This window comes from Pseudomonas abietaniphila (assembly GCF_900100795.1).
GTDB classification, from domain to species: Bacteria; Pseudomonadota; Gammaproteobacteria; order Pseudomonadales; family Pseudomonadaceae; genus Aquipseudomonas; species Aquipseudomonas abietaniphila.
Genome location: NZ_FNCO01000002.1, coordinates 227,397 through 281,056 on the forward strand (window position 1 = coordinate 227,397; position 53,660 = coordinate 281,056).

At 63.8% G+C, this 53,660-nt stretch carries 63 protein-coding genes, 3 pseudogenes and 1 riboswitch (1 of these 67 only partly in view); of the genes and pseudogenes, 12 read left to right on the plus strand and 54 right to left on the minus strand.

Features of this window, described 5'->3' with window-relative positions; genetic code table 11:
* The 16 genes from BLS87_RS04350 to BLS87_RS04425 all read right to left on the minus strand — a co-directional run.
* A protein-coding gene (locus BLS87_RS04350; RefSeq protein WP_004350620.1) for a conjugal transfer protein TraG N-terminal domain-containing protein crosses the window boundary here: on the minus strand, positions 1-796 show its 5' portion. It extends 752 nt beyond the left edge of the window; 796 of the gene's 1,548 nt are visible here — the first part of the coding sequence; the start codon lies at positions 794-796; its stop codon lies off the left edge, out of view.
* Positions 797-811: 15 nt separating this feature from the next.
* Positions 812-1,168, minus strand: coding sequence for a hypothetical protein (locus tag BLS87_RS04355; protein WP_003149767.1), 357 nt, complete (start codon positions 1,166-1,168; stop codon positions 812-814).
* Positions 1,165-2,559 (minus strand): integrating conjugative element protein, encoded by a 1,395-nt coding sequence (locus tag BLS87_RS04360; protein ID WP_003149765.1) that lies wholly within the window; start codon positions 2,557-2,559, stop codon positions 1,165-1,167. Before BLS87_RS04360 ends, BLS87_RS04355 begins: the two co-directional genes overlap by 4 nt.
* A 9-nt stretch (positions 2,560-2,568) precedes the next feature.
* A complete protein-coding gene (locus BLS87_RS04365) occupies positions 2,569-3,519 on the minus strand; it encodes a TIGR03756 family integrating conjugative element protein (protein ID WP_004350617.1) in 951 nt (316 codons plus the stop codon).
* A complete protein-coding gene (locus BLS87_RS04370) occupies positions 3,516-3,962 on the minus strand; it encodes a TIGR03757 family integrating conjugative element protein (protein ID WP_004350615.1) in 447 nt (148 codons plus the stop codon). Before BLS87_RS04370 ends, BLS87_RS04365 begins: the two co-directional genes overlap by 4 nt.
* Positions 3,963-4,126: 164 nt before the next feature.
* Complete coding sequence (gene radC, locus BLS87_RS04375) at positions 4,127-4,621, minus strand: RadC family protein (protein WP_003149760.1); 495 nt, start codon at positions 4,619-4,621, stop codon at positions 4,127-4,129.
* A gap of 175 nt (positions 4,622-4,796) precedes the next feature.
* The gene (locus BLS87_RS04380) at positions 4,797-5,561 is read right to left on the minus strand and encodes a DsbA family protein (protein ID WP_003149757.1); all 765 of its coding nucleotides are present in this window, start codon (positions 5,559-5,561) and stop codon (positions 4,797-4,799) included.
* Positions 5,562-5,585: 24 nt separating this feature from the next.
* Positions 5,586-8,477: a conjugative transfer ATPase gene (locus BLS87_RS04385; protein WP_011516996.1), complete on the minus strand. Its 2,892-nt coding sequence runs from the start codon at positions 8,475-8,477 to the stop codon at positions 5,586-5,588.
* Positions 8,477-8,917: a TIGR03751 family conjugal transfer lipoprotein gene (locus tag BLS87_RS04390; protein WP_003149753.1), complete on the minus strand. Its 441-nt coding sequence runs from the start codon at positions 8,915-8,917 to the stop codon at positions 8,477-8,479. The genes BLS87_RS04385 and BLS87_RS04390 overlap by 1 nt, the downstream gene beginning before the upstream one ends.
* The gene (locus BLS87_RS04395; protein WP_004350605.1) at positions 8,898-10,316 is read right to left on the minus strand and encodes a TIGR03752 family integrating conjugative element protein; all 1,419 of its coding nucleotides are present in this window, start codon (positions 10,314-10,316) and stop codon (positions 8,898-8,900) included. The genes BLS87_RS04390 and BLS87_RS04395 overlap by 20 nt, the downstream gene beginning before the upstream one ends.
* Complete coding sequence (locus tag BLS87_RS04400; protein WP_074750536.1) at positions 10,306-11,223, minus strand: TIGR03749 family integrating conjugative element protein; 918 nt, start codon at positions 11,221-11,223, stop codon at positions 10,306-10,308. Before BLS87_RS04400 ends, BLS87_RS04395 begins: the two co-directional genes overlap by 11 nt.
* A complete protein-coding gene (locus BLS87_RS04405) occupies positions 11,220-11,909 on the minus strand; it encodes a PFL_4703 family integrating conjugative element protein (RefSeq protein WP_074750538.1) in 690 nt (229 codons plus the stop codon). The genes BLS87_RS04400 and BLS87_RS04405 overlap by 4 nt, the downstream gene beginning before the upstream one ends.
* A complete protein-coding gene (locus tag BLS87_RS04410) occupies positions 11,906-12,304 on the minus strand; it encodes a TIGR03750 family conjugal transfer protein (protein ID WP_074750540.1) in 399 nt (132 codons plus the stop codon). Before BLS87_RS04410 ends, BLS87_RS04405 begins: the two co-directional genes overlap by 4 nt.
* Positions 12,305-12,316: 12 nt before the next feature.
* Positions 12,317-12,673, minus strand: coding sequence for a TIGR03745 family integrating conjugative element membrane protein (locus tag BLS87_RS04415; protein WP_074750541.1), 357 nt, complete (start codon positions 12,671-12,673; stop codon positions 12,317-12,319).
* Between the two features lie 16 nt (positions 12,674-12,689).
* Positions 12,690-12,923, minus strand: coding sequence for a TIGR03758 family integrating conjugative element protein (locus BLS87_RS04420; RefSeq protein WP_074750543.1), 234 nt, complete (start codon positions 12,921-12,923; stop codon positions 12,690-12,692).
* Entirely contained in the window at positions 12,920-13,300 is a 381-nt protein-coding gene (locus tag BLS87_RS04425; protein ID WP_074750545.1) for an integrative conjugative element protein, RAQPRD family, read from the minus strand. Before BLS87_RS04425 ends, BLS87_RS04420 begins: the two co-directional genes overlap by 4 nt.
* Before the next feature lie 309 nt (positions 13,301-13,609).
* Here BLS87_RS04425 and BLS87_RS04430 point away from each other — a divergent pair, with 309 nt between their 5' ends.
* Positions 13,610-13,882 (plus strand): hypothetical protein, encoded by a 273-nt coding sequence (locus tag BLS87_RS04430; RefSeq protein ID WP_208605136.1) that lies wholly within the window; start codon positions 13,610-13,612, stop codon positions 13,880-13,882.
* Between the two features lie 49 nt (positions 13,883-13,931).
* On the opposite strand, the gene BLS87_RS04435 is transcribed toward BLS87_RS04430, so the two are convergent.
* From BLS87_RS04435 to pilL2, 7 genes are read right to left on the minus strand one after another with little or no spacing between them, the layout of a single operon-like run.
* Positions 13,932-14,681 carry a TIGR03747 family integrating conjugative element membrane protein gene (locus BLS87_RS04435; RefSeq protein ID WP_074750549.1) on the minus strand — a complete coding sequence of 250 codons (750 nt, stop codon included), beginning with the start codon at positions 14,679-14,681 and terminating at the stop codon, positions 13,932-13,934.
* Positions 14,678-16,870, minus strand: a complete 2,193-nt coding sequence (gene traD, locus BLS87_RS04440) for a type IV conjugative transfer system coupling protein TraD (protein ID WP_074750551.1) — start codon at positions 16,868-16,870, stop codon at positions 14,678-14,680. Before traD ends, BLS87_RS04435 begins: the two co-directional genes overlap by 4 nt.
* 4 nt (positions 16,871-16,874) lie before the next feature.
* Positions 16,875-17,420, minus strand: a complete 546-nt coding sequence (locus BLS87_RS04445) for an integrating conjugative element protein (protein WP_074750553.1) — start codon at positions 17,418-17,420, stop codon at positions 16,875-16,877.
* Positions 17,417-18,007: a transglycosylase SLT domain-containing protein gene (locus BLS87_RS04450; protein ID WP_074750555.1), complete on the minus strand. Its 591-nt coding sequence runs from the start codon at positions 18,005-18,007 to the stop codon at positions 17,417-17,419. The genes BLS87_RS04445 and BLS87_RS04450 overlap by 4 nt, the downstream gene beginning before the upstream one ends.
* Entirely contained in the window at positions 17,989-18,714 is a 726-nt protein-coding gene (locus tag BLS87_RS04455; RefSeq protein WP_074750557.1) for a TIGR03759 family integrating conjugative element protein, read from the minus strand. Before BLS87_RS04455 ends, BLS87_RS04450 begins: the two co-directional genes overlap by 19 nt.
* Before the next feature lie 14 nt (positions 18,715-18,728).
* Entirely contained in the window at positions 18,729-19,373 is a 645-nt protein-coding gene (locus BLS87_RS04460; protein ID WP_074750559.1) for a hypothetical protein, read from the minus strand.
* The gene (gene pilL2 / locus BLS87_RS04465; protein WP_074750561.1) at positions 19,370-19,957 is read right to left on the minus strand and encodes a PFGI-1 class ICE element type IV pilus protein PilL2; all 588 of its coding nucleotides are present in this window, start codon (positions 19,955-19,957) and stop codon (positions 19,370-19,372) included. The genes BLS87_RS04460 and pilL2 overlap by 4 nt, the downstream gene beginning before the upstream one ends.
* Before the next feature lie 314 nt (positions 19,958-20,271).
* Positions 20,272-20,340, plus strand: a riboswitch (Fluoride riboswitch).
* A gap of 82 nt (positions 20,341-20,422) precedes the next feature.
* Here pilL2 and BLS87_RS34405 point away from each other — a divergent pair.
* The 9 genes from BLS87_RS34405 (at position 20,423) to BLS87_RS04510 (ending at position 26,784) form a co-directional block, all read left to right on the plus strand.
* Positions 20,423-20,731, plus strand: a complete 309-nt coding sequence (locus BLS87_RS34405; protein ID WP_074750563.1) for a hypothetical protein — start codon at positions 20,423-20,425, stop codon at positions 20,729-20,731.
* Between the two features lie 2 nt (positions 20,732-20,733).
* Positions 20,734-21,123, plus strand: coding sequence for a fluoride efflux transporter CrcB (gene crcB, locus BLS87_RS04475; protein WP_074750565.1), 390 nt, complete (start codon positions 20,734-20,736; stop codon positions 21,121-21,123).
* 13 nt (positions 21,124-21,136) lie between these two features.
* Complete coding sequence (locus tag BLS87_RS04480; RefSeq protein ID WP_074750568.1) at positions 21,137-21,460, plus strand: DUF190 domain-containing protein; 324 nt, start codon at positions 21,137-21,139, stop codon at positions 21,458-21,460.
* 89 nt (positions 21,461-21,549) lie between these two features.
* Positions 21,550-22,167, plus strand: a complete 618-nt coding sequence (locus BLS87_RS04485) for a histidine phosphatase family protein (protein ID WP_074750570.1) — start codon at positions 21,550-21,552, stop codon at positions 22,165-22,167.
* A gap of 494 nt (positions 22,168-22,661) precedes the next feature.
* Positions 22,662-23,216: an OsmC family protein gene (locus BLS87_RS04490; protein ID WP_074750572.1), complete on the plus strand. Its 555-nt coding sequence runs from the start codon at positions 22,662-22,664 to the stop codon at positions 23,214-23,216.
* 27 nt (positions 23,217-23,243) lie between these two features.
* Positions 23,244-23,840 carry a TetR/AcrR family transcriptional regulator gene (locus BLS87_RS04495; RefSeq protein WP_074750574.1) on the plus strand — a complete coding sequence of 199 codons (597 nt, stop codon included), beginning with the start codon at positions 23,244-23,246 and terminating at the stop codon, positions 23,838-23,840.
* Between the two features lie 38 nt (positions 23,841-23,878).
* Positions 23,879-24,559, plus strand: a complete 681-nt coding sequence (locus BLS87_RS04500; RefSeq protein WP_074750576.1) for a DsbA family oxidoreductase — start codon at positions 23,879-23,881, stop codon at positions 24,557-24,559.
* Between the two features lie 61 nt (positions 24,560-24,620).
* Complete coding sequence (locus BLS87_RS04505; RefSeq protein ID WP_083370599.1) at positions 24,621-25,835, plus strand: MalY/PatB family protein; 1,215 nt, start codon at positions 24,621-24,623, stop codon at positions 25,833-25,835.
* A gap of 61 nt (positions 25,836-25,896) precedes the next feature.
* Entirely contained in the window at positions 25,897-26,784 is an 888-nt protein-coding gene (locus tag BLS87_RS04510; RefSeq protein ID WP_208605137.1) for a DMT family transporter, read from the plus strand.
* A gap of 170 nt (positions 26,785-26,954) precedes the next feature.
* Here the strand turns inward: BLS87_RS04510 and BLS87_RS35090 are convergent, their stop codons facing one another.
* The 19 genes and pseudogenes from BLS87_RS35090 to merT all read right to left on the minus strand — a co-directional run bounded on the left by BLS87_RS35090 (position 26,955) and on the right by merT (position 43,523).
* Positions 26,955-27,296, minus strand: coding sequence for a thioredoxin family protein (locus BLS87_RS35090; RefSeq protein WP_074750578.1), 342 nt, complete (start codon positions 27,294-27,296; stop codon positions 26,955-26,957).
* A 162-nt stretch (positions 27,297-27,458) separates the two neighbouring features.
* On the minus strand, positions 27,459-29,678 hold the full coding sequence (locus BLS87_RS04520; RefSeq protein ID WP_244165799.1) for a c-type cytochrome: 2,220 nt from the start codon (positions 29,676-29,678) through the stop codon (positions 27,459-27,461).
* A gap of 390 nt (positions 29,679-30,068) precedes the next feature.
* The gene (locus tag BLS87_RS04525) at positions 30,069-30,371 is read right to left on the minus strand and encodes a hypothetical protein (protein ID WP_074750582.1); all 303 of its coding nucleotides are present in this window, start codon (positions 30,369-30,371) and stop codon (positions 30,069-30,071) included.
* A gap of 174 nt (positions 30,372-30,545) precedes the next feature.
* A complete protein-coding gene (locus BLS87_RS04530; RefSeq protein ID WP_169884176.1) occupies positions 30,546-32,828 on the minus strand; it encodes a DEAD/DEAH box helicase in 2,283 nt (760 codons plus the stop codon).
* 123 nt (positions 32,829-32,951) lie between these two features.
* A complete protein-coding gene (locus BLS87_RS04535; RefSeq protein WP_411740388.1) occupies positions 32,952-34,133 on the minus strand; it encodes a DUF6094 domain-containing protein in 1,182 nt (393 codons plus the stop codon).
* 10 nt (positions 34,134-34,143) lie between these two features.
* Entirely contained in the window at positions 34,144-34,800 is a 657-nt protein-coding gene (locus BLS87_RS04540) for a hypothetical protein (RefSeq protein WP_074750586.1), read from the minus strand.
* A 114-nt stretch (positions 34,801-34,914) separates the two neighbouring features.
* Positions 34,915-35,256 (minus strand): hypothetical protein, encoded by a 342-nt coding sequence (locus BLS87_RS04545; protein ID WP_074750587.1) that lies wholly within the window; start codon positions 35,254-35,256, stop codon positions 34,915-34,917.
* Positions 35,257-35,336: 80 nt separating this feature from the next.
* Positions 35,337-35,744: a hypothetical protein gene (locus tag BLS87_RS04550; RefSeq protein ID WP_074750589.1), complete on the minus strand. Its 408-nt coding sequence runs from the start codon at positions 35,742-35,744 to the stop codon at positions 35,337-35,339.
* Between the two features lie 101 nt (positions 35,745-35,845).
* A complete protein-coding gene (locus BLS87_RS04555) occupies positions 35,846-36,169 on the minus strand; it encodes a Rieske (2Fe-2S) protein (RefSeq protein WP_074750591.1) in 324 nt (107 codons plus the stop codon).
* Positions 36,170-36,261: 92 nt separating this feature from the next.
* Positions 36,262-36,951, minus strand: coding sequence for a DUF3275 family protein (locus tag BLS87_RS04560; protein ID WP_074750593.1), 690 nt, complete (start codon positions 36,949-36,951; stop codon positions 36,262-36,264).
* A 95-nt stretch (positions 36,952-37,046) separates the two neighbouring features.
* Complete coding sequence (locus tag BLS87_RS04565; protein WP_074750595.1) at positions 37,047-37,874, minus strand: DUF932 domain-containing protein; 828 nt, start codon at positions 37,872-37,874, stop codon at positions 37,047-37,049.
* Positions 37,875-38,019: 145 nt separating this feature from the next.
* Positions 38,020-38,925: a DUF3577 domain-containing protein gene (locus BLS87_RS04570; protein ID WP_003116825.1), complete on the minus strand. Its 906-nt coding sequence runs from the start codon at positions 38,923-38,925 to the stop codon at positions 38,020-38,022.
* 310 nt (positions 38,926-39,235) lie between these two features.
* Positions 39,236-39,686, minus strand: a pseudogene (locus BLS87_RS35095) (XF1762 family protein).
* A gap of 141 nt (positions 39,687-39,827) precedes the next feature.
* A complete protein-coding gene (locus BLS87_RS04580) occupies positions 39,828-40,112 on the minus strand; it encodes a DUF3085 domain-containing protein (RefSeq protein WP_031629745.1) in 285 nt (94 codons plus the stop codon).
* Positions 40,113-40,157: 45 nt separating this feature from the next.
* Positions 40,158-40,676: pseudogene (locus BLS87_RS35100) on the minus strand (Tn3 family transposase); the annotation flags it as partial.
* Complete coding sequence (locus tag BLS87_RS35105; protein WP_003098931.1) at positions 40,640-41,155, minus strand: Tn3 family transposase; 516 nt, start codon at positions 41,153-41,155, stop codon at positions 40,640-40,642. The pseudogene BLS87_RS35100 and the gene BLS87_RS35105, both read right to left, overlap by 37 nt.
* An 18-nt stretch (positions 41,156-41,173) precedes the next feature.
* Complete coding sequence (gene merA / locus BLS87_RS04590) at positions 41,174-42,862, minus strand: mercury(II) reductase (RefSeq protein WP_003098932.1); 1,689 nt, start codon at positions 42,860-42,862, stop codon at positions 41,174-41,176.
* Between the two features lie 10 nt (positions 42,863-42,872).
* Positions 42,873-43,160, minus strand: coding sequence for a mercury resistance system periplasmic binding protein MerP (gene merP / locus BLS87_RS04595; RefSeq protein ID WP_003116826.1), 288 nt, complete (start codon positions 43,158-43,160; stop codon positions 42,873-42,875).
* A gap of 12 nt (positions 43,161-43,172) precedes the next feature.
* Positions 43,173-43,523 carry a mercuric ion transporter MerT gene (gene merT / locus BLS87_RS04600; protein ID WP_003116827.1) on the minus strand — a complete coding sequence of 117 codons (351 nt, stop codon included), beginning with the start codon at positions 43,521-43,523 and terminating at the stop codon, positions 43,173-43,175.
* Positions 43,524-43,594: 71 nt separating this feature from the next.
* On the opposite strand from merT, the gene merR reads away from it, so the two are divergent.
* Positions 43,595-44,002 (plus strand): Hg(II)-responsive transcriptional regulator, encoded by a 408-nt coding sequence (merR, locus tag BLS87_RS04605; RefSeq protein WP_003098939.1) that lies wholly within the window; start codon positions 43,595-43,597, stop codon positions 44,000-44,002.
* 261 nt (positions 44,003-44,263) lie between these two features.
* On the opposite strand, the gene BLS87_RS04615 is transcribed toward merR, so the two are convergent.
* The 10 genes and pseudogenes from BLS87_RS04615 to BLS87_RS35465 form a co-directional block, all read right to left on the minus strand.
* A complete protein-coding gene (locus BLS87_RS04615; protein ID WP_003098941.1) occupies positions 44,264-45,088 on the minus strand; it encodes a hypothetical protein in 825 nt (274 codons plus the stop codon).
* A 288-nt stretch (positions 45,089-45,376) separates the two neighbouring features.
* Entirely contained in the window at positions 45,377-45,655 is a 279-nt protein-coding gene (locus tag BLS87_RS04620) for a hypothetical protein (protein WP_003116828.1), read from the minus strand.
* Positions 45,656-45,752: 97 nt separating this feature from the next.
* A complete protein-coding gene (locus BLS87_RS04625; RefSeq protein WP_003116829.1) occupies positions 45,753-46,490 on the minus strand; it encodes a DUF5983 family protein in 738 nt (245 codons plus the stop codon).
* An 83-nt stretch (positions 46,491-46,573) separates the two neighbouring features.
* Complete coding sequence (locus tag BLS87_RS04630) at positions 46,574-47,260, minus strand: hypothetical protein (protein ID WP_003116830.1); 687 nt, start codon at positions 47,258-47,260, stop codon at positions 46,574-46,576.
* A 182-nt stretch (positions 47,261-47,442) separates the two neighbouring features.
* Positions 47,443-47,835 carry a hypothetical protein gene (locus BLS87_RS04635; RefSeq protein ID WP_003116832.1) on the minus strand — a complete coding sequence of 131 codons (393 nt, stop codon included), beginning with the start codon at positions 47,833-47,835 and terminating at the stop codon, positions 47,443-47,445.
* Positions 47,836-47,856: 21 nt separating this feature from the next.
* Positions 47,857-48,069, minus strand: a complete 213-nt coding sequence (locus tag BLS87_RS04640) for a hypothetical protein (RefSeq protein ID WP_003116833.1) — start codon at positions 48,067-48,069, stop codon at positions 47,857-47,859.
* A 337-nt stretch (positions 48,070-48,406) separates the two neighbouring features.
* Positions 48,407-48,712: a hypothetical protein gene (locus tag BLS87_RS04650; RefSeq protein WP_223656317.1), complete on the minus strand. Its 306-nt coding sequence runs from the start codon at positions 48,710-48,712 to the stop codon at positions 48,407-48,409.
* Positions 48,713-49,054: 342 nt separating this feature from the next.
* Positions 49,055-49,555, minus strand: a complete 501-nt coding sequence (gene lspA / locus BLS87_RS04655) for a signal peptidase II (protein ID WP_003098955.1) — start codon at positions 49,553-49,555, stop codon at positions 49,055-49,057.
* Between the two features lie 3 nt (positions 49,556-49,558).
* A complete protein-coding gene (locus tag BLS87_RS04660) occupies positions 49,559-51,691 on the minus strand; it encodes a heavy metal translocating P-type ATPase (RefSeq protein ID WP_430736141.1) in 2,133 nt (710 codons plus the stop codon).
* A 348-nt stretch (positions 51,692-52,039) separates the two neighbouring features.
* Positions 52,040-52,564, minus strand: a pseudogene (locus BLS87_RS35465) (cation transporter); the annotation flags it as partial.
* Here BLS87_RS35465 and cadR point away from each other — a divergent pair.
* Positions 52,563-52,961: a Cd(II)/Pb(II)-responsive transcriptional regulator gene (gene cadR, locus BLS87_RS04665; protein ID WP_003098965.1), complete on the plus strand. Its 399-nt coding sequence runs from the start codon at positions 52,563-52,565 to the stop codon at positions 52,959-52,961. The pseudogene BLS87_RS35465 and the gene cadR sit on opposite strands and share 2 nt — an antisense overlap.
* A 67-nt stretch (positions 52,962-53,028) precedes the next feature.
* On the opposite strand, the gene BLS87_RS35110 is transcribed toward cadR, so the two are convergent.
* On the minus strand, positions 53,029-53,403 hold the full coding sequence (locus BLS87_RS35110; RefSeq protein WP_011516992.1) for a DUF3703 domain-containing protein: 375 nt from the start codon (positions 53,401-53,403) through the stop codon (positions 53,029-53,031).
* Between the two features lie 12 nt (positions 53,404-53,415).
* Positions 53,416-53,625, minus strand: a complete 210-nt coding sequence (locus BLS87_RS34415; RefSeq protein WP_014747696.1) for a sterol desaturase family protein — start codon at positions 53,623-53,625, stop codon at positions 53,416-53,418.
* Positions 53,626-53,660: the final 35 nt, after the last annotated feature.

Below are 53,660 nucleotides of genomic sequence, written 5' to 3' on the forward strand. Positions count from 1 at the left end.
TGCTGCCATCGGCCCACCATTGCCTGCAGGTCGGATAGCCGCCGCCGCTGGCCACCTGCGCAAGCCCTGCGTCGCGCGTGCTGTCATAGGGCCAGTCCTCGCGCGGGGTGCTGGAACGGTATGTGTCGTAGTAGCCGTTCGTGTCCGTGAAGAAGCGTGAGCCGATCCAGGTTACGTCGTGCAGCTGCTGCTCATCGAGTTGAGGCCGCTGCATGAACAATTTCGCCCGCGCAGCCCCATAGCAATCCCGCGAGAAATCCGCTACTTCCTGAGCCAACACTGGGTCGTCAATGCGAGTCGCGTCGATCTCCATGCGCATCTGCCGCAGGTCCGTGCCGCACGGGATCGCTGCCACTGAAGCGCCCGTGACGGCGCGCGAGAGCGCGTGCATGAACGCCCACCACACCGGCACCTTCGCCGACTGGTTGTTGATGGTGCTGAAAGATTGCGACCAGCCGGTATTCGAGGGCTGCGGCACACTGACCTGGCATTGCGCCGAGCGCGAGCTGTCGTACTGGATGGTGTTGAGGTCCACGTCGATGAACGGGATGCCCGCGAACATCACCACCACGATGGCGACGAAGACCCGGTTCTCGATGCGGGCGGCGCTCAGCACGCCTTTATTGCCCTCGTCGGCGCCTTCTGCACGGGCCTTCAACCACTCCTGCACGATGATCGCCACGAAAGGCAGCGCGAAGACGCCGCTGGATACCAGCACGGCCCAGATGCCGTTGTTGACGATCCAGGACACCAGCGTAAGGTAATACTCCAGGTAGTCGGTCGTGAACAGAGTCATGGCCCGAATCTCCTCTCAGCCCTGCATCAACAGGCTGGCTTCCAGCGCCACGATGGCGACGACGCCTGCGATCTCGGTGCGCACCAGGCGGTGCCGCGCCTGGGCGTCGTCCTCACGTACCAGCAGCCGGCGGCGCATCCAGATCCACCCGTACACCGTCGCCCCGTATAGACACAGCCGCCACACGAATAAGTAACCCGCAGCGGCGGCGAGCCACCGCTCCCAGCCGGCAACGCTGCCGACCAGGTAGATGCCGGCGATGTTGGCCGCGACCGCGGCGGCAACGATCAGCACCGTCCACAGCAGCGCCTTCGCCGCGCGCCGGCTGAACAGCCAGCGCAAGGGGCGCCAAGTCATGCGCGCCGCGCTCATGGCCTGGCTCCTGGATTGCCCTTCTGCAACTGGTCGAGGCGGTCGGGTACCGGATCACCCTCGTAGATGCCGCGCGAGCCTGCCGCGCGCGTACCGTGCCGCTGGATGATGGCCATCGGTGAGTTGTTTGCCAGCTCGCGCCGAAGCTCCAGCTCCGTCTTCAGGTTGCGGATCTCCCGGTCGAGCGTGTCGCTCTCGTGGTTCACGGCCTTGACCGCGAGTTCGTTGGCTGCGACGTTGGGCTCCTTCTTGCCCGTGAGCAGCGTGCGCTGGAGCAGCAGCGCTTTTTCCAGCACCGACGACAGCGCCACCTCCGACGCGAGGCGCCGCGCCAGAAGGTCCTGGTCCGGCTCGTCGCGCAGCGCCTCGATCACGCCACGCGTGATTGGCAGCGACGTGCTGCCAGCCTCGCGCAGGTTCTCAAAGGTGGTAGTGCGCGTGCCGGAAACCAGCTCCTGAAGGACCTCCAGCTTCGCCTCGTACTCTTCCTGGATCAGCGGCGTCAGCCCGACGCCGGGCACCGTCTCGGTCTTGGTGCAGGAGTCGCAGGTGCGCTGCACCTGCTCTCCGAGGACCCGCGTGGCCCATTCGGTCGCCTGCTGCGGCGACGTCCAGGTCTGGCAGGACAGGCTCGCACAACTGGCGGACGCGATGGAGGATGTGTCCGTCACGCCACGACCGTTGACCAGGTTGTAGCCCGCGCGGGTGACGTCGCCGACCACCCGGATGGCGGACTGGCCTGCGCCACCAGCATTGCTGCCACCCACCCAGGGCACGCCGTCGTTGCCGCGGCGCGTCTCGGCCTGCTCGACGGCCGACACGGCATCGTTGCTGCCAACCGCGTCACGCAAGGCCATGCCTTCGGCCATCTGGCTCCAGCCAAGCTGGCCACCCGCTGTCTCGGCCATCTTCTCCGCCATGGCGCGGCACGTCAGCTTGGAGCGGTCGAAGTCCAGCCGCGCCTGCAGCACGCCGTTGGTCAGCAGGTTGTACAGGCCCGGATCGGCGCGCTGAATGATCAGCGCCGGCAGGGACGCTACCGCGCTGGTGGCGCTCTGGATTACGTTGCTCATGATCTGCTGAAAGCCGTTCGTGATGCCGTTGAGCTGATTGCGCAGCGTGGTCTGGATGCTCATGTCGCCGCAGATCAGGTTGCTGTTCCACCCCACACCGACCCCGATGGAGCGCATGCCGGCCGCGCGGCCCATGGACACCGCGCTGCCGCCGCCGATCGAGTACATGACGTCATCGCCAATGACGGGGCCGCTGTTCTGGTATCCGACCTGTGCCCACGCCAGGCCGCAGACCAGGGCGAGCGTGCCGGCCAGTGCCGTCGGGCGCAGCAGGCGGCACGCCTTGGTGGACAGGTTCTTCGGTTCAGGACGCTTCATCGTGGCACCTCAGAGGAAATCGACGCTGCCGAGGAACACCTGGCCCCGGCGTTCGCAGCACGCATACGGACGCCACAGCGCCCACGCGTAGTCGCCTTGCTGGGCTTGGGTCAGCGTGCCGCTGTGGGGGAACACCACGCAGGTGTTCGACAGGCGCGGCGTCAGTTCCTGCCACTTGCCGGTCGAGGCATCACCTTCCATCAGCGCGCCGGCCGGCCAGTAGCCATCACGCGCGTTGGCGAGCAGCGGCTGGTACACGTGCAACTGCCCGCGCCGCGTGACGACGTCACCGGCGCGCTGAGCCACGACCGCCCCGGATTTGTGGTCGTCGGTCTGGTGCAGGAAGCCGCCGCGCGGATAGACATTGCCCCAGAGGTTCATCGTGGTGCGCGCACCGACCTCGCGCCGGCCCGGGATCAGCGCCTCCGGGTAGGCCATCTCGGGCACGTTGTAGCGCCAGGCCAGCGTGTCCAAGGTGCTGAGCAGATACGGCATGAAGGCCGTTCCCGCGCCTTGGCAAAAATAGCCCGAGGACGAGGCGAACTGGTTGAACACCTCGCCGCCGGGATGGCCGATGACATCGGCGTTCTTGAATTTGGCGAGGTTGTTTTCGTGGTCTTCGTTGGTGGTGCCGTCGCCGCCTGCCTGGGCCGAGGCGTTCGGCATGCTCATCGCTCGCACTTCGACCCAGGGGTTCTCTCCGGTGTTGCTGTAGCTGGAGACGACCGCATCGGGGACGTAGTGCCGGACCTTGGTGGACGTGCGCACCGAGCAGCCGCCATAGGTGCAATACAGCCAGTAGCAGATGCCCACCACCCGGTACTCCAGGCAGTCCGGCGACATGACGGAGGACACGATGGTGACGGTGTTCAGGGCGTAGCTGCCCGTGGCGCTGACCAGCAGCAGCGAGGCCACGGCGACGCGCAGGCGGCGCAGCAGGTCGAATGGGCGATAGGTCACGGTTGCCTCCTCCGGTGCTGCTCGATGCAGGACACGGCCCGGGCCACGTCAGGCTCGCCATAGACCACATAGCGTTGGTCCACCACGACGGCCGGGATGGTCGTGACACCCAAACTCCATGCGTCGGTGATGCCCTGGTAGGCGGTGCCAATGCGGCGCTGAAGGTCGGTGCCGCCTTGGTTCAGGCGTTGCCGGACGATGGCTGCTGCGCGCTCGGGGTCGGCTGGCAGATCTGCGGAAAGCTCTGCTTCGAGCCCGGATGCCCGGTCCAGCTCGATCAGCCGCTCGCCGCCCATGGTCTTGACCGGGTGGCGGCTGTCGGTGACGACCACCACGTCGGCGGCGAACGCGGCCGGGCTGAATGCCGCGAACGACGCCGGCAGCACGATGGCCAGGCCAAGGGTTCGCCAGCCTGGTGCGAACCGGGTAAAAGCTCCTGGCATGTCTTGCACCCCGGAAGTTGATCAGGGCCATAGTCAAACGCCGAACCCCATGCGGCCCCAACAAACAATGCGCATCGCGGCCACCCCGCATACCTGCTTGTGTCGCCGCGCAGAAAAATGCGGAGGCCGAAGCCTCCGCGCTGATCAACGAAGCAGTACAACCCTTACAGCAGGCCGGACTCCGCAAAGGAGAACGGGGCACCCTGGCCGACGATGATGTGGTCCAGTACCCGCACATCGATGAGCGCCAGCGCGGCCTGCAGTTGCTGGGTCAGCATGCGATCCGCGCTCGACGGCTCGGAAATGCCCGAGGGGTGCTGGTGCGCGAAGACCACCGCGGCCGCATTCAACTGCAGAACACGCTGCACAACGACACGCGGATAGACCGAAGTCGCGTTGATCGTGCCCCTGAACAGCGGCTCGTAGGCCAGTACCTGGTGCATGCTGTCCAGGAACACAGCGACGAATATTTCGTTGGGCTCGGCCACCAGCTTCACGCGCAGGTAGTCGCGCACGGCCGTGGGGTCGAGGAGTTTCGGACCCGCTTTGAAAACCCGCTTCTCCAGCAGCGCAATGGCTTGCTGGATGATCCAGTCCTCGTGCTGGGCAGCGATGGCGGAAAGCGACTCCAGGCAGGAGTCATTGACGACGAAAGACATGGCGAACCTCCAAATGGTGAGATCGGAGGGCGCGCGCCCGGGGAGGGCAAGCCCTCCTGGGGAACGAACAAGGTGCATCCATCACCGCGGTGGCGGTGATCGTTCGCGGCCAGGATGCGAGGCGAACGGGTTGCGGTCAGCGCAGCGGACTGCGCCGTAGCCTTGAAGACCGGGGCTACCTGGGCATGTCGCCGACGACGTCGGCAGGCATTTCCGATGTGGGTATGGCGGCGGGATCGCCGGCCGCGAGCATGTCCATGGCCGACAGCAAGGCATCGCCCTCGATCGGGCCCTGCAGCAGGATCGCCTTGCCGGTTTCGCGATCGTGCAGCCGCAGCGATGGCGTGGCGATCACGCCGCTGTTCGTGGCTTCCGCCGTCTGGGCGCGGATCGGTGCATCGGGCCGCTCGCTCGCCAGACACTGCTCGATCGCTGGAGTGAGGTCGGGGTAGCGCAGCCCTTCAGGCAAGCCCTGGCCGTCGCTCCGCGTGTGGGCATAGACCCATTCGACGGCCTGCCAAAAGGCGGCATGGCTGCCGGCTTCGCCCGCGCATTCCGCCAGGCGCGCTTCGGCGGACGCGGCTGGCTCATGCGCGGCCAACGGCAGGTGGTGCCATTGCAAGGTCACGTCCGCATTGCCGGCCACCCAACGCTTGAGCACTGGAAAATAGGACCGGCAGAACGGGCATTCGAGGTCCGCGTAGAGCGTCAGCGTGAAACGCCCTTCCGGATTGCCCATCTGCCACGGAGGCCCAGCCACCTGCGTGTCGCTGACTGGCGCCGAAGTCTGAGGTGTGGACCCGCCTGGCGAACGTGACACGAGCCAGATCAGCAGCAGCGCAACCAGCACCGCGGCCAATGCCCAGGGCCAGCGGAACTGCCAGCGCCGACGACGGAACGCCTGGACCTGCATCGGAATGGATGGGCGTTTCTGTTCCATGGCGTTCTCCGGTGTACGGCAGATTCAGGGCAGGTCCAGGGCCGGCGACTCGATGCCGCGTGCCCGGTCGATCTTCTCGGCCACCTTGAAGGCGGCATCCAACTCGCTGACGCCGTGCTGCTGCATGAGCTGGTAGCGCTCGGCCTTCTCTTCGGGTTCGGTCTGCGCGAGCGCGAGATACAGGCTCGGCGGCACGGCGCGGAAGAGCACCTCCATGCTCTTGGAGAGGATGACGCCCTCGGTGAACTTGCCCGCTTCCTTGCGTGCCGAGAGCATCAGCGCTTTCTGCGCTTGGCTCAGTTCGCGGAACCGCGCGATCTTCTCCACTTCATCGGGGGGCATCGACAGGCAGATCCACCACTCGATCATGTTGAGCATCGGCTCCGCGGCGCGCGGTAGGTCGTCAATATTTTGTGTAGCTAGCCAGTACCAGGCCCCCAGCTTGCGCCACATTTTTGTAATTTTCACGGTATACGGCGCGAGCAGCGGGTTCTTGGTGATCACGTGGCCTTCGTCGGTCACGTTGATGATCGGGCGGCCGAGATACTGGTCACGCTCCGCGATGTTGTTCACCGTGCTGATGAGGCTGATGTACGCGATCGAGAGCTGCGCGTTGTAGCCCTCGCGGGCGTAGGTCGCCAGATCGACCAGCGTGATGTCGGCCTCGGGCCACGGCGTGCCGTCGCGGTCGAACATCTCGCCGTCCGTGCCTTGGCAGAACATGTCCATCGCGTCCGCCATCTCCAGCAGCCGCACGCGCCGCATCTCGGGCAACGTCGGGTCCTGGCCGCGGGTGCGCAGCGCATTGCGCACATCGCGCGTGAGCACAGTGCGCTTCTCTGCCACGCAATGTTCGGCCGCGTCGAGGATGCACTGGCGGATCAGCGAGCGGTCGGCCCGCGTCATCCGCGCTTCTTCCTTGTCTTCGCCGCCCGTGATCATCAGCCGTGCCGTGATCTCCAGCTCGCCCAGCACGTCGCGCTGCTCGTCCGCCTCCATGGCCGAGGCATCCGGTGGCAGGTCTTCGTCCAGTGCATCGGCATCGAGCGTCTGCACGTCGCTGGGCGTTTCGATCAGCCGGCGTGCGTCGGCGAACGGCGCCAGGCTGATGCCCGAGCCGGGTGCCAGCTTGACCCGGTTCACGGTCAGCCCCAGGCGCCTGGCGAAGTCGCTGAACAAGCCGAAGCTGTTGCCGGCTTCCACGATGAAGAGGCGCGGCCGATAGATCGCGGTGACCTGGTTCAGCAGGTTGTTGAGCGTGGCGCTCTTGCCCGAGCCCGTGGGACCGAACAGGAACAGATGGGCATTCATCTGCCGATCCAACCTGTTCAAGGGGTCAAACGTAATCGGGCCGCCTCCGCGATTGAACATCGTGATGCCGGGGTGCCCCGTGCCCTGGGCGCGGCCCCACACCGGCGACAGGTTCGCCGCGTGCTGGGCGAACATCAGTTGCGTGTACCACCGGCGCCGGTCCTTGCCGGGGTTGTAGCAGCACGGCAGCCAGCGCAGGTAGCTGTTGAGCGGCGCCACCTCGTCGTCCTCGCGCACCGGCTGCAGGCCGGCGTTGAGCATCACGTTCGCGAGGTCCAGGCCGCGCCGATCCAGTTCCGCCTCGTCGCGCCCGCGTAGGTAGAACGCCAGAGTGCCCCGGTAGAGCTTGTGCGCGCTGCCGATCAGGGAGCGGGCTTCATGCACGTCCTTGAGCGTCTGCTCCGACGCCAGCGTCTCGCCCACAGCTTTCTTCGCCAGATGGTTGAGGTCCGATTCGAGGACGTCCTGCGGCGTGGCCACCATGGTGAGACACATCAAGGTGTCCTCGGGCATCTGATCGAATAGCGTGTTGATCGCGTCTCCCTTGCGGGTCTCGCCGGTCAGGTGCCCGGTGCCGGGCGGCATGCGCAGCCGGTCGGTGATCAGCACGCGGTGCGGCATGCCGTCGAAGTACCAGGCCCCTTGCGCCACGTCCGAGCGCGGCTGCCCAAAGAACAGCCGCTGGCTGAAATCCCGCCCGCTCGCCAACTCGATCTCGCCGGCCTCGCTTTCCTCGGTACTGTCCGGATAGCGCGCCAACGCGTAGAAGCGCTCCCGGTCCTCCACCCCAGGGCCGAGCAGCGTGGGGCGGGGGTTGAACCATCGCAGCAGCCAGTCGTGAACGTCCGCTGCAACCATGCGCCGGGCCTGGATGCCGGCGTTCGCCAGGCCGCCGCATAGGCGGTCGCAGACGATGCCCAGCATCTGCTCGGGTGTCTGGCCGCGGCGGTTTGCCTGTCCCTGTCCGCTCGCGCGGCGGTACACCACCATGCGCACACGCCGCGTCTGCCCGCGCCAGCGCAGCCGCGTAACCACCGTGTCCTCGAACAGGCCGCCGGGCTTGGCCACAGCGCGCAGGTGGTGGCCGAAGAAGCGCAAGTAGAACTCGGTGAACGCCGAGCCGCGCGCACGTGGCTGCACGTAATCGCGCAAGGTCTGCATGTACTGGTCGAAGCTCGGTTCGTCCTGGGCATAGAGCTGGAGCACCCACGGGTTCTCGTCCAGTTCATCGAAACTGTCCTGAAGCGCGTTTTCCAGGGCGTCGCGGGCATGCGCGAGCCAGCCGGGTTCCCGGCCTTCGGTGCCCAGCGGCACCAGTTCGTAGAACGCCGCCACCGATTGGCCATCCTCCAGGAGCATCGATTTCGACCCGGGCAAGAACTCCACCCAGGGCAGCAGTTCCACGAAGGACGGCGCAACGTCGTACAGCGCCTGCTCGTCGGCCACGGTCGCTGGCTTGCGGCCGTGGACTGCCGAACCGGGTTCGGGGATGCCGGCCTGGCGCAAGGCCTCGACGTGGCGCTGCCAGCTGTCCGGCTGCTCATCGCTAGCCGGGCTACTGGAGCCGGCGCCGGCCAGCTTCGGCCATGGGAGTTTCCACCGCATCAGTAGTCCTCCACGCGCTCGCCCGGCATCGCGTACTGGATGCGCTGGTAGAGCGGGAAGACGGTCGTGTAGCCGGGCACCGGCACGGGATCGGTGCCGGCCAGATGCGGGTACACGTACATCACGAGATCGGGATTGGGCAGGCGCTGGAACTGGCGGTGGACCTCATTGCGCGCGGTGCGCGTGTAGCGCATCTGCTCGACAGGTGCGGCCTGCACGTCGGCGTCGGTCAGGGGCCGACGCAGGCTCTGGCGCGCATCGAGCAGCTGGCGGCCGGCGTTCCGTCCGGCTGCGCCACCGCCGTCGCCGGCCTCCTGCTGCCAGATGTCCATCATCGTGCGGTCACCGTGGGTCAGCAGCTTTTCCTTGCTGGTGGCGCAGCCGCCGAGCACCGCGACGGCGAGGGCCAGCACCAGGCCCTTAATCGAGTTCGAGAGCATGGCTTTCTCCTGCGCGGTGATCGACCTTGCGGCCTTCGGGATCGAAGTCGATGGCGAGCGGTTTTTCGAGGTGGACGGCGACCTTGGCGCCGGGCTGCACATAGACGGCGGCGAACGCCTGGCCGTAGAGCTTGTTGACCCAGGCCGACATGTCCCGGACACCGCCCGCGAGAATCTGGCCGACCGCTTCCTGGCCGGTGATGCCCACGGTGCCGATGGAGCCGTCCGAGCCGACATAGGACATGCGGCCGCTGTCGCTCTCGATGAGCGAGGCCACGCCGGCACCGGCCGCGGTGATCAGGGCCTGCGAGCCGAGGTACTGCTGGGCGTTGCTGCGCCGCTCGCCGCTGACGCAGGGGATGCCGTGCGGGTCGCTGATCCAGCCCAAGCCGTCGCGTTGCTGGTTGTTCTGCTGGTTGCCCTCGCGGTCTTCGGGGATCGTGCGGATCGTGCCGTCGTTGAAGACGAACGTGATGCTGCGCACCTGGCCGCGCACGCACGAAAGCGTCCAGTCGCCCGATGCGGTGCCGCTGAACACGGCGCCGGCCACGTCGGGAATGTCGATGCCATTGGCGGTCAGGTTGTCCGGCCCGACCAGGACTTTGAACGGATAGGGATCGTTGACCGTGCCGTCGATCGGCACGCGGCCGATCAGCGCGGTCATGGCGACCGAACCCATGAGCGTGGAGTTGGTCGGCACGGTATAGACCGGCTTGGCACTCTTGACCCCAGAGGCGCGGGCGCCCGCGTTGGCCACGGTTTCCGCGGTGGTTTCGAGCGTGCTCTGCGCCGGGCCGAAGCTCGTGGGGAAGCTCATTCCGCCGCTCGCGCCACGACCGCCGTTGCGCCCCTCGGCGGGCTTTGCGTCGTCCGGCTCGACCCACCGCACGCCGCCCTCCATGCCGGCCTCGTCGCCGCCCTGCAGCCCCAGGCCCACGGGCAGGTCCGCATGGCCGCCGCCGCGCCCGCCGATGCTGTCCAGGCGCCGCTGCAGGTCGGCGAGCAGCCCTTCGGTCTGCTGGCGCGCGCTGGCCGCCTGCTCCTGGTCGCGGCGCAGGTTGGACCGCTCGGATTCGAGCGCCGAGTTGATGCGCTGGTCGATGGAGTTCTCGCGCTGGCGCAGTCGCTGGTTCTCTTCACGCTGCGACTTGTTGTCCGAGAGCGCGGTCTGAAGCTCGGTGCGCAACTGCTTCACTTGGGCAACGAGCGTCGCCACGGTGTCGCGCGGGGTGTCGCCTTCGATGCCCAGCGCCTTCATTTCCTCGGGCGTGAGCTGGGCGCCGTTGTCCGCCGCGGGTGGCGCCGTGCTGCCTCCACCCGAGAACAGCCGGATACCGACGAACAGCACCAGGATGGCGACAGGGATCATCAGCCACTTGAGCAGGCCGTTACTGCGCATGGCGGGCCTCCTTGGCGTTCTCGTCGCCGTCCGGCTGCGGCAGATGCACGGCAGGGTCGAAGCGGTGAATCGCCGGCAGCAGCGACTGCGCGAGGCCGCGGCCGCCCGTGACCAGGTAGAGGACGGTCGTGTCCTCGGGCGTGCCGCGCGGGCCCAGCGCCTCGTGCTGGAAGGTGGCGGTGAGGAAATCGCCTTGCAGCACGCGCGGGTCGAGCGCGACCCAGTCGGCGCCGGTGTTGGTAAGGCGCACGGCAGTCACCCATTGGTCTTCCAGGCGCCACGACGCGAGCGCGACCGCGCGCACCGGCAGCGTTGGCATCAGTGTGTCCAGGTCCATGTCGCGGCGCAAATTGACACGCATCACGCCCGGCAGCGGCTCTACCGTGCGCAGCGGTGCATAAAGGTTCTGCGCCGCGAAGCGGGTCAAGACCACGGGAATCGGGGTTTCGCGCCGGGCCGTCCTGGCGCCTGTCTGATCCGAGGTACGTACCGGGGGATCGCCGGCACCGTCCGGCTGATCGCCGTAGCGCATCGGACTGCCGCCGCCCTCGACGATGCGCACCGGCTCCAGTTCGGCTTCGCCGTTCTCGGCTGGCTCGGCGGCGATGTCGAGCAGGATCAACGTGCCGGTGTCCGCATCTTGCAGTTGCAGGCGCGTGGGCTCGATCGGTTCGTTTGCGCGCAGGTAGACCGCGCCGCCTGCGCTCTGCACGCGCAAGCGTTCGCCCACGCTGGCCGGCACGCCCACGCGCACGTTGCGATCTACGAACACGATGCGCTCCTGGCCGACTTTCAGCGGCACAGCGAGCGGCATCCGCTCCCAACGCAGGATCTCCACCGCATTGGCTACGGGCACCGCGAGCAGGACCAGCAGCCCCAGCAATGCGCGTACACGATGCTGCTTCATGGGGTTTCTCCTTGAGGTGCCTGCGGAGACAGGCCGCCCCGTGCGCGGGGTGTTGGGTCCGGGGCGCTGATGCGCTGCGGTGCGCCTTCGTAGCAATCGAGGGCCAGGCCGAACGGGTTACGCGCGGGATCGACGTCCACCCGCGCGACCTTGATGGGATAGCGCACCAAGGCGCGCTTGACCTGTTCCGCGCCGTAGTACTCATCCGCGCTGATGTCGAGCGTCACCACCCAATCGCGGTCGGACACCACCCGCACGCGCGCCGTGGGATCGTCGCCGTAGCCACGGCCAGGGATTTCATAAATCCCCCGCACGCGCTGTCGCAACTCGCCCGTGCTGCGCCGGTAGTCGTAGTCGGCCTTGAGGAACTCGCGGCAGGATGGCGTGAGGTAGGACGACAGCGCGTGCAGGTTGCGCGGATAGTCTTCCTCGCCATTCGTCGGCCAGCGATTGAGTTGCTGGAACACGTAGAACGTAAAGGCGTACACGCTCTCGGGTGGAACTTGCCACCACTTCCTGGTGCTGCCGGAGCGCAGGTCGGGCGGGACGTGGATGGTCAGATCGCGCGGGGCGCTCCACCAGCCTCCGCCCATGACCAGTGCCACGATGACCAGTGCGCCAGCACCGAGGCGCAAGGTCTTGATGTGTGCCTGCAGGTGCGCGACCTCATTCTTGAAGCGGCTCATCGCGTGCTCCTGCGGGTGGTCCAAACGCCCGGGCGAGAGATCAGCACGTGGCCACGCACCCAGCCGGCCATCAGCGGATGGCGCGTGGCGATGCGCCATTGCAGTTGGCGATACAGCCAGGTGTCGGGACGCCCACGCTTGAGGCGGCGCAGGATGCCGCCCCCGATGAATACGCCCAGAGCCACGCCCAAGACGACGAACGTCGGCGCGATGGCAATCGTGCGGAATACCCAGGACAGCGGCGCGCCGATCAGAAGAGCGGCTCCGCCGGACAGGCCGCAGCAGATCCACAGCTCATCGGCCGTCAGACCGCGCACGACAACGGGATGGCGATTGAGCCGGTGCGGAAGGAATGTGACCGTTCCATCCGCGCGGATGTGCTGGTGCTCGGACATGACCCGCCCCGCTTACAGGATGCCGGTGGCTTCGGTGAGCAGCCAGATGCTGATCACGAGCAAGATGGCGCCGACGGCGACGGTCAAGCCGAACTGGCCCCACGTTTTGCGGCCATTGTGGATTTCCGCATAAGTGCCATACGCGTGATAGCAGACGCCAATGAATGCCGACGCCACTACCAAGAGGGCCACGAGCATGATGATGTCGTAGCCGTAGTTGCGGATCGTCTCCATGATGCCGTTGCCGGTGCCCCTGGAGGGGTTCTCGATCGTGGGCAGTCCCTGCGCGAACGAGAGCGCGGGGAGCAGTGCTGCGCCCAAGGCCACGGCGGCGCGCTGGGCAAGACGGGTAGGAGTATGGCTTTGCATGGTCAGTCCTTTCAGGTCAGGAGAGGAGGAAGTAGGTCAGCACGAGGTACAGCGCGAGAAAGCGCACGACGACGCCCAGAAACTGGCGCTGGTTCAGCCGGGACTCGGCCCAACCGACATAGGCCGTTCGGATGGCCCACACGCCCCAGACGAGCAGGACCGCGAAGACGGCGCCGACCAGGACGGTCGCCATCGCGTTGGGCGTGATGCCGCTGTTGGCCTGAAATGCCGAGACTTGGGCGCCGGTCATGGCTCGCCCTCCGGCGTCGTCGGCCGTGCCTCGCTGGGCCGCTCGGTGCGGTAGTTGCCGGCCAGCTCGGACGGGTCGCGCGGCTGTGCGCGCGAGGGCGTGAGGTGGTCTTGGATGCCGGCGCGCACCCGCGCCAAATCAGCCAGCAGGCGGGGGTAATCGAAGTGGTAGCGCTCGCCCGGTACGACAGCGACATGCGCGGCGCTGTGCGTGACCGTGCGTTCCAGCGCGTCAAGCTGGCGCAGCGCGGCGGCCAGCTCCTGGCGCTGTGCCGGGGACTCAGCCAGCGCCATCGGGGACGGCCCCAGCGAGAGGGCCGTCACGAGAAAAGTGGGCGCGCCGCGATGTGCAGCGCGCAGCCAGATCGAAGCCAACATCGCGCCATTCCTGTGTTCAGCAATGGCTTGATCGTGGAGATCAGGGCTGTTTTAGGCCGCAAACAATAGGAACTTGGATACGACCGGATTCATGGGCTGGCACTGGGGCTGGGGGTTAAAGGCGATCTGCAGCCCCCAAGAACAGGCTGTTTCTGGTCGCAGTGGACGAAGCAGCGCGTTGGGTTACTCTTTCAGGATTGCAAGCGACTGAGCGCGTACCCTATGCAATACAAACTTGTCGACCGTCGCGCCGTGCCCTGCGCAGACAGAAAGGAATGGTGGGATTGGTTTCGGTCCGCTGACCGTCACGTGGCTGATACCTGTCTGGATGACATTAGGGTGTCGACGGTATTCCTTGGCCTGGAGCACAACCCCTTGCCAGATGGGAGGCCCGCACTGTTCGAGACGGAAGTGAACGTCAATGGCGAGGCGAATCCGCTATGGCAATACGCTACATGGGAGGATGCCGAAACCGGGCATGCCAAGATCGTCGGAATGATCGAGGCTGAAATCGAACGCGTCGGTGGGTCGTCCGGCGAAGCAGCGAGGACGGTCTGGGAACGGGTAGCTCAGCGGATGTAGTGCGCGCAGACGCGCTGAGGCCAGGTACTCAAACACCTGGCCTGGCCATCTACAAGTACTTCTTGAAGCTCCCTGCCGTCAGGGAAACCGCCAGCCCCAGCAACGCGGCGCTCGGCAGCAGGATCAGCAGCGGATGCGCCGATACCGGTAGCGCCAAATAGGTGACCCAGGGCAACACGGCCAGCGGCATCAGGCTGGCTTTCGCGCGGTGATAAATGAAGCCGCTCTCTCTTCCAGCGCCGAATCGCCTCACGTCGCGCCGTACAAGGCCGTCGATCAGGCCGACAAAGGCTGCCGTGAAGATCAGCGGCAGCGTGAGCGCAAGGACCAGCAGGCGTACCACGAAAGTGAGCGTGGTGAACGCGGCGGCAATCAGGTAGCTTTCCGTCCAGACATAGACCTGGCTGATGAAATACCGGAAGTTGCGCTTTTTCCCTTGGCTTGGCGCGCGAGCGCGCTCGGCGGTCTGGCTCATGCGCTCCAGCAGCCCCGAACGCACGAACACCCATTCGTAGCCAGTATCCACCAGCTCGTGCGCCGTGCGTCCCGGTTCCTGCACGACCACGCTACGCGTGAAGTGCCCGGACAGGTGACTCAGTTCGTACTGCAACATCTGCTGAGAGTGGCGCCAGCCCTGGTCTTTCCAAAATAGGTGCATGCCGACGCACTCCACCACGATCGAGAAAAACAGCGAACCGATCAGCACGCCGAGCAGTCGAAACGGCAAGGTGATCGTGCCGACGATCAAGCCCTGGCGCTGGCTTTGCTCCCGCTGCGCGGTGGAGGCAGCATCCTTCATAGCGAGGCCTCGTTGCCAGCGCCGGAGCCAGTGTCGGTGTCTACTGTGGCAGGTTCGGCCGGTGCGGCGTCAACCAGTAGATCTTCGGGCAATGCCGCGTCCTGCAAGACGGGGGAGCTGGTGTACTCCCACCACTGCGTGGCCTCGCTGTAGCTCTGGCGCATGTATCCGGCCAGTTGCTGCAAATCCGCGGGCATCACTTCGTCTGGGTCCGGTGCAGGCAGCGGCATGCGAATTTTCCAGAGCTGGCCGCCCTGCAGCAGCGCGAAACATTGCCCCTTGGGCAAGCCCACGATGTGCGACGGTTCGATCATCGGAACGCTGGACATGCTGATGCGGTCCTGCGTGTTCGACGTGAAATCCGTGGCCCCGCGAATGTCGGAGCTGTCGGTCGCGCCGCTTACGATGGTAGTGGTATAGACCTCGACCTTCGGCAATTGCCGGGTCAGCAGTTCAGCGGTCGCGGTCTCGCGCACGCGCAGCATGAACAGGTTGTTGAAATTCCCGATCACCTGGCCCGCCTTCGCGCGGTTGCCGATGCGAGCCTCGATGTCCGAGAGGGTCTGGGTGTACGCAGTGACTTGCAGGCCGGCACCGCCACCCTTGTTGATCAGCGGGATGAACTCGTCGCCCATCAACTCGTTGAACTCGTCGGCGTGGACGTTGATCGGAACACGCGAGCCCGTCGATGCGCCTGGCAGGCCGTCGTCCACCCCGTGCTTGTAGATGTGCCCAGCGACCGACACGAGATCGCTGAACATCGAATTGCCGACCGCTGCTGCAACCTCGGCGTCGGAGAGCGCATCCAGGCCTACATAGACGATGGCCCGCTTACGGATGATCTGCATCCAATCGAAGATGGGCCTGGGGTCGTTGAGGTCGGAGTAGTTGGGGGCCAAGAGTTGCGCGATTTTTCCACTGGTCAACTTCTCCAGCAGCGGCAACAAGCTCGCGACAATCTTGTCGAAATAGGTCTTGTCATAGCGCACTGCACTGCGCAGGCCGTCCAGCACCGGGTCGTAGTTGCGCGCCTGGGAAAGGTACTGCTCCAGCGCGACCACACGCTTCTCGCGCCCGATCATGTTCCTGGGGATGTTTTTGTCGTTCAGCCTCGCTTCGAGCTGGACGATGATTTCCCAAGCCTTCGGCTCATGTTTGGCAAAGTAGTGCTGGGCATACTCCAGAAACAGAGCATCAATGTTGATCACATGGCGCTGGATCAACATGTAGTCCGGTCGCTGCCCCAGCTCCACCAAAGCGCGGGCAATGACGTTCACGAAGCGCCAGGCGAACTCCCGGAAGGCCGCGCTGTTGCCCTCGCCGGAGAGTTGCCCCGCCACGCGGGTCGCGACTTCGCTGATGCGACCGAAGCGGCCCACAGCGTTGTACCGTGCCGAAATGTCAGGCCATCCCAGGTGGAAGACATAGAACTCGCCCTCACGGCCCGCACGCCGGGCTTCGACGTACATCCGCTTCAGCAGGTCGGCGTCCCCCTTGGGATCGATGACAATGACGACCTCGTACTCGCCCGTAGCGCTCTTGCGACGAATGTCCTGGGTCACGAACAACTCGGCCAGTCGGGTCTTGCCCACGCGCGTAGTGCCCAGAACCAAGGAATGACCGACTCGCTCGCCAAGCGGCAGGCTGACGTCTATCTCATCCGGCTCGATGCCATGCAGCCGGGGCAAGCCTCCCACGGGCGGCAACGGCCGCGCGGGGTTGATCGGCACATCCCAGCTCGCGAGCCGCGCGAGGTGGGATAGCGGGAACGGCGCGAACTCCAAGCGTGTTTCCAGCCTTCTTGCCAGCCGGTACGCGGGGGTCGGCTCGACGTAGCGCCGGAATTCCGGCCTGTAGGTCTGCATCAACCTGTGGGTGTGTTTCTGCTCCCACAGAAAGCCGCGCCCTACGAAGAGCCGCTGCTGGCTGACGGGCACGTCGCGACTGGTCATCACGTAGCGCGGCAGGCGACGGATGTTGCGGCGATAGCGCAGGATGACGCGCGCGTCGCGGTAACGCAGTGCGCCATAGGCCCCGAATGCCAGGGCGCTGCCCACGCCCATAGCTGGGCTTAGCGCGAGCGACCAGGGGGCCACCAGGGACAGAATCGCGGCGCCGGCGCATGCGGCAACGGTGTATAGCTCCACCGCTGGCCGCAGCAGGACCTCGACCGGCTGCTTACCCGACATGGCGTCATTGCTCGATCGCTGTGGCGGTGACCAGCACCGGGTAGTGGCGCAGGCCCAGCCGTACAGCTAGATCGTCACCGGCCACGGGCGCCAGTGGCACGCCGGGCGCCAGGGCGCGCAGCCGGGCTAGACCCTGCTCGGTCTCGACGTTGACGACCAGGCCAACCGCGCCGCGTTCGCGCAGGGAAGCCGCATGACGCCGCAGCCAGACCTGCGATGCCTCGTCGTCGCCCACGATGGCGAAGGGCCGCAGGCCGGGCGCCTCGATCACGCGGCGCGTCACCGTGCCAGGCGTAAGCTGCGGGCTGCGCACCGGCAACATCGCAGCCTCGTCGGTCGGCGTCGCGGGAACCTGAGGTGTTGGGACGGGTGGCCTGGCTGCGTCGCTGCGGGGTTGGAGGTTCAGCGCCTCGTAGTACGGCAGCGCCGACGTGCCACCAAGGTCCTCGACCACGATCAGCGGTTCACCGGCATGCGAGGCCAGCGGCATGCCGGCCAGCAGCGCAAGCAGGCCCTTGACCGTGAGAGTGGTCAGATGGGTTTTCGTCATGGGGATGTCTCCTGGTGCGCGGCAGGGGCCGCGGCGGTCGGGTGGGCGCCCTGCACGCGCGCGATGTGGCGGGACACGCTGCGCCGATAGCGCGCGGCGGGCTCGCCGCCCGCGGGGCGGTGGTAGCGGCCGGTTGCGAGCAGCCAGTCTTCGCCGTCGTTGTGCTGCTCCTTCAGGATCTCAGCGGCGACGGCGAGGTTGCGGTACGGGTCGAGTAGATCGCAGGTGCTGGCGTAGCGGTGCTTGTGGTAGCCGATGTTGATCTGCCCGAGGCCCACGTCGATGCGCGTATGCGGCGTAGCGCGCATCGCCTGCTGCAAACCCGCGCAGGCGTCAGCGCGGGTGGCGAAACGACGTGATTGGCCGGCCACGTTGAGAGACCATGGCCACGGGACGATGCGTCCATTGCGCCGGATCCCGCTCTCCTGCAATGCCACGGCATAGAGGACAATTGAAGGGATGTCCGCACGCTGGGCGGCGAGCTGGTATGCCGGCGGCGGAATCTCCTGGGCCGGCGCAACGCAGGCACAGAGACCCGTAGCAAGCGCCAGTGCGCGTAGGGACGCGGTTACGGCTGGCGCTGCCATTGGCCGTTGGTCTCACGTACGACCGCAGGGAGATCGCCGGGCAGGCCCAGCGACAGCCAGCGCCCACTGTCGTGATTGAGGGTGATACTGCCGCTGCGCACACGCGCCGGATCGACGTTCACCCGCTTGGCCCAGTCGCGGATGCGTCCGTCGTCCTGGCGGCTGCCGACCATGTACAGGTCGAACTCGGTGCCCGAGGATTGCAGGCGCTGAACGAGCTGCCCGCAGGCTTCGCAACCGTCTTTGACGAACACCGCCGTGCGACCGCTGCCGCGTGCAGCGGCGGTGCCGGGCTTGTCGTCGGGCAGGTTCACGCGCTGCATGCCGGGGTTCAGACGCTGCCAGGCATCGTCGTAGGCACGCTGATACGCCAACAATTTCTCAACGCGGCGCGCCTCGACCTGCACTTGCAGCTCCGCGTAGCGCCGCCGCTCTTCATCCGTGCGGGCCTCGATGCCCAAGACCGACAGCGGATCCAGGTTCGGCGAGTAGATGCCCAGCGGCCCGTCCATAAGTTCGCGGTAGCGCGCCCACTCCTGAGGTTGCAGCCCCCAGTCGCTCGACACCCGGTCGTCCAGAATGCGGGCGACCAGCGGGCGCTCCTGGCTTTGCGCATTGCGGACGAGAGCTGTGGCGGGCTGCTGCGCCCAGGCGGGCCACTGGGCAGACGCGAGCAGGAGCGCGGAAAAGATGATCGACGGCTTCATGGTGTGTGCTCCGGTCAGGGGATCGCCACACGACGGGTCTGCTCGCCGGCTTGAAACACTGCGGTGCTGCCTTCGATGGCTTGCAAACGCCAGGGGCCGACCGTATCGCCTGGCAGCAGCACCTGAAGCTGATCAGGCGTGAAATCGCCGCCATTCGGCGTGACCGACACGCTGCGCTGACCGGCGCGCAGCTCCCTGCCGACGACGCGGAACGGCAGTGGCGGAGGTGCGGGCCGGGAGGCGGCCGGCTTGCTCGACGCGCGCGGCTGAACGGGTGCAGCGGCACGCGCGGCGGTCTGGCTCGCCTTGATCTGCTCGACCTCCGTGCGCAACGCCTGAAGATCGTCAGCAGCGGCATGGCTACCCAGCGTCTGCTCGACCTCGGCAATGCGGGCTTCCAAGGCCCGACGGGCGTCTTGCAGGCCCGCGGCCGTTGCGGCGGCAGGCTGTTGCTGCAGGTCCTGCGTGGCTTCGGCCAGGCCCGTTACCTGCACCTCAAGGCGCTGCAAGCGGGTATCGAGCCGTTCCTGATCGGTCTGGTCGTTCACGGCCCGGTAGCTGAGGACCACGAGGACACTAAGGCCAAGCAGCCACAGCCACATCAGGCTCTGCACCACTACGGCGGCGGCCGAGCGCCGGGAGAACTGGGGGTCGCTCATGGCCGGCCTTCCTCAATCGGGAAGGTTTGCACCGCTTCGAAAACGGATGGCTCGGGAGCCGGTTCCGCGCTTGCGCCTTCGTCAGACCGCTCGAAGCAGATCTGCCGTGCGCGATCATCCGCATGCAGTTTCCAGGCTGGGCCAGCCAGTGTGAGCAGCGCATCGCGCAGGGTCATGGGGCCGAGGTGCAGGTGCGCCGCCGGCAGCGGCAGTGCGTACAGCTCGATCACCGCGTGCGCCGTCTGGCACAAGCCGTAGCCGCTGCGCTTGAGCACATGCCGCAGCCTGTCGCCGACAGTGGCGCGGGCGTCCTCCGGCATGGCGACATCGATGGTCTGCAACAGCAGGTCGCGCTGAGCTGCTGTCGGTGCCAGTTCCACGAGGGTGTAGCGGCCGTAGCGCACGACGGGGATGTACTCGGGGGCCTCGGGTGCGGGCACGACCGAGACTTCGTCGATGGTGTCGGGCGCGACCGGTGCGTTCGTCGTCGCGCAGCCGCCAGCCAGCACCGACCAAAGCAGGCCGAGAAAACCCGCTAGCAGGCGGCGTTCGGGATAGTGAAACCAGCGTGGAGAGGGGCACATGGCGCGTCGTCCTGAAACATCGAGCCCTCACCATCGCCGCTCGGGCCACGAGCGGCAGCAAACAATGCGAACTAGGTAGCGCCCGATTTCTCCGCAGTGGGTCGCTGACTAAAGGAAATAGGCCCAAAGGTCATTGGTTGAGAGACTGCTCCCCTCACTTCAAGCCCGAGTGGATGCCGGGCTAAGCGGTACCGAAGGGCAATCCACTGCCGGTCTCTCCACCCAGGCAATACGTTGCGGCAAGGCATTCCCTGCGCGAACCGAATGAATCCGCGGAGACAGTTCTCGACGGTCTTGTCATGAGCCGGTACAATGAGTTAGTCGGAGATGGCGTTCCTCCCGATCAAACCGCAGCGTTCGCTGCTGATGACGCCTACAGCCACCTGACCTTTTGTCGGGGCTGTAGGTGTTTGCGTCTACATCTCTTGCATGGGTCAGCCCGAAGAATTTCGAGTGCACGGATCCATGCCTTATTGCCACCTAAAACAGCTTGAACTGGTGCCCTACTCGGGCAACTGGTTTCTCATCGCCAGCGTTGTTGCCGTGTTGGTCGGTAGCGCCTCGGCTTTCTTCCTGATATCCCTGGATCCTGCCACTGTCTGGCGCGAGTCCCATCCCCGAGCGATCGGGCTGGGCCCGGGCGTGGGTCTCGTGCGCGCGTTCATGCAGGAACACGCCGAGGTACTGAACAAGATGCCTGCCGTGCTGTTTCTGTGCGAGCGGCTACTGTCGCACACGCGAACCGCGCACGGCCATGCGGCCCGGAGTTGCTGATCATGACCGGGGCATACGCAGTGCTCGCCATAAGCATCGGCTCGGGCATTGGAGCGCTCCTGCGCTACGCCTTGAGCCTGGCGATGAATGCGCTGGTGCCGTCGATTCCGATGGGCACCTTGGCATCCAACCTGATAGCAGCCTACATCGTCGGCTTCGCTATTGCCTACTTCGGCATGACGCCGGGGTTGTCGCCGATCTGGCGCCTGTTCGTGATCACTGGCCTGGCTGGCGGCCTGTCCACTTTCTCGACGTTCTCCGCTGAACTGCTCACGCTGCTGCGCGACGGCCGTCTGGGCTGGTCGGCAAGCATGCTGGCGCTGCACGTGGGCGGTTCGCTCACGATGGCGGCACTGGGCATGGCATCTGCATCTATCACCCGTCATTCCTAACTGAGGAGGCCCCATGAAAGGCTATCAACTGACCTTCTTCACTGCGCAAGACCGTCGTCATGGACACACCCCGATCGGCGACTGGCTCTTGCAGTTCGCCAAGAGCCATGGCGCTGTCGGTGGCACGCTTGTGGGTGGCGCGGAAGGGTTCGATCACGTCGGCCGCTTCCACTCCGCGCACTTCTTCGAACTGGCAGACCAGCCGCTGGCGGTGACAGTTTCCGTGGATGAGGCGGCATGTCAACGGCTGATGGAGGCGTTGGCGCAGGAGGCCATTGAGCTGACCTATGTGAAGGTGCCCGTCGAGTACGGGCGTATTGGACGAGACGCACACTAAAACGCTGGGAAGCACGGCGGTCTATGCGGGCAGGGATGCCTTTATCCGTTTGATCTAAGTGAAACCTTGTTCTTAAAAAGCGTGATCGAATGACGAAGATTATCTTGACCCGTCACGGGCATGTGGACTGGATTGCTCCCGAGCGCTTTCGCGGACGTGCCGAACTGCCCCTCTCGGAGCTTGGCAAACGCCAAGCCGAGGCGCTGGGCCACCGCGTTGCCGAGACCTGGAAGCCCGACGCCATCTATGTCAGTCCGCTGTCGCGCTGCGTGCGTACTGGCGAAGCCATCGGTCGAGCCACTGGCGTACAGCTAAACATCCTCGAAGACTTGGCTGATACTCACTACGGCCGGTGGCAAGGGCTGACCCACGAAGAAGTGCGTGCGCGGTGGCCCGACGAACTCCGCATCTGGCTTGAAGCGCCCGACTTGGCAGTGATCCCGGACGGCGAGACGCTGGCAGTTGTGCTAGTCCGTGCAATCAATGTATTGCAGGTCGTGCGGCGCAAGCACAAGGATCAGACCGTCGTTCTGGTCGGACATGACAGCATCAACCGCATCTTGCTGCTGCACGCCCTCGGCCTGCCGCTGTCGCGATACTGGCACATCAGGCAGGAGCCGTGCTGCCTCAACGAGATCGAGATTCAGGAAACGGTTTTCAGCATTCAGCGCGTCAACGAAAGCCACCATCTGGCGAAGCTTTCCTGAGGGTTAAGGGCCGCGTCCCGAGAGGACGAAATGCTCGGAATGCAGGCTCCGAGGAACTGCTGAAGATCCTGGTTCAACTTCAGGCCGCTTTGACCTGCACCAGTTGGACTACGGTCAGCAGCGCACGAGCAGACCGTCGCCGCCGAAGGGTCGGTCCGTCACCGCGGCGGGATAGTCGCGGGTGCCATGGTGTCGTTGCAGGTGACCTTGCTCTCGCCGACGTTGCTGCGGATGGAGCCGGTTTGGCCATCGGTCACATCATCATGATGACTTTGCGGAACAAGGCTCGGCTCACGGGCGCCCAACAGGAGGACTCCGCTATCCGCGGGGTCGAAGCACACGAACGGCGCGTTGCATCCGCATTTTCGCCCGTCGCCTTGGTTTTGTTGTGGTGGCCGCTAACTTCATCCGCATACCCTTGACGAACTACCTTCTAGTAGGTAGGATAAAGCTCCTGCTGTTTTCTCCCTAAACCCTATTTTTCGAGGTCACACATGACGCCTTCTCTCAACGGAATCAACGTAGCCGCATTCCAGGAATTCGCAGACAGCATCCGCAAGGAACCCACCAATGCCGAGGCCAAGTTCGAGGTCAACACCCGCTGGGATGGTCAGACTCGCTCAGTAGCGAGCGTGAAGTCCTACGATCTGCGCGGACAGAGCCATGCGCGCGATTTCACTATCTTGGCCGATGAACCGACCGAACTGCTGGGCACCAACACCGCTCCCAATCCGCAGGAATTGCTGATGGCCGCGCTCAATGCGTGCATGACCGTGGGCTATGTGGCCAATGCCGCCGCCATGGGTATCACGGTACGTTCGCTGGAGATCGACACGATCGGCTCGCTCGATCTGCGCGGTTTCCTGGGGTTGGACGAGAACGTCAACCCTGGTTACGACGAAGTTCAGTACACCGTGCGCATCGACGCTGATGGCACCCCCGAGCAGATGGAGCAGATTCATCAGGCCGTCATGCGGACTTCGCCGAACTTTGCGAACTTCGCGCGCGCCATCCGCATGGTTCCCAAACTGGTCGTCAGCGGAAAATAACGCCCTTTGTCCACCAGGAGCCACGCCATGAGCAGTCCCACTCAAACGAGCACTCGCGAGGCATTGATGCGAACTGCAGAAGCTCTCCTGCGCTCCAAGGGCTACTCCGCTTTCAGCTACGCCGACTTGGCTGAAACAATTGGAATTCGTAAGGCGAGCATCCACCACCACTTTCCCGCAAAAGAGGATTTGGGATTGGCGGTGGTGCAGGTCTATGTCGAGCAGATGATGCAGGCCTATGACGACATCTGCCGCAGGCAGCAGTCCGTGGGGGAGCGCCTGAACGCCTTCGCCAGTTGGTTCATGGCGGGTGTGAAGGAAGGGCGGTTGCCATTGTGTGGTGCACTGGCAGCGGAAATGTCTGTGTTGCCTGAGCGCTTGCAGGAGTTGACCCGCTACTTTTTCCGCATACAGCTCCAATGGCTTCAGAGTGTGCTCGATGAAGGCGTGGCAGATGGGCAGATACCTGCTGACATAAATACCGAAGCCAGTTCCAGACAAATTCTGAGTCTGCTGGAGGGTGCCAGCTTTATTGACTGGGCGTTGGACGATCACAAAGCCGTCGATGCTCGTGTTCTGTTGCGCATTGTCGGCGTTTTTGGTGAGGAATGTGCTCGACATTGAGCGTATTCCTCAATCTGAAATCTTAAAGAGAATTTATTATGAAAACTGTGCGTGTTGACTTGTGGTCGGATTTTGTCTGCCCTTGGTGCTGGATCGCCAAGCGCCGCTTGGAAAAAGCAATAGAACGCCTGTCTGGAGAGGTGCAGGTGACTGTCACCAATCATGCTTACCGCTTGGCCAGAGGCATGGAGCCCATGGATTTCGCCAGCGCGCTCAAGATGAAATTCGGAAACGAACGTCAGGCGCAGCAGATGATGGACGCCGTTGCAACGCATGGCGCAATGGAAGGTCTGACCTACAACTTCGGAACCATGCGTTTCGGCGATACCCGGGCCGCTCATTCGCTGGTCAAGAGTGCGGGTACTGAAGCGGAGCGCAACAAGATGATCGAGGCATTGTCTCTCGCCAGCATCACCAATGGGCAGGACATTTTCGACCATGAGGTACTGCGCGGGATCGCCGCACAAGTCGGGATGTCGGTGGAACAGATTGCCGGGATCGACTTCAACCGCGTCCACGAAATTGAACAGGATGAAGGGCGTGCAAATTCTGTCGCCAATGGCGTGCCGCTGTTCGTCTTAAACGACAAGGCCTATGTCTCCGGTGCCCAGCCGGTCGAGGCATTCGTTTCGGCGTTGCGCCAGACGGCGATCGAAGCACCTGCGTCTCTTAATGCAGAGGATGGCGCAAGTTGCGGTATTGACGGCTGCCGAATCTGACCTGTTGCATCGGTGGCGGTTAGCCAGGTCTTGTGCTGTCGGCGTTTAAGGGAAGATGTTGATGATGTTCGATTTCGATCAGGTAATACCGCGCCTGGGCACTAACGCCTTGGCGCAGGATGGATACGAGAACTATCTATTTGGGGCTGACCCATCGGCCTCTCCCTTGCAGATTCCCGAAAGGGATCTGTTGTCGATGTGGGTGGCGGACATGCAGTTCGCTGCGCCCGACGCCGCCATCGACGCCATGCGCGAGCGCCTGTCACACCCCATCTTCGGCTACACGATGAACTTCGACAGCCACTTGTACGAGGCCTTCGGCACTTGGTGCGAGCGGCGTTACGATTGGCGCTTCGAGCGCGAGCACATGCAGACCTCCTTGGGTGTGATTCCTGCATTGTTTGGCCTGGTCGAATACATCTGCGCTCCTGGCGACAAGGTGCTCAGCCTCACGCCTTCGTATGGCTACTTCAAACACGCGGCTATACAGCGCGACCGCGCATTCGTGACCTCACCCCTGCACAGAAGAAATGATGGGCACTACGAAGTCGATTTCGAGGACTTCGAGCGCCAGGTGCGCGATCCGGCCGTCAAGCTTTTTTTCCTATGCCACCCCCACAACCCCACGGGGCGCGTCTGGAACGAAGACGAACTGCGTCGCATGGGCGAGCTGTGCCTGGCCCATGGCGTCAGGATCGTGTCCGATGAGATCCACTGCGACTTGACCCGCGCGGGCGTATCCCATACGCCGATGGCCAAGCTGTTTCCGGACCGCAACGAGATCATCACCTGCATGGCGGTCAGCAAGACTTTCAACCTAGCGGGGATGATGATCGCCACGGTAATCATCCCCGATGCCGAGCTTCGCGCCGAGTGGAGGCGCAGGCACTACCCGTTTGTCAATCCCCTGAGCCTGGCGGCGGCGACCGGAGCCTACCGTGATGGCGAAGCATGGCTTGACGCGCTCCGAGAATATCTGGATGGCAACTTCGCCTTCATGCGGCACTACTTGTCCGGGGTGCTTCCAGAGGCACGGTTCCGAGTTCCGCAGGCCACCTACCTCGCGTGGGTGGACCTGAGTGCCTACTTCGATGAATCCATCAACCTGACTCGCTTTTTTCTGGAACATGCCGGCCTAATCCTTGAAGGCGGAGAGATGTTTATCGAGAACGGCGCGCAGTGCGTCCGGCTGAACCTGGCATGCCCGCGCACCGTGCTTGAAGACGCGCTCGCGAGATTTGCCATCGCAGTCGATGCGCATCGCAGCGATGGGTAGAAGGCTATTGAAATAACAGCTTCAGGCCATGAGCCATATTTAACTCAAAAGAGGTGATTGAATGGAAGCCCTGGGCGGAAAAAATAAGAAAGAAGATTCATTGACAGCATATGAGGGTAAGTGGTTAATCGTAGTGCTGACGTTGATAACAATGATGGCTTTCGCGGCCAATTCATTGTTTACCAGGATGGCATTTCAGACAACGGAAATTGATGCCGCATCCTTCACTGCCATAAGAATTATCTCCGGTGCACTGACGCTTGTTTCTATTGCGCAGATTAAGGGTGAGTCTCCAAAATTTTCCAGAATTAATTGGTTTTCTGCCTTTCTGTTATTTATCTATGCAGCCGCGTTCTCATTTGCATATCGGAATATAAGTACGGGAGCGGGCGCGCTCGTGCTTTTTGCGGCGGCACAGCTCTTGATGATTTCTTATGGAATTTACAAGGGGGAGCGGGCGAGCTTTCTTGGGATGCTGCTAGCACTTGGCGGGCTGGTGTTTTTTCTGGCTCCGGGCGCATCAGCTCCACCTTTAGGGGCCGCCGCACTAATGGCATTGGCTGGTTTTGCTTGGGGCGGCTTTTCGTTGTTGGGGAAAAAGGGTGACTCACCGATTTCCGGCACCGCGAGTAGCTTTCTTTTGGCAATACCGTTTTCTATTGGGCTGCTGCTAATCCCAAACGAGGCTGTAAGAGTTGATCGTGCAGGGATTATTTACGCGCTGCTTTCTGGCACTTTGGCATCAGGTGTCGGATATGCCATTTGGTATTGGGTGAGAATCCGCATGGCTGCAATAACTGCGGGTGCTGTGCAGCTTTCTGTGCCTGTCTTGAGCGCAATTTTTGGAGCTTTGCTCCTTGAAGAAAGAATTACGTCAAGAGGGGCTATTTCTGCGCTAGTCGTACTGGCTGGCATTGCGTTGGTAACGCTCACGACAAAGCGCAGGTAGCATCATAAATTCTGAATCAGTAGGCGTCACGTAGCGAGCCATGGGCCCCCTGATGGGGGCTTGACGATGACTTCGGTGCGACCTCTGCACAGGCTAGCACTTCGCCTCGCGTTTGAATGCTTGATAGTCCGATATCTCCCTAGATGGTTAATTTCGCGAAGTTAAGGGTCTCACAAGAACTGAGGCCCGAGGGCGCGCTGTACGCGAGACAGAACCTCGTCGATCGATACTTCACCAGGAACGACAGCAAGTAGCTTTCCCTGCCGAAAGATGCCTACGGATGGCACTGATCGTATGCCATAGGTCTGAGCGATAGTGGGTGCTTGGCCTATATCTACTATTCCGAAACTAACGCCCGAAGGCAGGCCACGCAGTACAAGCTCATCAAACACTGGCCTCATGGTTCTACATGGGCGGCACCACGAGGCGAAGAAATAGATGACGGCCTCGTCCAGCCCGTGATTTACGACGCGCGAGAAGTTGTCGGTGCCCAATGAAATGATTTCTGCCATGAGGATTCCTGAGTGCCAGAACAAGGCTGTCGTAAATAATGTCGTTTACCAGAATTTAAACTAATTTCCTCTTGAGCCAAGGTGAAATGAGCAGCGGGACGAGCAGTTGTCCAGCCCGATCTCGATGGGATCAACGTCCTAGCCTCATGTCTGACGATTTTTTCAATAGCGTGCATCAGCAGGCTTCTTGTCCTTGGGCCAATCTTTGACTTTGGGCGCAAAATCAGGGCGGTCCATATGAGTGAAGTATCCGGCCACGTCTACGGCTTCCTGGTCGGTGAGCCCTCCTTGGCCAAGTGGGAAATGCGTGCCGAATGCGATGGGCATGTTCCGCTTGACAAAGGCCGCCGCTGTGTAGGTGCGAGCCATGCCTGCACCGATGTTGAAGGACTCGCCACCCCACAGCGGGGGATAGACCGTATCCCCCTTAGCGTTTCTGACACCCTCGCCGTTCGGGCCGTGGCACAGCGCGCATTGCGCCGTATAGATGCGCTTACCGTTCTCGGTGTTGGGAATAAGCGTCTGATCGACCTTGCCCACACCACGGCCTTCCACCTTGTCTTCGGGCTTGGTTTCTCGCTTCATCCAGTCGAAGTAGGCAACCATGGCCTTCATCTCGTCGCTGGTGACGGGCAATGGCTTGCCGTGCATCGAGCGTTGGAAGCATCCGTTGATGCGATCCTCCAACGTGATGATGCGACCTGCGCGTGTGGCGTAGCTGGGGAAGAACGCGGAGACCCCGACGTAGGGCGAGCCGTCGGCCACGGTGCCGGCATTCAGGTGGCAACTGGCACAGTTGAGCTTGTTGCCGACGTTGTTGGGCAGCATGCGTGCCGTGTCGATGTTCAGGCGCGCGCCCAGCACCAGTTGCTCGGCGTTCTTTTCCTTGAGCATCTCCGCCAGGCGCGGCGTCTCAAACGGACGATGGTTTTCGGCCTTGGCATCGAGTTGCTTGCGGGCACTGGTCACTTCGCCGACCTTGATGTCGCGCGCGTCGGCGCGGCCCCAGGCGCGGCGGGTAAAGTTCAGGATTTCGGCGATCTCCTGGTCGCCCAGTTGCGCGAACGAGGGCATCGTCAAAGGCCGCGCGTGGCTTTGCGTGATCGGGGCCTTCCAGCCGGTCAGCATGATGTGGATCAGCGTGGACGGGTCCTGCGATTGAAGGGTGTTGTTGCCGGCCAGCGAAGGGAACGCATTGGGCACGCCGTCCCCGTTGGAGCGGTGGCAGTCCGCACAGAATTGTAGGTAGCCCAGACCCCCGCGTGAGGTGAAGATGTCGATGGGCATTTCACCGGGCTTGGCTGTGCCGCCGGTCCGGTGTTGCGCGATGTTTGGCTGCGGGCCTTGGGCGACCTGCATGGGCAGGTCGTCTTTGCCGGGGGGCAGCGATTTCAGGTAGGTGCCGATGGCCAGCAGATCTGCATCGGTCATGTACTGCGTGGAGTGCTGCACCACGTCCACCATGTTGCCCGAGACGGTACCGTGCTTGTTGCGGCCTGTCTTGAGCATCTCGGCGGTTTCCTCCGGCGTCCACAGGTTGCGCAGGCTCAGGGCGCGCCAGCCTTCAACGGTCTCCCCAGCCAGGAACAGATCGCCGTTGCTGCCTTCGCTGGTCATGGTCTTTTCCTGGAAGGCGATGCCTCGCGGCGTGTGGCACGCGCCACAGTGGCCTAGGCCCTGAACCAGATAGGCGCCGCGGTTCCACTCCTTCCCCTTGTCTTCCACAGCTTGGAAGGGCTCGTCGTCAAGGAATATCCAATTCCACAGCGACAGCCCCCAGCGCTGGTTGAACGGAAAGCCCATGTCGGAAGGTGTATTGGCCTGCTCGATGGGTTTGACGCCCTGCATCAGGTAGGCGTAGAGCGCCTTCATGTCCTCCGGCGTCATCTTGGCGTAGGACGGATAAGGCATGGCTGGATACAGGTTGTGGCCGTCGGCCGCCACGCCCTTGCGCATAGCGCGCTCAAACTGCTCGAAGCTGTAGCCGCCGATGCCCGTGGTCTTGTCCGGTGTGATGTTGGTGGAGTAGAGCTTGCCGAACGGCGTCTCCAGCGCGAGGCCACCCGCCATGGGTTTGGACTTGTCGCCTGTATGACAGGCCACACAGTCGCCTAAGCGTGCGACATAGCGGCCGAGGTCGACCTGCTCGCGCTGCTGTGGGCTGAGGTCGGCGGCATAGTCGGCAGGCAGATCGTCGATGATCTGAGGGATCTGTGCATTTGGAGTGACGGGCGTGTCCTGCGCTAAAGCAGCGAGCCATGCCAGGGAAACGCATCCCGCCAAGGTGACCGTGAGGCGTGTACGGCTGGCTAAAAGCGCCCGAAGCAGACGGTGTCTCCTGCTAGAAGGACGCTGGGGCTCGGGGTTACAGGTCTTGGCCATTCTGAAATCCATTGACGTTCATTTAGTTGATTATCGACGTTCTCTGGATTTATTCAATTGATTAAAATCAATCATTAAGTTATTGATTTATAGAGAAAAAATTTCCCTTTCAGATTTTATAGCTGACCGATTAAATGAAAATTAAGAAAGCCGATAGACCTGCAAATAGAGCGGCCGAAAGTAGCCCAAGGTATTGGAAGCCTGAACAAGAAGAGTGGCTGCAAAACCTGGGGCCATAGGTCCATATTCAAAGTCCACATGCAGCTCAAACCATCCGGCTAGCCAACACGGGAGGCCAGCGGCAGCGCAGTCGGTCAGGAATGCGAACTGGGCGTTACCGCACTCCCTGTGTGGACTCGATGCCCCGCCAGGTCAATGAAAATCCCGGCTCTAGTTCGTCGCGTCGGCCAGCCGCCCCAGCAGCGGCGTCAGATCCACCAGCCGTGCCGCCACGACATTGCACACCTCACCCTCCCGCCGCCAGCGGCCATATACCGCGATGCGGCGGTACATATAGTCGAAGATCTCGTCTTCCGACAGAGGTTCAGGAAGAAGGGTCGTGCTGATTTCGTGCCGATGGACTTCAGCGGCGGTGTCTCCCGTCAACATGCCGTTGCCGATGGCTTGTTCGCATCGCCTTTGCAGATTCGCGAGCATGAAGTCGGCAGCTTCGCCGTTGAGAAAATAGGTCACGTCCAGCGTCAGGCGGGCCTCGACGACTTTGCGGTCAGTTTGAGTTTGTGGTTCATGGAATGCTTCTTGGAATGAGGGAAAGCGGCGCCATGCCCGCGAGGGGCATGACCGTGTCCCCATAGGGGAAGAAAGGAAAGTGCCGGCGGCCCGAGGGCCGCCGGCATAGCATGGATATCAGGCAGCGACGAGCTGTCGAGCCAAAGCCACTTCGACGGAATCACCGTCTTGATTGAGCACATCCAACCCAGACTCGGGCACGTCGCCCGAGGTAGACTGCGAGACCATGATCTTCTTGGCCATCAGCCCCAGGCAGGTCATCTGCGAAGACGCGGCATACCCCAGGTAGATCACCTTCACGGCGAGCTTCTGGCCGATGCGCCAAGAACGGCGCGCGGCCTGTTGCAGCGTGTAGACGTTCCACCCTGATTGCAGAAAAACAATCGTGGGGAATTCGAGCAAATCCAACCCGGTTTTGACGAGTTCGGGGTTGGTGATGAGCACGTCGATACCCCGGTCGAGCTGCTCGGCAATCCAGTCCTCGCGCTGGCTGGCATCCACGCTCGCGCGCAGCACCGCCGTCTTGAAGCCTTCCTGCTCCAGCAGCATCTTCAACCGGCTCGTGGTGTCCCGCGTGCCGGTGTAGACCGAATACACCAAGGTCTTGCGACCCGCTGCCTTCTCTGCGCGGCATATGTTGATCAGCTCGCGTTCCTTGGGCATCAGTTCCAGTTCGTTGAACTGGGCCGGGGTATAGGCCAGCACTTCGCGCGTGCGCGGATGACGTACCGTCTCTGCCCGGAAGCAGCAATCCGGCCACGCCAGCAGCGTGTTGAGGACCACGCCCAGCAAGGTGGTGTCCCGCTTGCGCAGGGCCTCCTTGAGTTGGGCCGTGAGGCTGGAAGCCAGCTCCTGATACGCCTGGCCTTGCTCGGCGCTCATCGCCACCTCCCGGAACTCCTCGCCGTACGGCGGCAACACGCCACCGAGGTCTCGCAGCTTCAGAAAGACGGTGTACGGCAGGATGCACCTCAATACGCCCTTGGGACCGAAGCCCGGTGCTTTGACCGTTCTGACCGTGACCTTGCTGCCCTTGGCCGTCTTGTGGGCTGGGCCATTGGACTCGGAATAAATGTCCTTCAGGACCCCGTGATCCCTCATGAAAGCCATCGCGGCGGCGTTCATATTGCCGTTGCGACTCGGGCGGTAGCCGTCCTCAATCATGCGGCCCGGAAGCGCGCGGAACAGCAGGTGGAAGAGATCGTCGGCGTACCCACCCATGAGCGTGCCGGTGAGCGAGACCACCTTGCGAACCTTGGATGCGATGACACCCATGGCCTGGCCTTGCGCGGAGCCCCCGGTCTTGTACTCGTGGGCCTCGTCGGCGATCAACAAGTCGAAGGTGCTACGTGGCAGATACCGCTTCACAAATTCGCTGGGCTGATAGCCACCCTCGCCAAACCCAAACTCAATGTTCGCCATGGCCCGCTCCATGCGGTGCGCCTGGCGGTCGGAGAACACCAGATTCCCGTTCGCGTCCATCAGGTTGATGAAGTTGTGCAGGTTGTCGCCGAGCATCGAGGCCAGAAAGCTGTCCCCGAAGGTTTTCATCAGCTTCTGCGCCCTTGCTTCGCCGATCGTCGGAATACGCTTCAATGCGCGTTTCACGGCTGCGAATTGCTCGCCAGAAGAAAGTCCGCGCGGACGCATCAGCGTCCACAGCGCGCCGCCGCAGCTACTGCACTTGCGGCGAAACTCTTCCGCCTCCAGCTCCTGAACACTTATCGGCTCGCCGTCGAGGTTGGTGATGACCTCTCCGCAGTGCGGGCAAGTCCCCACGTCGCCGTGGCGGGTGCGTCTGCGCGCGAAGGCAGGCTTCCAGTGGAACCCCATTCGCATGCGTACCCGACCGAGTATGAAAAACTCCTGTTCCGGCGATGGCACGTCCAGTTGCTCGCGCAGTTTGATCAGCTTGAGCAGCGTGTCCGGCCCATTGAGTACCCAGACTTTCGCGTTCGCGACGGTTTGAAGGATCTCGCGGCGCCACTTATAGACAAGGTGTGGCGGCGAGAGCACCAAGGTGCGGCGGTAGCCCTCCGCACGCAGGACGGCCGCCAGCGCAATGCCGACGATCGTCTTGCCGCTGCCCATTTCGCCGTTGACGAACGCGGCCCGCTCGCCTTGGTTGAGGAGCAGTTCCGCCGTCGTATGCACGACCTCGGCTTGGGCGGGGAGCAACTGACGTTTCAAGCCCGCCAGCACCAGTTGGCGATGCGGGCGCGGCGTACCGTTGTAGACGGGCGGATTCGCCCGGTTGAGCGACTCCAGCAGTTCGTCGCCGAATTCGGAAACGAAGTCCTGAAGGCTCATGGACAGTTCGGACGGTTCCTGTTCGAGCAGGTCGTCCTCGGGGAACGAGGGATCAGTGGCTGGGGCCGCTTCGATGACTTGCGTGTTCATGGTGATGCTCCAAAAAAACGGGGCATGCACCACTCCCAATGGGGCGATGGCATGCCCCAGGATGGGAAGGAAGAGCCGGCGCGTGGCCGGCAATGAGGAAGGTCAGTGTTAGAGGGGTGAAAATCAGCGGATGGTGAGAACTTGACCCAGCGTGGCCGAGTCAGGCGTGAGATCCCAGGCGCGGATGACCGGGACGAATTTGTCGGTGAGGATGCGGGTCTCGGCCAAGGAGCCGTCATCACGCTCGCGGAATTCCACAGCGGACGACTTCTGCTTGAACGTGTCGCCCTTGACGGCCAGGGCTCGGCCGGTGGGTGACTGCACGACACCGGAGATCGCGCCGGCCGCAAGGGCCAGTGCCAAGTGCCACTGGGACAAGGCGCGTGCCGGAGCACGCAAGGTCTGCTGGGTCGCGCCCAGGTGGGTCTCGAACGCCGGCCACAGGCCCTTCAAGCGCCGCACTTCGTCGGCGAACTGCTCGGGCTCCATGCTGAGCCGGTAGAAATGCTCCGGCTCGGCCAGGACCGTGGGAACCACATACGGCAACAACGTCCATTCGAGCGGCAACTCGTCTGCCTCCAGCTCGCCCAGGCCGATTTGCAGCAGCCGGGCGCGAGACGCTTTCACGTCATCGCCCGCTTGATCGCGCTGGCGAGTCCGGCGGCCGAAGACCACGACCTGCTTGAACTGCTTGTCCACCGCTTGGAAGACGGCCAGGTCCGCGAAATGGCGTGTCAGCCAGCCGACCATCTCCTGATCCAGCACATGGAACGGGATGATGAAGACCAGGATGCCGCCGTACTGCAACAGGGGCAGCGTTCGCTGGTAGAAGAGCTTTTCCAGCCGGCCACGGCCCTTGCCTTCGTAGCCCAGGTTGCCGTTGGCGTCCCTTGCGAGATCGCCGTAAGGCGGGTTGAGCCACAAGAGGCCGAAGCTCTGGCGCGAGATCATGGTGTCCATGAGGTCGCCGTGGATGCAGTGATCGACCAGTAGCCGGGCATGGTTGGCCCGTTCCTGGTCGAATTCGACCGCATAAGCACTGGCCCGCTCAGGCCCGAGGGCATGGGCGGCTTCCGCGATGGCAACGCCTTCGCCGGCACATGGGTCAAGAATGCACATCGGCCCGCCGGACGTGGGGTCCGCGGGCGCCAGTGCGCCGAGGGTTCTTTCGAGAGTGGCTTCGTCGGTTGGGTAGTACCCGTTTTTTGCAAAATTCCTAGCGAGCCTGGGAAACATCAATGCCATGGGAATCTCCTGTCTGGCGGGGATGAGGAAGTGACGGATGCGCGCGGGGCGCGCATCCATCGCGGCAACGTCAGGCGGTGGCGGCCATCTCCAGCACGGCCGCAGCCGGTTGCTGGGTCGGATGGGCGGCGAGCACACTTTGGCGGATGAGATCGCCCAGCGCGTTGGTGAGCGCAGGCACGTCGATAGCGAGCCGGAACCCTTGCAGCGGCCCGAGGGCCATGCGTAGGGAGCACAACATTTCGCGCTCGCGCAGCAGCGCCAGGACTGGCGATTGCCAGTGGTCCAGCAGCGGCAGCGGGCACGTGTCCTTGACCAGGTGCCACAGGCGTGACGTGGGATCGGCCGCGGAGCGCGGCAGCAGCACCAAGGCGCTGGCCGAACTCTTGTCGGGCCGGATGCAGCGCCGGTCGAATAGCCAGAGATTGACCATGGAGCCAAACAGCGTGCGGCGATAGCTGCGGGTCAGGCGCTTTTCCAGGCGTTCGACCGAGCCGACGAATACGGGTAGCGAACCGCCCTCGCCGGTGATGACATGGAACTGGTCCAGGCCATCCTCGCTGCGGCCCAAGGTGAGCCGCCCGATGAACTGCTGTATGGCGGTGTCGCGTGCCCAGACCGAAAGAAAGATGAGGTCACCCTGATCGCCGCAGACGCAGGCATCGGCCATAAGGTCGCTGCATTCGTCGATTCGGTACAGGGGCTGATCGGATGAAATGGCAGGCATGGTGGAGTCCTCGATGTGAGGGGCCGCACCGCCCGCAGAGGCAGTGAATGCCCCGTTAGGGATGAAAAAACGCAGACGGCTCGGGGATTCCCTCGCCATGTGCTGCAGAAGACGTCAAGAACTCAATTCGGTGAGCGAGCCATCGGCCCCGTGCTTAACGAAACGGTTGCCGACATTCCTTACGGCGTCGTGCTCTACCTCGTTGAACATGCTTTCCGGCACACTGATCTGAAAGTGCCGCAGGACTTCACGGTAGTAGTCAAGATCATGGCCGAATGGGTCTTTCTCGTACAGGTTGCTGTACAGGAAGTTCTCGTCCAAGACTTGGAGTGTTTCATCCACCAGCTCGGGGGGCTTGCGGATGACCAAGAAGACGTGTTGCATCGGCCGGTCCCAGCCCAGAATGACAGTGATGGGAAAGTCCTTGTAATTGGTCTCGAAGTAATGCTGACTCATGGTAGTGTCCTTGAAAAAAACTGAGACAGCACCGCCGCCCGTCCGGGGCAAGCACTGCCCCAGGCGTGGGAGAAAGAGGCTCAGGCCGGAAGCGCCGCGGCAGGTGCCGTGGCTGTCTTGGGCCTGCGGCGTTGTGCGTGGTAGGCGCGAACGCTTGCACGCCATTGGGCGGACTGCTCCGGTGCAAGATCCAGATAGGACAGCGGGCAGGAGAAATAGAATGGATGCATAGACTCGTCCATCGGCTTGTAACCCCACTGTCCGCCGCTTCCCTGAAGCAGATCGCAGCGGATGTAGCGCAGGGACTGACCGGGTGCAAGATCACGATGCACGCCTTCGACCTTGGCGGTCATATCGACCACCGACCACAGCACGTTGCCGCGCAGGGTATGGGCGATGACCTTCGCGCTGACGCGCTCGGTCTCTTGGGGTGCAACCAGTTCCGCGATCAGCTCGGACCGCGATTGGCGAGAGAAATACCAGCCCATGAGAGGCCTCCTGGAAAAGTAGAGCCAGGGGCCTCCCCGTGAGGAAGACCCCCAAGCGGGTGATGGAATGCCGTATGAGCGGCGATGAAGTCCGGTGCGAACTAGGAACCGCAACCGGCTGGGCAGCAGCCCAGTTCGATGCCGTGGGTGCAGAACCCGTTCGCGGCAAGCCAGTCCTGGGTTTCCCGCCGTTCAGCAGGCGTTGCGTAGTCCCATTCCTGGGCCGCGATATCCAGGGCCTGAGCCCGCTGGCTTTCCGGCAACCGACTGACTTGCGCGTCGATCTCGGAACTGAAAAGCGTGACCCAGTGGTCCCAGGACAGGCCGCAACCACGCTGGGCCTGCTCGGCGGCTGTCTTGCAAACAGCCTGCCACGCAGGCTCGTCCAGTGCGGAATGAGGTGTATCGCGAGCGATGGTGGACATGATGGAGACCTCCAGAAAAAAGCCGGAGCCTCTTCCGCATGGGAAGGAATCCCGGCGGGTGGATGAAAACATCGCGGACGCGATGTCTGTGATCACGCAGGTTGCAGTTCGGCCTGGCGGCTCCATTCCTGCGTCTTGTAGTCGAGCGTGTAGCCCAGTTCGCCCAGGCGGGCGATTTGCGCACGAAAGGTGCGGCGGTCGATCGTCGAATCGAGTCGCACGGATTCGCGCAGCGGCCAGAGCAGGCCGAACAGTGCGGCGTCGCCATCCTCAGCGCTGCCGGAGGCAGCAGCCGAAGCGGGCGTCGGCGCATCCACTCCGAAGGGCGTGGTATCGACCAGCGGGTCCGCCGATGCCTGCACGGGTGCGGGCTTGGCGGGTCTGGATGCCTTCGCGGGCTTGGCCGGCATTGCCGCAGGCTGCGCTCCCAGCTCTTCGTCGAGCGGATCGACGTCCTGGGTGGCGAAGCTGCGCGCTTCGTCACGGCTCAGTTTGTCGATGCCTTCGAGCGTCATCCCGTCGAGGCTGGCGCGGATCTCGAACCGCATGCCGCCACCGACCGGGTAGGACCGAGGGAAGATGTAGCGAATGATGAACTGCCCGTCGTACTTGCCTTCGGGGTACTGCTCCAGCTCTGGGTCCTTGACCTCGAACACACCGAGGTGCGTGGCAAGGCGTCCGACCGTAAACGGGCCGTTTCTGCCGCGGATGGTGCGCAGCGTGAGCTGGCCCGCAACGACGATGGGCGAAACCGATTTCTCGGGCGCCGATGGGGTTGCCATGATGGTTCTCCTGATGATGATTGACGGGCTGCCGACGGCACCCGGTGGATGAGAGGAACTGGACCTCGCCCGAGATGGGCGAGGTCCGCTTGGCATCACGCCTTGAGCCGGCGCATGCCTTCGGCCAGGAGCCACAGCGCCCGGTTCAGGCGCAGGTTCTGGTCGATTCCTTGCACCGGACGGGTGCGTTGATTGCGGCCGTTAGCCATGCGTCCATTCAGCCCTCCTTTGACGAGGTTCTCCTGGACGCGGTTGAAGACGGCCCACAAGTCGCCCTTGCGGTCGTCCCAGCGTCGCGGAGCCAGTAGCTGGCTTTCCGTGACAGGCGTGGACTTGGCCGGGTCGTCGTACTTGAGCGCCAGGGCAGAATGCGCAAAGATTTCCGCTTCGCCCTCATCGAGGGTGATGGTGCGCATCGCATCGCGCGAGTTCTGCACGCGCTCGAAGCCTTCGAGGACTTCGTAGGCACCTTCGATCACCTGGCTGGCCACGTCGCCCTTGTGGGGAACGCGGATGTCTGCGGTGGTGTCACCGCAAACCAGGCCGTTGTGGCAGACGAACCGGAACATGCCGGCGAGCATCTGATAGCTGCTCGTGCCGTCATGGCTGTTGAGCAGGATGATCTCGTTCGCCTCGTCGCCGTTGATCTGGCTTGCATGGCGAAGTCGGATGAGGTGCTTCGTGTACTCGCGCCGGTCTTCGTTGCGCACGCGCGTCTGACACACCATGAAGGGCTCGAAGCCCTCCTGGCGCAGCTTGGTCAGCACGGTCGAGGTCGGTATGTAGGCATACCGATCGGACCGGCTCCCATGTGGAGCGTCGGCGAAGATCGACGGAACGACGGCACGAATGCGGTCGTCCGAGAGTGGGCGATCAGAGCGCAGGATCGGGGATTGCGGAGCAAAGCGGGATACCAGAGACATGGCTGATCTCCTTTGAGAAATTCGACAACCGCGTGGCCGTGAGACCACGCGGAACTCGGGGGATGAAATGCGCAAGCACGCGTCCTGGGGACGCGGCGTACGTGGGGAGGAAAAGCGACAAGGCCCCGTGAGAGGCCGTGCCGGATCAGAACGAAGCAGCCAATGCCGGCTCCTGCTCCTGGACTTGCGCCTCGGGCTCGCGCTCGGCGGGCTCGGTGGCCGTGTCGATGGCATCGTCGGCTTCGGACGCGGATGCGTCTTCGGCCGGCGGCGCCTCGGCTTGCGCCTGGCTCGTCGGATAGACCTGGGTGCCGTCGATCTTGATGAGACCGATGTGGACCAGCGTCGATTCCAGGCTGGCGGCCGGTTCCCCGGCGTGCTCACCCTTGGTGCGGATGTACGGATCGATCTTCATGTCGTTCAGACGGAAGGCGATCAGCACCTTGCGGTCACCCTCGACGGCCTGAACGCACCGGCGAACCAGGTGCTCGGCTTCCGGGGTGGCGACGATGGTGTCGAAGTACCGATACTCCGGTTCATCGACAGGCCCGGCCAGTGCCGCGACGGTGCAAGAGAGGAACGAGTCGCCAGCTTTTGGGGTGACGTCCTTCACACGATTGAGATAGCCGATGCCGCGGGTGATCAACTCGTGCTGCTCGATCGAAGCCAGTTCGGCCCGGTCGATCAGTTCGGCCTTGAGCAGTCGCGCCTTGAGGGACGCGGCGGCCTGACCCTTCTGCTCACCCTTGTCGCGGATGTACACATCGCCCCACAGGTCACCGAGGCGAAAGCGCACCAGCGGGCGCTGCTTGGGATCGTCAACGCCGATGTAGCGCTGAACGAGCTTCTTGGCCTCGGCACCCGAGACCTTGACGTCGAAGTAGCGGTAGCTGGGGTCCCGGGCGGGGCCGACCAGCGCGGCGATGGTGCATGCCAGGAAAGGCTGCGCACGGCGGCCGCCCCGGACGGGCACTTCACGGACACGCTGGATGTAGCCGATGCCCGAGGTGTGGAGGTCGAAATACGATTTCTCGTTGGACGTGGTGTTCATGGTGAATCTCCATTGGGATGAAGCGGAGACACACCGGCCCACGCATGCGGGGAAGGTGCGTGACCCCGCGGTGGGTTGATAAGGCGAAAGCATCCGCCACCAGAGGCTGGTGGCCGCTCGCGGAAGGATGCGGTGCGAGCTGGCTCGGTCACGCAGTGGGAACTGCGCCGCAACCTCGAAGACCGATGGTTGCCTGGCATGTCGCTGACGACGTCAGCAGGCATGGGGCCAGCATGGCGGGGCCTCGCGCGCGCGGCAGCAATCAATCGGCACCCGGGCGCTTCCCTTTGTCCGCGCCACCCGGCGCCTGTCACAGGCACTTGGCGCCGCGCAGGTGCTCGGGGGTATCGGCGCGCGGACGGCCGGGACGGCTCCAGGCGCCGCCACCGCGCGCGCCGATCAGCCGCCAGCCGGCGGCGCGCAGGCTGGCGCCACCTTCGTCGGGCATGGTGTAGGTGAGCAGGCGTATGTAGCCCAGCGCCCTTGCCGCCTGCCAGGCCGCGCCGTAGAGCTTGCTGCAGGCGCTGGGTGTGCCGTCGGTGCACAGCCGCGTGACTTCCAGCGTCCAGGTGCCGCGCGACCGGGCGGCCGACAATGGCCACGCCGTGGATCAGGTCGCTGTCGCTCAGCGTGACGGCCAGGGCGAACTTCGCGCCCTGGACCGGGCGGTGGTGGCGATGGTGCGACAGAACGAATGCATTGGCCGTGCGCAGCGACACCGGTAGGAGGTGCAGCCTCGGCGAGGTCGATGGCGTGTTCATGCGGTTGTCTCCGGTGGCATGCCGGCGTTGTGGCCGGCGGGGCGTGCCTCGGCGGCTGGAGACAAACGCGCACGCGCGGCGATGGCGGCGGTGCGAACAAAAGAAGGCCCCCGATGCGGGGGCTGCGAGGCGGTTGCCGCGTCAGGCGGGAGGCACCACTGCTAAGGACAGGTGCGTGGCGGTGGCGGAAAGCACGAGATCGTCCGCCGAGTGCTGGAGGCGCGTGAACAGGCCGTCCTTCGGGTCGAAATACTCCGCGAAGTCATCGCCGCCCAGCTCGCGGCCGGCGAGGTGCCACCAGTCATCGAACGGGTCGGTGTCCGGGTTGCATCCGACGGCGTAGGCGAGCAGTGCCTGGCGCCCATCCGGGCGACGCTCCCCACGCTCGGCGAGGAAGTACACGCCCTGATCCTTGACCAGGACAATGCGGCACTGATTGGGGACGTCTCAGAAAACGGAAAAAATCGTACGCTAAGCCGGTTGCAGCGGTCGTAGCGGCCTGAACTTGCCCGCGCCGATCTTGGCGCTGCTGCGCCAGAGGTAATCGCCGGTCAGGTTGATGTGCTCCCAGCCCAGCGGCGACAGGTACTGCAACAGGGCGTCATCGACAGTCTGGCCGTGACCGCGTAAGGCGTTTGAGGCCCGTTCCAGATAGACCGTGTTCCACAACACTATGGCCGCCGTCACCAGGTTGAGGCCGCTGGCCCGGTAGCGCTGCTGCTCGAAACTGCGGTCGCGGATTTCGCCCAGCCGGTTGAAGAACACGGCGCGGGCTAGCGCGTTGCGGGCTTCGCCCTTGTTCAGTCCGGCATGCACGCGGCGGCGCAGCTCGACGCTTTGCAGCCAGTCCAGGATGAACAGCGTTCGCTCGATGCGGCCCAGCTCGCGCAGCGCCACGGCCAGGCCGTTCTGGCGCGGGTAGCTGCCGAGTTTCCTGAGCATCAGCGAGGCCGTCACCGTGCCCTGCTTGATCGAGGTGGCCAGCCGCACCTTGGCGTTGATCGCCTTGCCGGACGCCTGGAACTGCTGCTGATGCTTGTGCTTGGCAGCGTTGAACAGCTTGCCCAGGATGCGGTCGTGCAGGTCGATGATTTCGTCGGTGACGGTGGCCATGCCCTCGATGGCGAGCGCACCAGGGTCGCGTAGCGGCGCTGTGCCTCGAACTTGGCCAGATCGGCGGGCGTCATCTGGCCGCCTTCGCGGGCGATCTTGAGCAGGCGGTTCTGGTGCACCGACCGCTCGATGCCGGAAGGCAGGTCGAGCGCCTGCCAGGCTTTGAGGCGCTCGATGTGTTCGAGTATGTGGCGCGAGTTCGGCTTGACGGGCGACTGGCGCAGCCAGGCCAGCCAGGTCGTCTTGCCGTTGTCGTGGCGCTTGAGCAGATCGTCGAGGCGGTGCCGGTGGGTGGCCGACAGGGGATCGGACAAGGCCGCGTAGATGCGGCGGTTGGCGCGGCTGTAGGCGTTCATCGAACACCTCCCTTTTCCTCATCCGGCGCAACAGGACAGTTGCTTCACGTCCTTGTTGAAGGTCTGCGCCGCGAGCTTCAGTCCCTCGACCATGGTCAGGTAGGGGAACAACTGGTCGGCCAGCTCCTGCACGGTCATCCGGTGGCGGATCGCCAGCGCGGCCGTCTGGATCAGTTCGCCCGCTTCCGGCGCGACCGCCTGTACGCCGATCAGCCGCCCTGAGCCAGCTTCCGCCACCAGCTTGATGAAGCCGCGCGTGTCGAAGTTGGCGAGCGCCCTCGGCACGTTGTCGAGCGTCAGCAGCCGGCTGTCGGTCTCGATGCCGTCGTGGTGCGCTTCCGCCTCGCTGTAGCCCACGGTCGCCACCTGCGGATCGGTGAACACCACCGCCGGCATCGCCGTCAGGTCCAGCGCCGCGTCGCCGCCGGTCATGTTGATCGCGGCGCGCGTGCCGGCCGCCGCCGCCACATAGACGAACTGCGGCTGGTCGGTGCAGTCGCCGGCAGCAAAGATGTGCGGTGCGCTCGTGCGCATGGCGCGGTCGATGACGATGGCTCCCTGCGCATTGACTTCGACGCCTGCCGCTTCAAGGTTCAGGCTGCGCGTGTTCGGCGCGCGACCGGTGGCGACCAGCAGCTTGTCGGCGCGCACTTCCCCCTGCCCGGTGGTGAGCACGAATTCCCCGCCCGCATAGGCAACGTGGCTCGCCTGGGTGTGGTCCAGCACCTCGATGCCCTCGGCGCGGAAGGCGTCTGTTACGGCTTCCCCGATGGCCGGGTCTTCTCGGAAGAACAGCGTGCTGCGCGCCAGGATCGTGACCTGGCTGCCCAGCCGGGCGAAGGCTTGCGCCAACTCGACCGCCACCACGGAGGAACCAATCACGGCCAGCCGCTCGGGGAGCGAGCTGCTTTCCAGCGCCTCGGTGGAGGTCCAGTGGGGTGTGTCCGCAAGGCCCGGGATTGGCGGAAGCGCCGGGCTCGCGCCGGTGGCAATCAGGCAGCGGTCGAAGTTCACCTCGTGCGTGCCGCCGTCAGCGGTCGCCACGGTCAGCGTGCGCGTGTCCCTGAACCGGGCCTCGCCGCGCAGCACGGTGATGGCCGGAGTGCTTGCCAGGATGCCTTCGTACTTGGCATGGCGCAGCTCCTCGACGCGGCCTTGTTGCTGGGCCAGCAGCCGCTCGCGCAGTACAGCGGGCGCTGCGGCCGGCAGGCCAGCATCGAACGGGCTTTCGCGGCGCAGGTGGACGATGTGCGCGGCGCGGATCATGATCTTGGACGGCACGCAGCCGACATTGACGCAGGTGCCGCCGATGGTGCCGCGCTCGATCAGCGTGACGCGGGCGCCTTGCTCCACGGCCTTCAAGGCAGCCGCCATCGCCGCGCCGCCGCTGCCTATCACAGCCACGTGCAGCGCTTGTTCACCGCCAACATGCTTCGTTTCGCCACCGAGCCAGCCCAGCGCCTTGTCTAGCAGGCCGGCAGGCTTGTTCGGCGTGTCGGTAAGCCGTGCGCGATAGCCGAGCGTGGCCACTGCGGCAACCAGCGGGGCCACGCTCACGCCTGCATCCGCCTCGATTTCGGCCTGCCGCTGCGGATAGGACACCGAGGCCGCGCGCACGCCGGGCACGTTCGTCAAAGCCTGCTGGACGTGCTCGGCGCACGACGTGCAGGTCATGCCTTCGATGTGGAGGGTGATCGCCTCGGCCATGATTACGCCCTCACTGCTTGACGCTGGACGGGTAACCCGCGTTTGCGGTGGCCTTGGTCAAGGCGTCGGCATTGGTCTTGGCCTCGTCGAAGGTGACGACGGCCTCCCGCTTCTCGAAGCTGACTTCGGCCTTCTCGACGCCGGCGACCTTGGACAGAGCCGTCTTGACCGTGATCGGGCACGCGGCGCAGGTCATGCCGGGCACCGACAGGGTGACGGTCTTGGTGGCAGCCCAGGCGGGCGCGCTTAGAGCGGCGGCCAGGGCGATGAGGGTGGTGAGGGTGGTGAGTTTCTTCATGGTGATCTCCTTTCAGTAGAACAGCGGCAGGACGTAGGGAAACGCGAGGGCAACCAGAACCAGGGCGGCCACGATCCAGAAGATCACCTTGTAGGCAGTCCGCACTTGGGGCACGGCGCAAACGTCGCCGGGCTTGCAGGCATGGGCTGGTCGGAAGATGCTGCGCCAGGCGAAGAACAGCGCGATGAGCGCTGCGCCGATGAAGATCGGCCGATACGGCTCCAGCACGGTCAGGTTGCCGATCCACGCGCCAGAGAAGCCGAGCGCGACCAGGACAAGGGGGCCGAGGCAGCAGGCCGAGGCGAGGACGGCCGCGACGCCGCCGGTCGCCAGTGCGCCGCAGCCGTTCTTGGGTTCCGACATAAGGTTCTCCTTCCGGGACTTCGCTTGATGCTGTAACGTTACTTCCGTAGTCAACTACGGAGTCAAGCGCCATGGAGAACGCTCAAGAGAATCTGACCATCGGGGCCTTCGCCAAGGCAGCCCGGGTCAACGTGGAGACGATCCGCTTCTATCAGCTCAAGGGCTTGCTACCCCAGCCGGAGCGGCCCTACGGTCGCATCCGCCGCTACGGGCAGGCGGACGTGGCGCGGGTGAAGTTCGTGAAGTCAGCCCAGCGCCTGGGATTCAGCCTGGATGAAGTCGGCCAGCTCCTGAAACTGGAGGACGGCACCCATTGCAGCGAGGCGGCCGAACTGGCTGCTCACCGGCTGGCCGATGTGCGCGCACGCATGGCGGACCTCACGCGGATGGAAGAGGCCCTGTCGACGCTAGTGAGAGAGTGCAACGCGCACCATGGCAATGTTTCCTGCCCGTTGATCGCAGCTTTGCATTGCTGCTAAAGGGCCCACTTCGGCTCTTAGCGTACGATTTTTTTCCGTTTTCTGAGACGACCCCTGATTGGCGATGGCTTCGGTCAGCACGGGGCGCAGGTCAGCGCCTTTGAATCGCAGTGACATGGATGAAATCTCCTGTGTGGAAGAATGAGAAAGGCCTCCATCCGATGGGATGAAGGGCCTGTAGTGCACGCGGCCGGAACGGCTGGAACGCCGTGGCGGATGCCTCGGGTCAGCCGCAGGACCGCCCGGTTTCGCTGCGGGGCGTCATGCCGGGACGGCCTGGCGCTTGCGGGCCGCTTTCGCGTCGAGGATGCTCACGTCGATCTGGCGCCAGCGCCCGTCGTCGATGAGCCTCTCCAGCACTTCGCCGAGCATGTCGAAATACACCTCGTCGTGCCGATCGACCAGTTCGACCGATTCACCGTTCTGACGGTGCAGTTCCACCACGTAGGTGTCTCCGCCGCGGTCGTAGAGGATCGTCACCCGGCCCTCGAACTTCGCGGTCGAGACCGTGAAGCTGATCGCCGGCGGGGTCTCGATGATCTTGGAGGGCGTGGGATCGACCCAGGTGAAGTCGCGGGCACCGGCATCCACCAGCATGTGGGTGATGCGCCGGAAGCGATCGGGGGCCGGCATCTCCTCCAACTGCTCGATGAGCTGGCCCAACTCCATGCACTGCGGCGTGGGAATGGGCAGCTTGGCCGGCGCCGAGCCGAGGATGTGCCTCGTGATGGTGTACGGCGTGCCGTCCGAAGTCTCCTCGGTGATGACCTCCGGCGTGTCCGCGCGCAGTCCGTCGAAGCGACGACGGGCATAGGGTTGGACATGCACCTTGGCGCCTTCGGCAGGAACCGTGGTCACCAGGCTGGGATCGAGCACCGCGAACTCGGAAGGCTTGAGCTTGACGACGATGGCATCGTCGGTCGCGGCGACCACCTTGCCGTCGAAGGGTTGGGGGTCGATGGCGAAGCCCAGCGTTGAGGACAGCGGCTGATCATCGAACACGCGGTACTTGAACGACCGCACGTTGCGGGGCACATGGCCTGCGACCAGCGAAGGCATCATGGATTTGATGAGGGAACGATCCATGGGGAAACTCCTTGAGGAAAAACAAGGGATTCCCCGCCCGCAAGGGAGAGGTCCCTTGTGGGTGGCGTGGATGGACGCGGTAGGTCCGTAGGAAGAAACGACCAGCACGGTTTCCCGCGCTTGCAGCCTCGAAGGTCTCGACTGCCTGGGCATGTGCCGGCAACGCCGACGAACATGGGGCAAGCATGGCCCTGGGGCGGTCTGCCTGCCCGCAGGAAACGGCACCGCACCACAACCGTTTTCCTGTGCTGCGGGCAAGAAAAAGCCCCTCGAAAGGGGCTGGAGGAATCAGGCTTGGTACACGAAGTAGTGCTCGCGCTGACGCGGAAAGAACACGTGTTTCCACGTGTCGCCGCTTGTGTTGCCACCGTCGAAGACGACCATTTCGTAGTCGTCCACGTCGGTGTCCACCAGGTCGGCGCTGGCGATATGGCGCATGTGCAGCGTGCCGCTCATGCGCTCGAATACCAGGATCTGGCCGATGGCATCTTCCTGGCTCATGGCGTTGACGCAGGCTCCGAGTTGGTGCTCGAAGTCGGATGCGGGTGTGATGAGGTCGGGGAACATGGGATCGCTCCTGTGAAAGTGCGCCGGCCCGGCTCTCTGGCGGGAGACCGGGCCGGCATGCGGTGAGGACAAGGAAGGCCGGGGATGTGTGTGGCAGCTATTCGCCGGCCAGCGATAGGCCCGGCAACACGGGTGCGTCGGCATCGAGGATGAGGATGCGCACGTCGGCCTGGCCGGCCAGTTCAAGGATCTGTGCCAGCTCGTCCGGCATGCCCTTGCTGCGGTGCTCCTGCCGAAGCTGCTCGGCGGCGATCCCCTCGACGTCCTGCAGGTGCTGGTCCGTCCAGGGCGTGGAGATCAGCTTGACGCCGATCGCCGGGCTGTAGGGAATCCGGAACGCGATGAACAAAAAGGCCTCCGGCGTCGCGAGGTCAGCCAGGTTGGCCAGGTACTGGCCGGTTTCGCGGCTGATGTGCGCGCTGCTGATTTCCCAGCACCGGCTGTAGTAGCCGGTCTCGAAGCTCAACCGCTGCACGACTTCCCGTGCGGCCTCGGCCGAATAGGTGTCGCCAATGTGGACGGGGCGGCCGTCGAAGTCGTCGCCGTGGATCGCGTACACCACGGCACCCACCATGCCTTCGCCGCTGCCCCCTTCAGCCGCGTCGCATTCGGCGATCAGTGCGGCGCCGACAGGTTCGGTGCCAGTCCTGACCACCGCGAAGTCGCTGGTGATGATGCAAGGAGAAGAAACCAGCGCCGCGTCGCAGAGGTGCTGCTGGCTCGGGTGGATGTTTCGCCAAACATGCGGGCTTCCGTCCTCGTAGCTGATGGACAGCGTGCGGACGATTTTCAGATTCCAGTAGCCGCGTAGAAAGGGATTGGGATTCTGGGACATGGGATTTCTCCAACAGAATAATGATGGAGCAAATCCCCGCCACCGGGAATTGACCCCGGTGGGTGGAAAGAAAGGAAACAGCGTCAGGTGACGCTGATCGTTGGCGTTTGGGCCAATCGCTCGGCGACGCGCCGGCGCAAATTCATGCGGAATGGCTCGTCGCTGACGCCCGCCAGCAGATTGATGGTCTCCAGCGCGATCAGGGCCGAAGCCTCTTCGATGTCGGCGGCCACAATGGTCTTGCGCAATTGGTCGCCGAGCTGGAGGGCCTGGGAGGAGGAGCTGATGAAGCGGACCTCGCGGCTCAGGTAGCAGCCGTTGCCGCCGAACTCGAACAGCCGCGGCTTGCTGCAGTACCAGCAGCCCTCGAACTGGATGGCGGTCAGGTGGTGCCCGTCATCGAACCGGGTGGCGATCAGAAACAATGCGTCGAGATCGGCGGTGTCCTCGAACGAATGACGGTCGATCAAGTTCCCCAGCTCTTCGTCCTCATCGGCACGGAAGTGCACGGCGAGCAGTTCGAGCAGCGGCGGGATCGACAGCCCTTCGTCGTCCGGCATCGGAATACCGAGTTGCGTGGCCAGGTCTTCCAGGCCATCGAGCACGTCCGGCCATTGCGGATTGGTGGTCTCGGCGATCTGGGCGATGTAGGCCTGCCCGTTGCCGGGGTGGCTCTCGTCCAGCGCGAAGGCGCCGAACAGCGCCTGGATGACGGGCGTCACACGGTCGAGCACGAGAACGCCGGTGGCTTCGTAGTAGTTGTTGGCCATGAAGGCTCCTTTCGATGAATGAACGGAGCCAGCCCTTGCGGACGATGGCATCCGCAGGGGAAACCGCCTGATGCCGGATGGCGCTGGGCGGGGAGAAAACGCGAGGGACATGGCCTCGAACGAGGCGCATGTCCCTCATGGGGTCCCGTGAACGCAGTGATGAAGGTGTGCCAGGGACCGGCTCACCAACCGCTGTAGTTCAGCAGCAGGTCGGCGATCACCTGGCGACGTTGCAGATCGAGACCATCGAAGTCCGACAGTCCTTGGAAGTGGCAGCGCTTGAGCATGGCACCGCCCTCGCGCGCGTTGTAGAAGCTGAACATGGCGGACAGGAACATGCGTTCCCCGCTGCTCAGGACGCCGAGTGCGTCGTTGGCACGCAGCATGTCGGGACGCAGATCCCACTTGCTCTTTGCCTGGTTCAGGCCTTCGCGCGTGCCGTCGCCAAACCATTGCGGGCCTGCGATCTCGACGCCGCGCTTCCAGACCTCGAAGAAGGCTTGGGGCGCGGCGGCGAAATGCTGCTCTTCCCGCATGATCTGATCGACGACTTCCTGGGGCAAAAGCTGGTTCATGACGTGGTTCCTCCAGTTGGATCAGGGTGTGGCGAGCTGGGACCAGCCGCCTCTTTCGAGGGCACGTTGAGCCGCGGCATAGCTGCGGAAGTACTGGCAGGATTCCCGCGAAACGGGACCTTCTGTATCGCGCGTGCCGATGTAGTGGCCGGCGGCGCTATGCAGGATTTCGAGCGGCAGGAACTTGCCGCAATGGATCAAGGCCAACTGGCCGAAAGAGGCTTGCTGGGACATGGACGGGCTCCTTGGAAAAAGCGGGGCCTCGTCCCTCACGGGATGGCAGCTCCCGCACGCGGTTGAGAAAAAAGCATCGGCGTCACGGGTGACGCGCGTCCGCAGACTCGATGCGATGGCGGACTGGCGGGTAGCGCGGAAAGAATCCGCGGCAGCCTGGAAACTCTGGCTGCTGGCATGGTGCTGACGAATCAGCGACACATGCGGGCAGCTTCATGCGCGAGGCGAGCCGCGTCAGCCGGAAATCGGCATTTGCAACAGCCCCGATTGGCGAACGCGGAAAAAAGAAAGCCCCGCAATAAGTGCGGGGCTGTCAGGAGGATGAGGCGAAACTGGGTCAGCGAGGCCTGTCGCCCAGTACATGCTGCTTCCACAGGGCGAATGCCTCGTCCGGTCCCAGCTCTGCGAGGATGACGATGGGCTGGCCCCGACGGGCACGCAGCGATGCGAAATACGCTGGCCGGTCGGCGATGGCGTTGAGCTTGATGCCCTTTAGGAACAGCAACTGGCGGGGGCGAACTTTGGTGGTAACGCAGGCATGATTGCGCTTGTTTGGGGCAAAAGGGCCAGCGAAGCGGGCGGACACGGCCAGAAAACCGCGACGAACTACTTGTACTTGCCAGGCGAGGCGAACGGGTGACATCAGCATATCGCTATGCGGTAAAGAAGACCGTCCTAAAGCTTGCAGGATCCCGGCATAGCTTCATCATCACCTCTCCGTGACGGCTCATTGGAACGAAAAAGGCCAGCATCGCCGTGATGGACTTTCATAATTGCCAGGTCAACTGGCTTGCGTGCTGTTTATTCACAGCAAGGCATTGCGACGTCGTTGCAGCAATCGCCGCCATCGCAACAGGGCGTTGCAGCAAAAGCGGCGGTGGGCGCTAGCATGAGGGCCAAGCCGCGGCCGCTCATGCTGGGGGCCGTTCTCTTCAGATTGGTGTCCTGCACCGTGTGCATTGCGAATTTCCGGATCGTCCCAATGTCACTGGGACTCCTTTGTGGCGGCCGGGTTCTCCACGCTCATGAACGACTGGGCCACCAGCGCGATCGCCCCGCCCACGATGGCCATGTCAGCGATGTTGAAGGCGGGCCAGTGCCAGCCGTGCAGGTGAAAGTCGATGTAGTCGATAACGTGCCCGCGCGTGGCGCGGTCGAACGCGTTGCCCAATGCGCCGCCCAGAATGAGGCTGTACGAAAGGCCTTCCGTTTTGCGCAGCGGCCGGGAGAGCAGCCATGCGAGCCATGCCGATATTGCGAACGCGATCGCCAGAAAAAACCACCGCTGCCAGCCGCCCGCGCCAGCAAGGAAGCTGAACGCCGCGCCGGGATTGAGAGCGTGAACTAGGTTGAAGAATGACGCCACCTCGTGCGACCAACCCAAGGGAGTTGTCGCGTCAATGTAGCTCTTAGCTGCCTGATCGCCGGCGAATATAACGATCGCGAGTGAGTACCACTGCGTCTTGCGAAGAGATGGTTCATCCATTGTTCATGCCGCCTTGAACTTCAGGAGGCGCAGCCCATTGACGACAACCAAAAGACTTGCCCCCATGTCAGCGAACACAGCCATCCACATGGTGGCATGCCCTGTGAACGTCAACGCAAGGAACACCGCCTTGATGCCAAGGGCCAGAACGATGTTCTGCGTGAGGATCGCCGCAGTGCTACGCGACAGCCGGATGAAGGCGGGGATCTTGCGCAGGTCGTCGTCCATCAGGGCGACGTCGGCTGTTTCGATCGCGGTGTCGGTGCCGGCCGCGCCCATGGCGAAGCCGATGTCGGCACGGGCGAGCGCGGGCGAATCGTTGATGCCGTCGCCCACCATGCCCACCTGGCCCTCGCCGCCGACCAGGCTTTCGATGGTCTTGAGCTTGTCTTCGGGCAGTTGGTCACCACGGGCTTCAGAGATTCCGACCTGGGCAGCGATGGCCGCGGCCGTGTGCTGGTTGTCCCCCGTCAGCATCAGCGTGCGCACACCCAGCGCCTGCAGGTCGGCCACCGCCTCACGGCTGGTTTCCTTCACGGTGTCGGCCACTGCAAAAATGCCGAGCACGGTCGCATCGTCCATCAGCAGGATCGCTGTCTTGCCTTGGCGCTCCAGGGTCTCCAGCCGAGCCTGGAGCGTCGCTTCGCTCAGGCCCAGCTCCTGGGCGAGCCTGTGGTTGCCCATGTGCAACATGCGCCCGGCGACGCGGCCGCGCACGCCGCGGCCAGGCAGCGCCGCGAAGTCGTCGACCTCGTGCAGCGCGATGCCGTCACGGTTCGCCTTGCGGGCGATGGCCTGAGACACAGGATGGTCCGAGCGTGCCGCGAGGCTTGCGGCCCAGGCGGCAACTTCCTGCGCCTCGCCGATCAGCGGCACGAAGTCGGTCTGCTCGGGCTTGCCATGTGTGAGTGTGCCGGTCTTGTCCAGGGCCAACGCCTTGAGCTTGCGCCCGCCCTCCAGGTAGACGCCACCCTTGATCAGGATGCCGCGTCGGGCGGCAGCGGCCAAGCCGCTGACGATGGTGACCGGCGTGGAGATGACCAGAGCGCAGGGGCAGGCGATCACCAGCAGTACCAGGGCCTTGTAGACCCAGTCAAACCATGCGCCGCCGAAGGCGAGCGGCGGCACGACGGCAACCAGCACGGACACCGCGAACACCGCCGGCGTGTAGACGCGGGCGAACTGGTCGACGAAGCGCTGCGTGGGCGCACGGCTGCCCTGCGCGGACTCCACGGCATGGATGATGCGCGCGAGCGTCGAGTCGCTGGCGCCTGCGGTCACCTTGTATTCGAAAGAGCCGGTCTCATTGATGGTTCCGGCGAAGACCTGGTCACCTTCGGCCTTCTCGACGGGCAGGCTCTCGCCGGTGATGGGCGCCTGGTTGATGGCCGATCGACCCGAGGTGATCAGGCCGTCCAGTGCGATGCGCTCGCCAGGACGCACGCGGACCACCGCGCCCTTTGCGACCTCCTTGGCCGGCAGCTCTGTCCATGAGCCATCGGCCTGCCGCACGGTCGCGGTCTCGGGCGCCAAGTCCATCAGCCCCCGAATGGCGTTGCGGGCGCGGTCCAGCGACTTCGCCTCGATCACTTCCGCCAACGCGAACAGGAACATGACCATGGCGGCCTCCGGCCAGTGGCCGATCGCCATGCCGCCGGTGACCGCGATGGCCATCAGGGCGTTCATGTTCAGGTTGAGGTTCTTCAGCGCGATCCAGCCCTTCTTGTAGGTGCTGAGGCCGCCGGTGAAGATCGAAACCAGTGCCAGCACGATCACGGCCCAATGATTGCCGTCGTTGACCCAGTACACGCCTTCGGCGGCCACCGCCGCAACGCCCGAAACCGCCATCGGCCACCAATTGGTCTTGTGCGCGGCCACCGGGGCATCGCGCGGCTCATCAGTCCTCTGGACCTCGGCTTCCATGCCCAGCGATTCGATGGCTTCGACTGCCGGCTTGATCGCGTCGGGTGTGTGCCGAACCGTGAGCGTGCGCTGCATCAGGTTGAAATCCATTCCCTGCACGCCCGGCATGCCTTGCAGCTTGCCGCGGATCAGACTTTCCTCGGTCGGACAGTCCATCTTCGCGATGCGAAGTACCGTGGTGGCTGTCTGCATGTCCTGCCGCGCAGCCTGCATTCCAATGGAAGCAAGCGCCTTCTCGATCGGCGCTGAGGTCGCCAGCGTGTGCTGGACTCCCAGCACACGCTGCATCAGATTGAAGTCGAGCGCGGTCACACCCGGCAGCTTGCCCAGCCGGTCGCGGATCAGCGCTTCTTCCGTCGGGCAATCCATGTTCTCGATCCGGTACGTCACCCGCTCGCCGATCGGCGGCGCGGAAACGGCAGCGGTTGGTTGCTGCTGCAGGGCCGAGGATGGGATCACAGCCGCGGCTTCGATCGGCCCCGTGTGGCCGAAGGTCTGCTCCTTGGCGCGCATGCCGATCGAGGCCAGGACCTGCTCCATCTGCGCGCGTGCCTGAGCGAGGTGTTTCACCGACAGGGTGCGCTCAGCGAGGTCGAAGTCGAGGTCCTGAATTCCCTCGACTGCCCCGAGGTGCGAGCGGATGAGTTTCTCCTCGCTCGGGCAGTCCATGTTCTCGATGCGGTAGGTGGTCGACACGGCGGCGTCTCGGACAGCCTGAGCCTTCATGCCCACCGAATTCAGCGCTTGCTCCAAGGCATCGGCCGAGACTTCGCGGTGCGAAATGGTCAACAAACGCTGCGGAAGATCGAACAGGAGCCGCTCGACACCGGGCATGCCCTCCAGCGTTCGCCGCACCAGTGCTTCCTCATTGCGGCAATCCATGTTGCTCACGTGGAAAACGGTGGTTTCAGTGCTGGCCTGCTCACTGGCGCACGCCGTCTGTTGGCCATTGCCGCCGGAGCAGGCGCATGGGCTGGAAGGTTCTTTGTTCATAGATCGCTCTTCATTGACAAGGTTTTCCCCGGATGCCATCATTAGAAAACCTCTAGTAGATATAGAGTCAAGTTTTTTATAGGAAGCAACCATGATGCGGATCGGTGAACTGGGCAAGAAGGCAGATTGCTTGGTGCAGACCGTGCGCTTTTACGAGTCAGAAGGCTTGCTGCCCGAGCCTGCACGTAGCGAGGGCAACTTCAGGCTCTATGACGAAGTCCATTTGCAGCGCTTGCTGTTCATCCGCCGCTGCCGGGCGAAGGACATGACGCTGGATGAGATCCGTCAACTGCTGAACTTACGGGATCGGCCAGAGTTGGGCTGCGGCGAGGTGAACGCGCTGGTCGACGCTCATATCGCGCAAGTGCGGACCAAGATGAAGGAATTGCGCGCCTTGGAGCGCGAGTTAATGGATCTGCGACGCTCCTGCGATAGCGCCCGAACCTCGCGCGAGTGCGGCATTCTCAACAGCTTGGCCGAGCCCGCCTGAAGCTCGAGCGTGTCATCGGTGCTGGAAGTGATCGGGTCCAGTTCTGAGAGCCACGTGCCGCGCTCCATCATGCGAAAGCGCGCGATTCTGACGTTTTGAGACGGCGTGCGACCGAGGGCGTGGCCCACAGGAGCCAGCGCGAGCCGGACGACCTGCGCGCCGCAATCTCCGCCACCTTACGGGTTCTCCAGGCCAGACCGAGCATCGCGGCGTGGCTGCGCAGGTGCAGGTGCAGGCCAAGGTAGCAGTGCGCCACGACGCGGCCCGACTCATGGGCACGCCACGCAACTCGCGATCGCTTCGCAAGAAGCCGCAAGGCCCGACTCGCGCAAGAATGCGACGTGGGCAAGATCGTATAGCCAGCAGCGCAAGCGTTTGCCGCTGCTGGCCGGCTCCGGAAGGGATAGACAAGCTGCGGGCCGTAGTCCATTGGAAAGTCCATCTTTCTTGAGTGTCACTCTTTGGCGCCCAGCGTGTGCTTTTGCGACCGGAAAGCGCTGAACAAGTGGCCCCCGGGCATCCAGAAATCGCCGTAGTTGACTTGGGCGTCTTCGTGCTCACGCTTGTGATGCCAGCGATGGGCTTCAGCCACCCCGATCAACAATCCCAACGGCCCGACCCGGTATCCCAGATTGGAGTGCTGGAAGGCCAGATGCACGACCAAGAAGCCGAGCCATGCGCCGACGGCCAACCACAGCT

Bases quoted from the DNA above. Each gene is read 5' to 3' on its own strand.
- BLS87_RS04565 (WP_074750595.1), bottom strand. From the start codon at position 37,874: ATGTCTCTGGTATCCCGCTTTGCTCCGCAATCCCCGATCCTGCGCTCT.
- BLS87_RS04400 (WP_074750536.1), bottom strand. From the start codon at position 11,223: ATGAAGCAGCATCGTGTACGCGCATTGCTGGGGCTGCTGGTCCTGCTC.
- BLS87_RS04420 (WP_074750543.1), bottom strand. From the start codon at position 12,923: ATGACCGGCGCCCAAGTCTCGGCATTTCAGGCCAACAGCGGCATCACG.
- merA (WP_003098932.1), bottom strand. From the start codon at position 42,862: ATGGCCGAGGCGATCACCCTCCACATCGAAGGCATGACCTGCACGTCG.
- BLS87_RS04405 (WP_074750538.1), bottom strand. From the start codon at position 11,909: ATGAGCCGCTTCAAGAATGAGGTCGCGCACCTGCAGGCACACATCAAG.
- BLS87_RS04630 (WP_003116830.1), bottom strand. From the start codon at position 47,260: ATGGCCAACAACTACTACGAAGCCACCGGCGTTCTCGTGCTCGACCGT.
- BLS87_RS04650 (WP_223656317.1), bottom strand. From the start codon at position 48,712: ATGTCACCCGTTCGCCTCGCCTGGCAAGTACAAGTAGTTCGTCGCGGT.
- BLS87_RS04550 (WP_074750589.1), bottom strand. From the start codon at position 35,744: ATGGGCTGGTATTTCTCTCGCCAATCGCGGTCCGAGCTGATCGCGGAA.
- BLS87_RS04545 (WP_074750587.1), bottom strand. From the start codon at position 35,256: ATGAGTCAGCATTACTTCGAGACCAATTACAAGGACTTTCCCATCACT.
- BLS87_RS35110 (WP_011516992.1), bottom strand. From the start codon at position 53,403: ATGGACTTTCCAATGGACTACGGCCCGCAGCTTGTCTATCCCTTCCGG.
- BLS87_RS04360 (WP_003149765.1), bottom strand. From the start codon at position 2,559: ATGAAGCGTCCTGAACCGAAGAACCTGTCCACCAAGGCGTGCCGCCTG.
- pilL2 (WP_074750561.1), bottom strand. From the start codon at position 19,957: ATGTGCCCCTCTCCACGCTGGTTTCACTATCCCGAACGCCGCCTGCTA.
- BLS87_RS04570 (WP_003116825.1), bottom strand. From the start codon at position 38,925: ATGAACACCACGTCCAACGAGAAATCGTATTTCGACCTCCACACCTCG.
- merP (WP_003116826.1), bottom strand. From the start codon at position 43,160: ATGAAGAAACTCACCACCCTCACCACCCTCATCGCCCTGGCCGCCGCT.
- BLS87_RS04500 (WP_074750576.1), top strand. From the start codon at position 23,879: ATGAAAACTGTGCGTGTTGACTTGTGGTCGGATTTTGTCTGCCCTTGG.
- BLS87_RS04495 (WP_074750574.1), top strand. From the start codon at position 23,244: ATGAGCAGTCCCACTCAAACGAGCACTCGCGAGGCATTGATGCGAACT.
- BLS87_RS04450 (WP_074750555.1), bottom strand. From the start codon at position 18,007: ATGGCAGCGCCAGCCGTAACCGCGTCCCTACGCGCACTGGCGCTTGCT.
- BLS87_RS04620 (WP_003116828.1), bottom strand. From the start codon at position 45,655: ATGTTCCCCGACCTCATCACACCCGCATCCGACTTCGAGCACCAACTC.
- BLS87_RS04380 (WP_003149757.1), bottom strand. From the start codon at position 5,561: ATGGAACAGAAACGCCCATCCATTCCGATGCAGGTCCAGGCGTTCCGT.
- crcB (WP_074750565.1), top strand. From the start codon at position 20,734: ATGACCGGGGCATACGCAGTGCTCGCCATAAGCATCGGCTCGGGCATT.
- merT (WP_003116827.1), bottom strand. From the start codon at position 43,523: ATGTCGGAACCCAAGAACGGCTGCGGCGCACTGGCGACCGGCGGCGTC.
- BLS87_RS04355 (WP_003149767.1), bottom strand. From the start codon at position 1,168: ATGAGCGCGGCGCGCATGACTTGGCGCCCCTTGCGCTGGCTGTTCAGC.
- BLS87_RS04485 (WP_074750570.1), top strand. From the start codon at position 21,550: ATGACGAAGATTATCTTGACCCGTCACGGGCATGTGGACTGGATTGCT.
- BLS87_RS04635 (WP_003116832.1), bottom strand. From the start codon at position 47,835: ATGAACCAGCTTTTGCCCCAGGAAGTCGTCGATCAGATCATGCGGGAA.
- BLS87_RS04425 (WP_074750545.1), bottom strand. From the start codon at position 13,300: ATGTTGGCTTCGATCTGGCTGCGCGCTGCACATCGCGGCGCGCCCACT.
- BLS87_RS04625 (WP_003116829.1), bottom strand. From the start codon at position 46,490: ATGTCCCAGAATCCCAATCCCTTTCTACGCGGCTACTGGAATCTGAAA.
- BLS87_RS04560 (WP_074750593.1), bottom strand. From the start codon at position 36,951: ATGGCAACCCCATCGGCGCCCGAGAAATCGGTTTCGCCCATCGTCGTT.
- BLS87_RS04660 (WP_430736141.1), bottom strand. From the start codon at position 51,691: ATGCAGGCTGCGCGGCAGGACATGCAGACAGCCACCACGGTACTTCGC.
- BLS87_RS04615 (WP_003098941.1), bottom strand. From the start codon at position 45,088: ATGGATCGTTCCCTCATCAAATCCATGATGCCTTCGCTGGTCGCAGGC.
- BLS87_RS04410 (WP_074750540.1), bottom strand. From the start codon at position 12,304: ATGTCCGAGCACCAGCACATCCGCGCGGATGGAACGGTCACATTCCTT.
- BLS87_RS04445 (WP_074750553.1), bottom strand. From the start codon at position 17,420: ATGACGAAAACCCATCTGACCACTCTCACGGTCAAGGGCCTGCTTGCG.
- BLS87_RS04520 (WP_244165799.1), bottom strand. From the start codon at position 29,678: ATGGCCAAGACCTGTAACCCCGAGCCCCAGCGTCCTTCTAGCAGGAGA.
- BLS87_RS04540 (WP_074750586.1), bottom strand. From the start codon at position 34,800: ATGCCTGCCATTTCATCCGATCAGCCCCTGTACCGAATCGACGAATGC.
- BLS87_RS04370 (WP_004350615.1), bottom strand. From the start codon at position 3,962: ATGCCAGGAGCTTTTACCCGGTTCGCACCAGGCTGGCGAACCCTTGGC.
- BLS87_RS35090 (WP_074750578.1), bottom strand. From the start codon at position 27,296: ATGGCAGAAATCATTTCATTGGGCACCGACAACTTCTCGCGCGTCGTA.
- BLS87_RS04530 (WP_169884176.1), bottom strand. From the start codon at position 32,828: ATGAACACGCAAGTCATCGAAGCGGCCCCAGCCACTGATCCCTCGTTC.
- BLS87_RS04505 (WP_083370599.1), top strand. From the start codon at position 24,621: ATGATGTTCGATTTCGATCAGGTAATACCGCGCCTGGGCACTAACGCC.
- BLS87_RS04480 (WP_074750568.1), top strand. From the start codon at position 21,137: ATGAAAGGCTATCAACTGACCTTCTTCACTGCGCAAGACCGTCGTCAT.
- traD (WP_074750551.1), bottom strand. From the start codon at position 16,870: ATGTCGGGTAAGCAGCCGGTCGAGGTCCTGCTGCGGCCAGCGGTGGAG.
- BLS87_RS04555 (WP_074750591.1), bottom strand. From the start codon at position 36,169: ATGTCCACCATCGCTCGCGATACACCTCATTCCGCACTGGACGAGCCT.
- BLS87_RS04460 (WP_074750559.1), bottom strand. From the start codon at position 19,373: ATGAGCGACCCCCAGTTCTCCCGGCGCTCGGCCGCCGCCGTAGTGGTG.
- BLS87_RS04395 (WP_004350605.1), bottom strand. From the start codon at position 10,316: ATGCGCAGTAACGGCCTGCTCAAGTGGCTGATGATCCCTGTCGCCATC.
- BLS87_RS04435 (WP_074750549.1), bottom strand. From the start codon at position 14,681: ATGAAGGATGCTGCCTCCACCGCGCAGCGGGAGCAAAGCCAGCGCCAG.
- BLS87_RS34405 (WP_074750563.1), top strand. From the start codon at position 20,423: ATGCCTTATTGCCACCTAAAACAGCTTGAACTGGTGCCCTACTCGGGC.
- BLS87_RS04385 (WP_011516996.1), bottom strand. From the start codon at position 8,477: ATGCGGTGGAAACTCCCATGGCCGAAGCTGGCCGGCGCCGGCTCCAGT.
- merR (WP_003098939.1), top strand. From the start codon at position 43,595: ATGGAGAACGCTCAAGAGAATCTGACCATCGGGGCCTTCGCCAAGGCA.
- BLS87_RS04390 (WP_003149753.1), bottom strand. From the start codon at position 8,917: ATGCTCTCGAACTCGATTAAGGGCCTGGTGCTGGCCCTCGCCGTCGCG.
- lspA (WP_003098955.1), bottom strand. From the start codon at position 49,555: ATGGATGAACCATCTCTTCGCAAGACGCAGTGGTACTCACTCGCGATC.
- cadR (WP_003098965.1), top strand. From the start codon at position 52,563: ATGATGCGGATCGGTGAACTGGGCAAGAAGGCAGATTGCTTGGTGCAG.
- BLS87_RS04455 (WP_074750557.1), bottom strand. From the start codon at position 18,714: ATGAAGCCGTCGATCATCTTTTCCGCGCTCCTGCTCGCGTCTGCCCAG.
- BLS87_RS35105 (WP_003098931.1), bottom strand. From the start codon at position 41,155: ATGAACGCCTACAGCCGCGCCAACCGCCGCATCTACGCGGCCTTGTCC.
- BLS87_RS04510 (WP_208605137.1), top strand. From the start codon at position 25,897: ATGGAAGCCCTGGGCGGAAAAAATAAGAAAGAAGATTCATTGACAGCA.
- radC (WP_003149760.1), bottom strand. From the start codon at position 4,621: ATGTCTTTCGTCGTCAATGACTCCTGCCTGGAGTCGCTTTCCGCCATC.
- BLS87_RS04490 (WP_074750572.1), top strand. From the start codon at position 22,662: ATGACGCCTTCTCTCAACGGAATCAACGTAGCCGCATTCCAGGAATTC.
- BLS87_RS04535 (WP_411740388.1), bottom strand. From the start codon at position 34,133: ATGGATGCGCGCCCCGCGCGCATCCGTCACTTCCTCATCCCCGCCAGA.
- BLS87_RS04415 (WP_074750541.1), bottom strand. From the start codon at position 12,673: ATGCAAAGCCATACTCCTACCCGTCTTGCCCAGCGCGCCGCCGTGGCC.
- BLS87_RS04640 (WP_003116833.1), bottom strand. From the start codon at position 48,069: ATGTCCCAGCAAGCCTCTTTCGGCCAGTTGGCCTTGATCCATTGCGGC.